We start from the raw sequence: 47,720 nt of genomic DNA, 5'->3' as shown, positions 1-47,720 counted from the left end.
GAGCGGGCTCATCTGCCTCTCCTCGCCGGCCTCGAACTGCCCGGCGTACGGTTGCTCGTCACCGATGATCCGGCGTACCGCGCGCTGCTCGTGCCCTACCTCGGCGCCTTCCCGGACGCCTCGCGGGCCGCCCCCGGCGACCGGATCCTGCTCTACTTCACCTCCGGTTCCACCGGCGCCCCCAAGGCCGCCCTCTGCTCCCAGGGCAGGCTCGCGGCGGCCGGCCGCTCGCTCGCCGGGCAGTTCGGGGTCGGGCCCGACGACGTGCACTACATCTGCATGCCGATGTTCCACGGCAACGCGGTGATCGCCGACTGGGCACCCGCGCTGACGGCGGGCGCCGGGGTGGCGTTACGACGCCGGTTCTCGGCGTCGGGATTCCTTCCGGACGTCCGGCGGTACCGGGCGACCTACTTCACCTATGTCGGCCGCGCGGTGCAGTACATCCTCGCCACCGAGCCGTGCCCCGACGACCGGGACAACCCGCTGCGGCTCGGCTTCGGCACGGAGGCCGGCGCGGTGGACGCGGCCGCCTTCGAGGAGCGGTTCGGGGTGCGGCTGGTCGAGGGGTACGGGTCGTCGGAGGGCGGGGCCGCGATCCAGTGGTCGCCGGGGACGCCCGACGGGGCGGTGGGGCGGGCGGCGCCCGGTCTCGTCGTACTCGACCAGGAGACGGGGGCGGAGTGCCCGGCCGCGGTCTTCGACTCGGGGGGCCGGCTGCTCAACGGGGAGCAGGCGATAGGGGAGCTGGTGAACCGCGCGCCGAACCCCTTCGAGGGGTACTGGCGCAACCCGGAGGCGGAGGCCGAGCGGCGCCGGGGAGGCTGGTACTGGACCGGGGACCTCTTCTACCGGGACGGTGACGGCTATCTGTACTTCGCGGGGCGTACCGACGACCGGATCCGGGTGGACGGGGAGAATCTGGCCGCCGCGATGATCGAGAACATCGTGGCGCGGTACGAGGGCGCGGACGCCGTCGCCGTGTACGGGGTGCCGGACCCGGTGACCGGGGACCAGGTGATGGCGACCGTCGCCGGGCGGTTCGAGCCGTTGGACTTCGCCGAGTTCCTGCTGGCCCAGCCCGACCTGGGGACGAAGATGGCGCCCCGGTTCGTGCGGGTCGTGGAGCGGATGCCGGTGACGGCGACCAACAAGATCCAGCGGGCCGCGCTGCGCAGGGAAGGGGTGCGATGCGCCGACCCGGTGTGGTGGCGGCCGCCGGGCGAGCAGACGTACCGCAGACTGACCGCCGAGGACGCCGAAGGGCCCCTGGTCTCCACGAGGGGTTCTGCGACGGAGGGTGCGGGTGGCGGAGCCCCCACCGGGCGCGGCGCAGCCGCGCAATAACAGAGAGGGCGAGCAACGCCCGCGGTTTCGCGGACAAGGCTCGCCCTCGTCATGGTGCGCCGCCAGGGACTCGAACCCCGGACCCGCTGATTAAGAGTCAGCTGCTCTAACCAACTGAGCTAGCGGCGCATGACTCTCGCCGAACCGTCCGATTTGTGTCTCGCGGCTGGCGACGAAGAAAATACTACCTGGTCCGTGGGGGTGCTTCCGACCAGCCCCGGAGGGAGGCCGCCGGCTCAGATGGCGAGGGACAGCAGCACCGGGGCCGCGCTGCGGTTCAGCGCGTCGGCGGCCTGCCGGAGCCGGTGCGCGTGCTCGACCGGCAGGGACAGGGCCAGGCAGCCCACCGACGAGCCGGCGGTGATCGGCACCGCCGCGCACACCGTGCCGATCGCGTACTCCTGGAGGTCCAGGACCGGCACCGTCGGCGGCTGTGCCGCCAGCCGGGAGAGCAGCAGCTTGTCGCTGGTGATGGTGCGCGAGGTGAGGCGGGCCATCTTGTGCCGGGAGAGATGGTCGCGGCGGCCGTTGTGGTCGAGCTGGGTGAGCAGGCTCTTGCCGATCGCGGTGGCGTGCGCGGAGGACCGGAAGTCCACCCACTCGTTGACCGCGGGGGTGCCCGGGCCGGCTGCGCAGTGGCCGATCCGCACCTCGCCGTCAACGTACCGGCTGAGGTAGACCGCCGCGCCGACCGAGTCGCGCAGCCGGTCGAGGGTCAGCTGGAGCTGCTCCCCGAGGGCGCGCTCCCGGTCGTGCGTGGAGCCGAGGCGGCGCAGGGTCTCGCCGGTGACGTAGGCGCCGTCGGTGACCTGCTCGACGTAGCCCTCGCGGCGCAGCATGCGCAGCAGTGCGGTCAGCCGCTCGGGGTCGAGGCCGGTCAGGCGGGCCAGTTCGGTGTCGGTGACGCCGTCGGCGTGCCCCGCCACCGTCTCCAGGACGCGCAGCGCGTCCTGGGCGGAGTGGTACGGGACGGTCGGCTCGTGCTTCAGCGCCACGGTGAATCCCCCTGCGCTCGCTTGGCGATGCTGCTTGGACAGCACTGCTTGGGCCGTGATCCGGGCAACGGATCCTCTCCACGATAACGGGCAGAAGCCGGAAACGGAGGGGGTGTTGGCGAGATTCCGGCCCTCCCAGCTGCGACGAAGACCCTTTGGCATATGTCAGCGGAATGAGCTGACCGCCGGACCTCGGGTGATCGAGCGTTCACTTCATGTAATCATGACATCGCGCGGGGAATCTTTTACGACGGTTTGCTCGGAGACGCTTACAGCACCGCGCTGAGGAACTCCCGGGTCCGCTCGTGCTCGGGCTCGCTGAAGATCCGCTCCGGCGGGCCCGCCTCGATGATCCGGCCCGAGTCGAACATCAGGACCTGGTCGGAGATGTCCCGGGCGAAGTTCATCTCGTGGGTCACACAGAGCATCGTGATGTCGGTGGTGCGGGCGATGTCCCTGAGCAGGTCGAGGGCGCCCGCGACCAGCTCGGGGTCGAGCGCCGAGGTCACCTCGTCGAGGAGCAGCACCTTCGGCTGCATGGCCAGGGCCCGGGCGATCGCCACCCGCTGCTGCTGGCCGCCGGAGAGCTGGGTCGGCCGGGCGTCGGCCTTGTCGGCGAGGCCCACCAGGTCGAGCAGCTCCCGGGCCCGCGCCTCCGCCTCGTCCTTCGGCAGGCCGAGCACGGTCACCGGGGCCTCGGTCAGGTTGCGCAGCACGGTCATGTTCGGGAACAGGTTGAACTGCTGGAACACCATCCCGATCTGCTTGCGGACCTCCCGCAGCTCCTTCTCCGACGCCGGGAAGAGCCGCTGCCCGTCGACGGTGATGGTGCCCGAGTCCGGCTTCGTCAGGGTCATCAGCAGCCGCAGGATCGTGGTCTTGCCGGAGCCGGAGGGACCGATCAGGGTGACGTGCCGGCCCGCCTGCACGGTGAGGTCGAGGCCGTCGAGGACGGTGTTCTCCCCGAACCGCTTGGTCACCCCCTCGATGCGGATCAGCTCGGTGGACGTCGTATCGGCGGTACTCGGCTGCTTGCTGGTCTCAACGGACAAGGCGACGCTCCAGGGTGCGCAGAAGAAGGGAGGCGAGGTAGGAGATGACGATGAAGGCGACCCCGATCACCGTCACCGGCTCGGTGAACTGGAAGTGCTGCTGGGAGAAGAGCCGGGCCTGGCCGAGCATCTCCAGCACCGTGATCGACATCAGGATCGGCGTGTCCTTGAGCATCGAGATCACGTAGTTGCCGAGCGGCGGCACGACCCGGCGCAGCGCCTGCGGCAGGATCACCACCGTCCAGGTCCGCCGCGCCGGCAGGTTCAGCGCCGTCGCCGCCTCCCACTGGCCGACCGGCACGGCCTCGATGCCGGCCCGGTAGACCTGCATGGTGTACGTCGAGTAGTGCAGGCCGATCGCGAGGACACCGGTGGTCAGGGCGGAGAACGTCAGCCCCCACTCGGGCAGCACGTAGAACAGGAAGAACAGCTGCACCAGCAGCGGGGTGTTCCGGACGAACTCGGTCACCACGCCCACCGGCCAGCGCACCCACCTGGTCTGCGTCCGCATCAGCAGCGTCCACAGCAGCCCCAGCGAGAACGAGATCAGCGAGCCGAGGACCAGCGCCTCCAGGGTGACCAGCAGGCCGTCCCAGAAGTGCGGCATGAACTCGCCGACGGCACTCCAGTCCCACTTCACGCGACACCACCGACCCCGGTCGTCTGCGCACGCTTCGCCTCACGTGCCGTCTGTTCGCTGCCCGGGTCCTTGCCGATCCCGGCCTTCAGCCGCTTCTCCAGACCGCGCATCAGCCGGGTGATCACGAACGCGATCGCGAAGTAGATCAGCAGCAGGTACGTGTAGATGTGCGCGCTCTCCTGCAACGCCAGGCGCACCAGGTTCCCGCTGAACGCCAGGTCCCCCATGCCGGTGATCGACACCAGCGCGGTGCCCTTGAGCAGCTCGACCAGCAGGTTGCAGAAGGAGGGGATCATCTCCGGCACCGCCTGCGGCAGCAGAATCAGCCGCAGCCGCTGCCAGGGCGTGAAGCTGAGCGCGATCCCGCCCTCCTTCTGCGCCGGGTCGACCGCGTTCAGTGCCCCGCGCACGATCTCCGTGCCGTACGCGCCGTAGGTCAGCCCGAGTGCGAGGGTGCCCGCCCACAGCGGCACCAGCTGCCAGCCGAAGGCGACCGGCAGCACGAAGAACACCCAGAAGATCATCACCAGTGCGGAGGTGCCACGGAACACCTCGGTGTAGAAACCGGCGAGGAACCGGACGAACCAGAGCCTGCTGGTCCGCGCCACGCCCACCACGAAGGCCACCGTCGTCATCAACAACCCGCTGAGAACGAGCAGTTGGACGGTGGTCCAGACGCCCTTGAGTACGAGGTCCCACAGTCCCGAGGTCATCCGCTCTTGCCTCCCCCGCACAGCTCCTTGGCCGTCAGGTCGGTCATCTCGGCCTGGGTGAAGCCGAACGGCCGCAGGATCCTGAGCAGTTCGCCGCTCTTCTTGAGCTTGCGCAGCTCCACGTTGAAGGCGTCCCGCAGCTTCGTCTCGGCCGACCGGAAGGCGAACGCGCCCCCGTCCACGTGCGGTTTGCCGTCGACGAGCGGCGCGAACGGCTTGGTCGCCTCGGCCTTGGCGGACTTCTTGACCACCTCGCGGACGGTGACCGCGGTCCCGGCGAAGACGTCGACGCGCCCGGCCTCCACGGCGTTCAGCCCGGCGACCTGGTCCGGCACGATCAGGATGTCGCTCTCCTTGTACCCCGCCTCGACCGCGTACTGGATCTCCGCGTACCCGGTCCCGGTGGCGAACTTGGCCTTCTTGGCGACGACGTCCTTGTAGTCGTGCAGCCCCTTGGGGTTCCCCTTGCGCACGACGAACGAGTCGAGCATCTGGTAGTCGGGATCGGCGAAGATCACCTGCTGGCAGCGCTCGGGATTGACGTACATCCCGGCGGCCACGACGTCGAACTGCTGCGAGTTCAGCCCCGGGATCAGCGAACCGAACTCGGTCGGCACCGGCTGCACCTTGCCGACCCCGAGCCGCTTGAAGATCGCCTTCGCCAGCTCCGGTGCCTCACCGGTGAGATGCCCGTCCTTGTCGATGTACCCGAAGGGGATCTCACCGGCGATCCCGAGCCGTACGACACCCTGGGCGCGCAGCCGTTGCAGCAGGTCACCGCCGTCGGTGCCGGCCGCGGTGGCCACGCGGGTGCAGCCGGCGGCGGCGAGTGCGCCGATGGCGGCGGCACCCGCGAGCACCGCGCGGCGAGTTTGTCTGAATTCATACCCAGATGTGGCTGTCTCGTTCCCAAGTGGTGGAGCCATGGCGGCGCGGCTACCCGGGCCCAATCGACATATGCATCATGGAAGGCATGGCCGATCGATTCATCGAAGTCTCGCTGGTCACCCGCGGGGTTACTGCCGCGGCCCGGCTGCCGGACGACCGGGCCCCGGTGACCTGTGCCGCCGTCTGGGACGCCCTGCCGCTCGCCGGCGACGTCTACCACGCGAAGTACGCCCGCAACGAGATCTACGCTCTTTTTCCGCCATTCGCGGCGACGGAACCGCCCGTGGAGAACCCGACCGTCACGCCCATCCCCGGCGACCTCTGCTACTTCTCCTTCGCCGGCGCCGAGTTGGGTACGAAGGCCTACGGCTACGACCGCGAGGTACGCCCCGGCACCACGGTCGTCGACCTGGCCCTCTTCTACGAACGCAACAACCTGCTGCTCAACGGCGATGTGGGCTGGGTGCCGGGGATCGTGTGGGGTGAGGTGGTGCGGGGCCTGCCGGAGCTGGCCGAGGCCTGCAACGACCTGTGGCGGACGGGGGCGGCGGGGGAGACCCTGGCTTTCCGCTGGGTCTAGCCGCCGCTCCCGCCCGACTGCCGTGCTTCAGTCCGCGACCACGGACGTGTCGAGGCCCTTCGCGTAGTGGTTGTGTGCGATCCGGATGTCCGAGCTGCCGTGGAAGACGAACAGCGGTGAGGTGTACGGCGGCTGGTCCGCGCCGTCCAGCCGCCGGACCGTGTTGCCGGTGAAGGTGAACCCGCCGACGCTCTTGGCGTTGACCACGGTCACGTCACCGATGTCGAACGCGTTGTGCTCGACCGAGATGTCGTGATGCACCGGGTTCGCCGGGTCGACGACCTGGTTGGTCGGCTCCACGAAGATGACCGGGCCACTGGGCCGCGTGAACGAGTTGTCGCGGATCGTGAGGTGGGAGACCGGCCCGGACTCGTACCACTGGTAGGCGTCCGCGGAGACGTAGATGCTGGCCATGGACATCGCGTCGAACCGGTTGCCGGCGATCAGGACGGGCTTGCGCGTGGTGACCAGGATGCCGCGGGTCGGCACGTTGCGGAACACGTTGCCGGAGACGACGACCGACGGGGTGGCCGTGATGTTCTCCACGACCGTGCCCCCGATCTCGGTCCCGGCGGGGACCGGCCGGTCGAAGCTGACGGTCATCGTGGTCAGCGGCTTGTCGTGGTCCATCCCGCTCGGCCCGTCGACCGCGGTGACCTTCGCGTGCGCCGGGGAGAGCCGGGTCATCGTCCGCTTGGTGGTGAACTCGACCTCGTCACCCGGGGCGAACTGCGGGAACCCGGCGGTCTGCGGGTGCTCGTAGGCGAGGGTGAGGGTGTTCGGCCCGGGTTTCCCCACGACTTCCAGGTAGGTGCCGTGGATGTTGATCGGGTCGTCGTGCGGTCCGTCGAAGACGCTCCGGGTGATCGAGACCCTGCCCTTGACGCCGGACATCTGCACGAAGTCGGCGAACGAGGCCGTGGAGCGGCCGGACTTCGGATCGGGGGCGAAGTTCACCTTGTCGATGGAGATGTTCTCGCTGAACTGCCCCACCACACCGAAGGACTGCAGGTAGTAGGCGTTCATCGAGCGCATCGTGACGTTCTTCGACTCCCAGATGAAGGCGCCCGGTTCCGTCCGCTCGATGAGGCGCATCTGGTAGACGAGTCCGGCGTCCGCCGGCTGTGACGAGCCGTTGTAGTCGATCCGGATCCGGCGACCGCCGAGGTCGGTGACCGAGGCGACGTCGTTGAACAGCGGGTTGTCCGCGCGCCAGGTCTTCTGCGCCTCGGGGTCGTGGATCTGGGTGTACTGGAGTCCGTCGACCCCCGACCAGTACGGCTGCCCGGTGGCCGGGCTCTGCTCGCCGAGCCAGGTGATGTGCGTGCCGTTCACCTCGTACGGGCTGCCGGCCGGGATCTTCAGGACGCGGTAGGCGTGCCCGTCGGTGACACCGGTGGCGGCGACGGTCGCGTCGATGACCTCGGGGGCCGCGTAGTCGAAGGAGAAGTTCGTGAAGGTCACGTTCGTCGAGCGGATCGACGCGAACGCCGTCTGGAGGCCGTGGTATTCGAGCTTGGCCCCGCCGCCGTCGACGGTGACGTCGTGCATGTCCTCGACGAGCAGCCCGATCTTCTTGTCCCGGTAACGCTGGTCCGCGCCGACGGTGTTGGACACATACAGCTCACGGGTCTCGGCCCGCTCGGGATAGAGCTGGTAGGTCCCCTTCGAGAAGACGATCCTGACCGGCCGGTCGAGGCTCCTGGCGTGCCGCAGCGCCGCGGCGACGGCGGGCGCCGAGTCCGTCCGGCCGGTGGGATCGGCGCCGTAGTCGTCCACGTCGACCACCACCGGCGCCGCCTTCGGCACCGCGGCGACAGGAGCGGCCGCCCCGCCGCCGAGCAACGCGAGCGCCACCCCGAGAAACGCGAACCGAGACATGGGCATAGTCCCTCCGGAGCATGCGTGAGCGATGAAATACCCGATGAATAGCGGGAGTTGCCGCCGTTGCTCCGGTCGGGTCTCCGTGCAGAGTCTGCATAGATCCGATGTCTAGGTCAATGGTCCGGACGAACAGGTGCCACCGCCGCCGTGCTGGCGCGGATCACCAGCTCGGGGTCGAAGAGGAGTTCGCCGACGGGGACCTCACGGTTGCCCACCAGGGCGAGGACGCAGCGGGCCACCTCCCCGGCCAGGCGGTCGGCCGGCTGGCGGACCGTGGTGAGCGGGGGGTCGACGAAGTCCATGATCATGGCGCCGTCGTAGCCGACGACCGACACGTCGCCCGGGACGTCGTACCCCTGGCGGCGCGCGCCGCGGATCGCGCCCAGGGCCATGTAGTCGCTGGCGGCGACGATGGCCGTGGCGCCCCGGCCGAGCAGCGAGATCGCGGCGGACTGGCCGCCCTCGACGGTGTAGGACTGCCGGACCACCCACTGCTCCGGATCCTCGACCCCGCGCCGGGAGAGCGAGGAGACGAAGCCGCTGACCCGGCGGTCCGCCGGGCGGTTGCCGACCGGGCCCGACGCCATCCCGATCCGGCGGTGGCCGAGGCGGTACAGGTGGTCGACGGCGAGTTCGGCGGCCAGCAGGTCGTCGGTGGAGAAGACCGGCACATCGCCCACGCCCTCGAACTCGCCGTTGACCCCGACGAACGGGATCCTGCGGGAGCGCAGCAGTTCGTACGCCGCCGGGTCCGCGCCCTCGATCGTGTTGCTGGCCGACAGGAAGACCACGGCGGCGACGCCCCGGTCGGCGAGGGAGGTCACGAAGTCCAGCTCCTGCACCCCGCCGGGGAAGCACGGGCACAGGACCGTCTTCAGGCCGTGCGGGGCGAGAGTGGACTCGATCCGTTCGCAGACGTCGGCGAAGAACGGGTTGGAGACGAACTCGGTGATGACCGCGATGAGCTGCCCCCGGGTCTGCCGCTCGTACCCGAGGTCGGCCATCGCCTGCTCGACCGCCTCGCGGGTCTTGCGCGCCACCCCCTGACGCCGGTTGATGACCCGGCTGACGGTGGCCTCGCTCACCTGCGCCCGCTCCGCGACCTCGGTGATGCCGACCTTCATAACGGTTTCCGTCCTGGCTCGCTTGCACGATAACGATGAAAACTTTCAGTGCATCATGCCACGGAAAGGTGCAGCGAGTCTGCGTGTCTTGCAGGTTTCTTCTGCATGACCATTGAAGCGCCTCTCCGGGCCCTGTTAGCTTGCGGCCACCGCTCGGCCGCCCCACCCGCCCGACCGCAGTGATCGAGACCGGAGACCCGATGAAGCCCTCAAGGCTCATGCTGCTCACCGCCGTTGCCCTGCTCGCACCGATGGCCCCCGCTGTGTCGGCCGACGCGGCACCGGGATCCCGCCCCCAACTCGCCATCCCCGACCCCGGCTTCGAGAACGGCGGCACGGGCTGGACCTTCACCTCGGGCGCCGGCGTCGGCACCGGCAACAGGCACGGCGGCGAGCGCTTCCTCTACCTCGACGCCGGAGCGGGCAAGAGCGCGGAACTCACCATCGTCGCGCCCCGCAACGGCAGTTACGACTTCTCCGCGTGGATCGGCAGCGCCGGCACCGGCGGCACGTACACGGTCCGGCGCAACGGCGAGACCGTCGAAACGATCACCCTGCCGCAGCACCCGGGCTACGCCCGGTACACCATCGGCGACGTCACGTTGCGGACCGGCGACCGGCTGGGGATCGCCTTCGGCTCCGGCACCGCCTGGGTCAACGCCGACGACCTGATGATCTCGCCCGCCGCACCCGCCGACCCCAAGGTCACCTCGTCCGACCCCGAGGTCGCCGAGATGTTCGCCTGGGCCCAGAAGAAGGCCAACAGCTGGGTCCAACTCCCCGGCACGACAGGCCCGGTCAACGTCGACGAGAACCAGACCGGCGGCACCGGCACCGCGTCGTACGAGCCCACCTACTGGGCCGGATACGCCAACCGCAGCGCCTACTACTCCCGCGACATGACCCACCAGCTCGCCGGCGCCCACCTCATCGGCCTCGACGCCGAGAACGAGACCATGCTCCGCTCCTACGCGGCGTCGGCCACCGCCGAGCACAAGTACTTCCCGGTGTGGTCCCTCAACTTCGACGCCAAGACCTACCTGAGCATCGACTACAAGAGCCCGGACGACTTCGTGCGCGAGGTGCCGGCCACCTTCGAACTCGTCGAGAAGGCGGCCCAGGCCTACCTCTGGACCGGCGACCGCGGATACGTCGACGACCCGGTGCTGTGGGACTTCTACCGGCACGCCACCGAGCAGTTCATCGACCTGCACAACTCCGCCAAGGACAACGGCAAGGTCAAGGTCGCCGAAGGCACCGGCCAGGGCATCTTCGCCGGCGCCGCCAGCTACAACGAGCAGGACGGCGACGGCCTCGCCGAGGCCGGAGACGGCATCGCCTCCGAGTACCAGGCGTATCTGGCGATGGCGATCCTCGCCCGCGGCAAGGGCGACGCCGCGCTGGCCAGGACCTACGACAAGCGTGCCGCCGACCTGAAGACGTACTTCAACGACGACTGGAGCGGCACCGGAACCGGCGCCGACATGGTCCGCGCCTACACCCTGTCCGGCACCCCGGTCACCGGCTGGGGCAAGGAGAACAGCGTCTTCATGCCGATGAAGCAGATCATCGACCCGGGCCCGCGCAACGACGCCTACCTCGACTACATCGAGAAGCAGGAGCTGGGGCCGGAGGGGTCGACCAACATCGAGTCGACGACCTACCTGCCCGACATGTTCTTCAAGAACAACCGCAACGACACCGCCTGGCAGTGGATGCGGAAGATCTACGGCGAGCGGGAGACCCAGCACGTCAACTCCAGCCAGGGCCCCAACGGCGACTACCCCGAGGTGTCGTTCACCCTGGTCAGCCAGACCATCCAGGGGCTGATGGGCATCACACCGGACGCCCCGGACCACAAGGTGACCACCCAGTCGCGGCTGCCCTCCGGCATGAAGTGGCTCCGGGCGGCGGACGTCCCCATCGGCACGGGCACCGTCACCGTGCGGCACGACGGCACGACCCGGACCACGCTGACGAACAACTCCCGCAAGGACTCCTACAGGTGGGAGGCCCGCTTCCCCGGCGTGCACAAGAGGATCGAGGTCGACGGCGTCCCCCAGCGGGTCCGCACCAAGAAGGTCGACGGCGTGACGTACACGTACGCGACCCCGACGGTCCGGGCGGGACGGACGGCGGTGGTCCAGGTGACCGGCTGACGCGCCCGACGCTCCCCGGCGCGCGCTCCGTCAGACCACGACGGCGCTGACCGGCGGTACCGAAGCCGCCCCCGCCTCGTACAGCGCGTGGGCCGCCCGCGGCACCAGATCGTCCCGGTGGCGGGCGGCCACGAGCTGCAACCCCACCGGCAGCCCGTCCCCGTCCACGCCCACCGGCACGGTCGCGGCCGGCTGTCGGGCGGTGAGGCCGGTGAGTTCGGCGAGCTGCATGAGGGGCACCCTCCCGGGAGTCAGTGACCGGGCACGTAACCGCGCTTCTTGTCGACCACGTTCAGCAGAGATCTGCCCGCCGCCCACCGCTCGTACAACTCCACGAACTGCGTGCTCAGTTCGTCCCGCCAGCCGATCGTGTCCCCGCTCATGTGCGGCGAGACGATGAGGCCCGGCACGTCCCACAACGGGCTGTCGGCGGGCAACGGCTCGGCGGTGAAGACGTCCAGGGCCGCGGCGGCGATCCAGCGCCGGGTCAGCGCCCGCACGAGCGCGTCCTCGTCGACCAGCTGGCCCCTGCCGACGTTGATGAAGCAGGCCGACGGCTGCATCACGCCGAAGCGGTGCGCGTCGAACATGCCCCGCGTCTGCTCGGTCAGCGGCGCGGCCGCGATCACCCAGTCCGCGCGGGACATCAGCCGGTCGAGGTCGTCGGGGCCGTGGATGCCGGTGCGCGGGACGCGGCCGACCAGCGCGGTGGTGATGTCGAGCGCCTTGAGGGTGCGGACGATGGCCCGGCCGATCGGGCCGGAGCCCACCACGCACGCGCGCGTGCCGCCGACCCGGCGCGCCTCGCGATGCCGCCAGGTCCGCTCCCGCTGGAGGCCGAGGGTCCCCGGCAGGTCCTTGGCGATCGCCAGGACCAGCGCCGCCACGTACTCGGCGATGGGCCGGTCGAAGACCCCGCGCGCGTTGGTGACGACCGTGTCGGATGCGGCCAGTTCGGGGCACATCAGATGGTCGACACCCGCGCTCGCGGTGTGCACCCAGCGCGGCCGCGGTCCCGTGCCCGGCCATGCCTCGCGGACGGCGTGCGAGCTGAAGTCCCAGACCAGGAGGGCATCGGCGGTGGGCAGCCGGGCCGCCAGGCCCGCCGCGTCCGTGTGCACGATCCGGGCGTGACCGGTGAGCCGGCCGAGCCGCGGGGGCGGGTCGGCGTCGAGGACCAGCAGGGTGGGGACGGGCGGCGTCATTCGGGGCGGTCTCCCGGCGTCCGGCAGCGTCTGACATGGGCGGATCGAGCGTCTGAGATGCGCGGATCGAGCGTCTGAGATGCGCGGATTGACCACGCTCGCACCCGAACCTGCCTTCGTCAACACGGGCGTGACCCTCGACCGTTGCCCCTCGACTTCCAGCGTGAGGCCGGTGACTTCCCATGGACGTCTCCTTTCTGGGCGGACCTCGTCCCCAGCGCGGTGTCCGAGTCGTGGCGCCCTTCGACTTCGCCCTGGACCGCGAACTGTGGCGCTGGGTGCCGGACGACGTGTCCCTGCACCTGACCAGGACGCCGTTCGTGCCGGTCGAGGTCAGCCTCGACCTGGCCCGGCTGGTCAGCGAGCACGAGACACTCGGCGAGGCGGTGCGCGCGCTGACCGACATCGCGCCCGAGGTGGTCGCCTACGCCTGCACCTCCGGCAGCTTCGCCGGCGGCATCGCCGGGGAGCGCGCGATGTGCGAGGCGATGACCGGGTCCGGCGCGGTGCCCGCGCTCACCACCTCAGGTGCGCTGCTCGACGCGCTGACCGAGCTGGGCGTACGGCGGCTCGCGCTGGTCACGCCGTACACGGTCTCGGTGACGCGGGTCCTGGAGGAGTACGTCGCGGAGGCGGGCGTCCAGGTCGCCGGAGTCGCGTTCGTGGGGCTGACCCGGCACATCTGGCAGGTGCCGTACCGGGACGTGGTCGCCATGGCCCGGCAGGCGGTACGGCCCGGGACCGCCGACGCCCTGTTCATCTCCTGCACCAACCTGCCCACCTACGACGTCATCCCCCAGCTGGAGGCCGAACTGCGTGTCCCCGTCCTGTCGGCCAACCAGGTCACGATGTGGGCGGCGCTGCGCAAGCTGGGTACCCGAGCCGTTGGGCCCTATCAGACGCTGATCGGTCATCCGGACGGATCCGCGCCGCGGGAGTGGCCCGTACTGCCGGAAGAACAGCAGGAAGGGTGGACATGACAGCGCTCGGAATCCTCTATCCGGGGCACTCCGCGGAGGACGACTACCCGCGCATCGAACAGCTCCTCGGCAGCGACATCCGGGTGGACGTCGTCCACACCGACATCGGCGAGGACGCGCACCGGGTGGACGCGCTGCGGGAGATGGGATCGGCCCGGCGGCTGGCGGCCGGGGTGGACGAACTGCGGCTCGCGGGCGCGGACGCGGTGGTGTGGGCGTGCACCAGCGGCAGCTTCGTGTACGGCTGGCAGGGCGCCCACCAACAGATCCGTGACCTCGCCCAGGCGGCCGGGCTGCCGGCGTCGTCCACGTCCTTCGCGTTCGTGCACGCGGCGCGGGAGCTCGGGGTACGGCGGGTGGCGATCGGCGCGACCTACCCGGACGACGTGGCGCAGCTCTTCGCGGACTTCCTGCGGGCCGGGGGCCTGGAGGTCATCGGCGTCCGCCCGTCGGGGATCATCACGGCGGCGGAGGTGGGGACGTGGGGGGAGGAGGAGGTGCTCACCCTGGCGCGGACCGCGGACCGCGGACGCGGGGGAGGCCGAGGCGGTGCTCCTTCCGGACACGGCACTGCACACGGTGGCGCATCTTCCACTTCTGGAGAAGGCGCTGTCCAAGCCGGTGCTCACGGCGAACCAGGTGACCGTGTGGGAGGGCCTGCGGCTGGCCGACCGCCGGGTGAACGAGCCGGCGCTGGGCACCCTGTTCACCCGCCAACCGATCGTCCAGGCCTGACACCCCCCGTACCAGGGGGCTCCGCCCCCTGGACCCCCAACCCCCCGCCCACCCACCACCCGACTCGGTCGGTATGAGGGAGCCGTTTGGGGTGGGGGTGCCGGCTCGGTCGGTGTGAAGGAGCGGCCAGGGGCTGGAGTGCCGGCTGGGTCGGTGTGAAGGAGCGGCCGGGGGCCGGAGTGCCGGCTGGGTCGGTGTGAAGGAGCGGCCAGGGGCTGGAGTGCCGGCTGGGTCGGTGTGAAGGAGCGGCCAGGGGCCGGAGTGCCGGCTGGTCGGTATGAAGGGGCCGTCTGGGGCCGGGGTGTCGGCTCGGTCGGCGAGGAGGAGGCCGAGAGCCTGCTGCCGGTGTCAGGAATAACCGGAGCCCTCCTCCTGTTATCGCCCTCCAGTACAGCTCACGGCCGCAAACAGGAGGCTCTCACCGTGTCGGCAGACGAGATCCGGGGCATCACGCACGGGACCGCCCCCGTCCCCCTCTCCGTACTGGACCTGGTGACCGTCGGCACCGGCAGTACCGCCTCCGACGCCCTGCGCACCAGCGTGGAGCTCGCGCGGCTCTCCGAGGCGCGCGGTTTCCAGCGGTACTGGGTCGCCGAGCACCACTCCATGCCCGGGGTGGCCTCCTCCTCACCCGCCGTGATCCTCGCCCACCTCGCCGCCCACACGAAGCGCATCCGACTGGGTTCGGGCGGTGTCATGCTGCCCAACCACGCGCCGCTCGTCATCGCGGAGCAGTTCGGCACGCTGGAGGCCATGGCCCCGGGGCGGATCGACCTGGGCCTCGGCCGGGCGCCGGGCACGGACGGGGCCACCGCGGCCGCCCTCCGCCGCACCCAGACCCTCAACGAGGGCGCCGACGACTTCCCCCAGCAGCTCGCCGAGCTCACCCGGTTCCTGGACGACGACTTCCCGGACGGCCACCCCTACCGCCGGATCCACGCCATCCCCGGCCCCATCCAGAGCACCAGCCCCGGCGGCGTGCAGTCCCCGCACCGGCCGGTCGTCTGGCTGCTCGGCTCCTCCGGCTTCAGCGCCCGGCTGGCCGGCATGCTCGGGCTGCCGTTCGCCTTCGCGCACCACTTCTCCGCGCAGAACACCATCCCGGCCCTGGACCTCTACCGCGAGTCCTTCAGCCCGTCCGCCGTCCTCGACGAGCCCTACGCCCTCATCGGCGTCTCCGCGCTCGCCGTGGACGAGGAGCGCGAGGCCCGGCGCCAGGTGCGGGCCGGCGCGGTGAACATGCTGCGGCTGCGCACCGGACGGCCCGGCCTGTTCCCAGACCCGGACGACGTCGAGAAGCACGAGTTCTCCCCGATGGAGGAGGAGTTCGTGCACTCCTGGACCGCCAACATCGTGCACGGCACCGCCGACGAGGTGCGTGCCGGTCTCGACGACCTCCAGAAGCGCACCGGCGCCGACGAGCTGATGCTCACCACGCACGCCCACCGCGGCGAGCTGCGCCTGCGCTCCTACGAACTGATCGCCGACGCCTACGGTTTGCCGACCGGGGTGTCCGCGTAGGTCCTGGTGTCCAGCAGCTCGGAGATGCGATCCGGCGTCACCGGCCGGGAGTACAGCCACCCCTGGCCGGTGTCGCAGCCGATGTGACGCAGCCGGGAGGCCTGCGCCGAGGTCTCGACGCATTCGGCGGTGACGGTGAGGCCGAGCCGGTGGGCCAGCTGGATCATCGCCTCCACGACGACCTCGTCGGCCGGGTTCGGACGGTCGCCCGGGTCGTCGTACTGGAAGCCCCGGACGAAGGAACCGTCCAGCTTGAGGACCGAGACCGGGAGCCGGCTGAGGTAGGCGAGGTTGGAGTAGCCGGTGCCGAAGTCGTCGATGGCGATGCGGACGCCCATGTCGCTGAGGGCCTGAAGGGCCTGCAGCGGCCGGCCGGCCGAGCCCATCACCGCCGACTCGGTCAGCTCCAGCTGGAGCAGATGCGGCGCGAGGCCGGTGTCGGCGAGGGTCTCCGCCACGTCCGCGACCAGGTCGGAGTCCCAGACCTGGCGCACGGCCACGTTCACGCTCACGAAGATCGGCGGCTCGCCGGGGTGGTCCAGCTGCCACCGGCGGGCCTGCCGGCAGGCGGTGGTCAGGGCCCAGCGACCGAGCGGGACGATCGAGCCGTCCTCCTCCGCCAATCCGATGAACCGATTCGGCGCTAGTGTGCCGAACTGCGGATGATTCCATCGGACCAGGGCTTCGACCCCGCTCAGCCGTCCGTCCTCCATGCCCACCAGCGGCTGGTACTCGAGCACGAACTCGCCGCGCTCGATGGCCGGGCGGAGGGTGGAGGAGAGCGCCTGGCGGGTGACCAGGTGGGCGTTGCGCTCCGGGTCGAAGAGCGTCCAGCGGGACTTGCCGTCGGCCTTCGCCCAGTAGAGGGTCGTATCGGCGGCCTGCATCAGACCGGTGGCCGTCGTACCCGCCGCATGGCGCTCCACCACCCCGATCGAGGCCGACAGGGAGAGCCGTTGGCCGGCCAGGTCGAACGGCGCCTGGAGAGCCGCCAGCGCCGACTCGGCCAGATCGGCCAGCTGCTCCGTGCCCGTCGAGTCCTCGACCAGCAGGGCGAACTCGTCGCCGCCGAGCCGGGCCACCAGCGGCGCCCCGGCCCGCGCGAAGCCGGCCTCGTCGGCGACCCGGGTCAGCCGTTCGGCGACGGCGGCCAGCAGCCGGTCGCCCACCCGGTGGCCGAGGGTGTCGTTGACCGCCTTGAAACCGTCAAGGTCCAGGTAGCACAGGCCGATTCGGCCGGTGCCGCCCTGCTCGTACGCCTCCGCCTCCAGCGCGGCCGAGAGGCGCTCGAAGAACAACGTCCGGTTGGGCAGCCGGGTCACCGGGTCATGCATCTGCAAGTGCCGCAGCCGTGCCTGGAGTTCGCGGCGCGCACTGATGTCGGAGACCGACAGCAGCAGGCCCGGGGCGTCCTTCGCCAGTGGGGAGACGGTGACCTGGACCCACAGCGAATGCCCGTCGGGGTGCTTGAGCCGGCGGGTGCAACGCAACTTGGCCTGCCGGCCGCGGAGTACCTCGCGGTAGGCGTGCCAGGTACGGGCGTCGGAGGCCAGGTCCACCAGATCCGCGGCGATCCGCCCGGTCAGGCCGGCCGGGTCGGCGCCGATCAGGGTGCCGAACGCCGCGTTGGCCGTGCTGACCAGGCCTTCGCGGTCGACGACGGCCATGGGCAGCGCGGCGGCCGTGAAGGCGTGCTCGTACGTCTTCGGATCCGGCGTCTCACCTGTCGGCTGTGAGCGCCGCGTTGTCTGCGTTGTCGGCGTTGTCTGTGTTGTCTCGCCTGTCTTCGGGTCGGTCGTCGCGTTGTACGACTTCCGACAAGTGTTGTCACTCTCTGTGACGGCGGACCGGTCGAGGTCTGCCGCGGGCGTCGGCCCTTCGGACGTTCCGCTCACCGCTCGCTCCCGCAGTGCACTCGATCTCTGTCCGTGCAGGAAAGTGTGCCGATCATAGAGGCTGGCCCGAGGGCCTTCCAGCCACTGTCCAGTGTCCACGATGAAGCACCGGTTCTGACAGATCGTTTCTGCCCGCACCTGGACGGGTTCTTGAGCCGCCTGGCCACTTGTGACGTTCCGTGAGTTTGCCGGGGTGTCGGCCGTTCGGGTTCCTCACCCTTCTGGTGCAGGTAAACAGGTCATATGAGGACAAACTCGCACAGGCTGGGTGGCGGTGTCCCGCGAACCGCCTCGGAGGTCCTTCCGTGCCGCGTCTCCTGCTGCGCAGCTCCGCCGCCGTGTTCACCACGATGTCGGCGCTCGTCGCGACGACGATCCTGACCGGACCGTCGGCCGCCGAGCCGTTCTCCACGGCCCCCTGCGCCCTGCATCGCACCGACGCGCACCACTCCGAGGGCGTCGACACCTGGAACGCCGGCTACACCCGCCCCACCCGCCCGCTCTCGGCCGTGATGGTGTTCCTCTCCTTCCCGGACGCGCCCCCGCGCACCACGCCCGCGGAGCTGGCCGCCGACCACTTCCCGGCCACCAGCCGCTACTTCGAGCAGGCCTCCTACGGGAAGTTCACCATCCGGCCGCACCCGCTGACGCACTGGCTGCGGATGCCCCGGCCCTCGGTCGCCTACGGCATGAGACGCGACTGGAATGTGGTGCTGCGGGCCGCCTACCTGCGGGACGCGTTCGCGGCGGCCGATCCCGAGGTCGACTTCTCGCGCTACGACGTCGTGTACCTGGTGGCCGACCCGGACGCGCCGGGCGTGGACTCCGACGCCACGAAGGTGGTCAACCTGGGCGTCCCGGTGCACGTCGACGGCACGGACATCCGCCGGGTCGTCACCGTCTTCGAGAGGCATCCCCCGGACCGGCTGGTTCTCGCCCATGAGACCGGGCATGTCTTCGACCTCCCCGACCTCTACCACCGCCCGGTGGACGGCAAGGGCGACTGGGACACCTACGTCGGCGACTGGGACCTGATGGGCAGCCAGTTCGGGCTGTCCCCGGACCTCTTCGCCTGGCACAAGTGGAAGCTCGGATGGCTGGATCCGCGCCAGGTGGTGTGCGTACGGGGGACCCGGCCGACCCGGCTGACCCTGGAGCCGCTGTCGGCCGGGCCGGGGGTGCCGGAGGAGGGCGCCGCGGGTGCGCCGGCCTTCGGGCTCGGCGACGGCACCAAGCTGGCGGTCGTGCGCACCGGACCCGACAGCGTGCTGGCCTTCGAGGCCCGGGGCGCGTCCGGGAACGACAGCGCGGCCTGCCGGCAGGGCGTCCTCGTCTACCGGGTCCGCGACGAGACGGCCTCCGGCGGCGGCCCGATCGAGGTGGTCGACGCCCATCCGCGCACCGAGGCCTGCTGGGAGAACTCCGTCTACCCGCCGCTGGCCGACGCCCCGGTCGCCCTCGGCGAGAGTTTCACGGTCCCGGGGGACGGCGTGCGGATCGAGGTGGAGGGGCGGACGGCGTCCGGAGCGTGGAACGTGAAGATCACGCCGGGGGAGCTGGACTGACACGCGCGCGAAGGGTGCGGAAACACGACGGAACACGAAAGGCCGAGCTCGCAAGAGCTCGGCCTTTCGCCTACTTCGCGTGCGCCGCCAGGGACTCGAACCCCGGACCCGCTGATTAAGAGTCAGCTGCTCTAACCAACTGAGCTAGCGGCGCCTGCTGACGTCGTAGACCTTAGCATCCTGATCGGCGGGAGGAAAAATCGATATCCGCACGGCCGAGCGGGCCGCCCGTACCGCCGCCCAGAGCAGGATTTCCGGTCCGGGGAGCCAGGGGTGCCGGGTGTCCGGGCCGACCAGCCAGCGGGCGCCGGCCGGGGAGGCGTCGCCGTTCAGCGCGGGGACGGTCACCGCGTCGCCGGTGCCGTGGCACAGCAGCGGCGGTACGGCCTGGCCGCGGCCGCCCCACTCCTCCCAGCCCAGCAGCGACGGCAGCCGGGCGGCGGTGCCGGGGGCGGCGAACAGGAGCATCCGGCCCCGGAACGCCGCGACCGGCCCGGAGCCCGGCCCCTCGTCCCACAGCCGGTCCAGCATGCGGCGGCCGAACACCGCCGGGGCGTTCACCACGTCGAACACCGAGCCACAGGGCAGGACGATCGGGGCGTCCGGGTGCTCCTCCCACAGGGCGAGCATGCTCCGCGGATACGTTCCTGCCGAGGCGAGCCAGGCGGCTCCGTCGGAGGTGACCCCGGCGGCGTCGGAATGGTCGCCGGGGCTGTGGAGGGGCGTCTCGTGCGGTGTGCGGCTCATAGGGCATTGATACCCATCGTGAGACGACGCTCGCCGTGAGTTGCGGAAAACCGGGACGGGAGGGAACGGAGGGGGGTATCTTGCCCGCCTGGGCATCCGCTTGGCATATGCCGCGTGACGCCCCGCTCCGCGGAGACGGCTACACGGGCTCCGCCGGCTCCGCGTCCTCGCTGCCCTTCAGCAGGTCCCGGCCGAACTCCACCATCTTCTTCGCGTAGTCCTCGGTCCACTCGGCCCGCGCGGCGATGTCGGCCGGGGTCAGACGGTCGAAGCGGCGCGGGTCGGCGAGCTGGGCGGCGGCCATGGCCTGGAACTCCACCGCGCGGTCGGTGGCCACACGGAACGCCTGGGTCAGCTCGGTCGCGCGCGCCAGCAGCGCCCCGGGGTCGTCGATCGACTCCAGGCCGAAGAAGTGCTCCGGGTCGGCGACCGCCGCCACCGGCTCGAAGAGCAGGGGCGCGGGGCGTAGCCGCGGTTCGTTCCGACGCGGCGTGGGCTCCGCCATGTCTGGTCCTCCTCGTACGGTTCGGTGCCTACGGCTCGATGGCCACCGTCCATTCTCTCGCGCCCGCGCAACCCCACCCCAAGGCCGTCGGATGACCCTGCGCTCAGGGCCGCCAGGTCACTCGGTGCTCGGCGAGGTGGGCCAGGACCGCGTGGTTGGCCTCCCAGCCGTCGGGGCTGTCTCCCTTGGCCGTCTCCGGCGGCGTGCCGGACTCCGTCCGGCGGGTGGGGCGGCGCCGTGCTGATCGCCTGATGGGCGGGTGTCGTAAGGAGGGTCAGGGCCGCCAGGTCACTCGGTGCTCGGCTAGGTGGGCCAGGACCGCGTGGTTGGCCTCCCACCCGTCGGGGCTGTTTCCCTTGGCCGCCTCCGGCGGCGTGCCGGACTCCGTCCGGCGGGTGGGGCGGCGCCGTGCTGATCGCCTGATGGGCGGGTGTCGTAAGGAGGTCAGGGCCGCCAGGTCACTCGGTGCTCGGCGAGGTGGGCCAGGACTGCGTGGTTGGCCTCCCAGCCGTCGGGGCTGTTTTCCTTGGCCGTCTCCGGCGGCGTGCCGGACTCCGTCCGGCGGGTGGGGCGGCGCCGTGCTGATCGCCTGATGGGCGGGTGTCGTAAGGAGGGTCAGGGCCGCCAGGTCACTCGGTGCTCGGCGAGGTGGGCCAGGACCGCGTGGTTCGCCTCCCACCCGTCGGGGAACTTCACGAGCGTTCCCAGCTGGACCGGTTCTGTCGACGGGTAGTCGTCCAGGAGGTCGGTCACGCCGGCGCGGCAGATCACGATGCAGGCCTGGCGGTGCCGGGAGGCGAGGACGCACAGGCGGCCTGTCTCCAGGTGGAAGGCGGTGGCGTCGGGGCGGCCGGAAAGCGGGTGGAGGACGACCGTCACGTCATACTCGCGGCCCTGGAGGCGATTCGCGGTGTCGACGGTGATGTCCGTCACGCCCAGCTCCGTCAGGGCCGCGCGGACCGCCGCCGCCTGGTCCCGGTGGGCCGTGCCGACGGCGATCCGGTCGGCGGTGAGCGGGGACGGATCGGGCGAGCGTTCGGAGACGGCCGCTCCGCCCCGGTCGAGGAGTCGTCGTACCACCGTCGCCACCGCCCGGACCGCCTCCGGGTCGGTGCGCGGGGTGTGCCGGGCCGGCAGCTCCAGCAGGCCCCAGCCGGACTCCGCCGCCTCGTCGATCACCCGGTCGGGTCCGGAGCCGTCGGAGGCGACGGCGAAGGCCAGCCGGCGGTCGCCGTGGTCGGTGCCGCTACGGAACGGGGTGTACGGGTAGAACGCGCCCGAGACGAGCGGGGCGGCGGAGGCGGGCAGGCGCCAGGAGACCGGGAGGCGGTGCTGCGGGAGGCCCGGATTGTGGGCGAGGAGGGTGGAGACGGCCGAGGCCGAGGGATCGTACGACAGGCCCGCCCACTGCTCGCTGCCCACCGTCGCGAACGGGTCCAGCTGGCCGGGGTCGCCCACGAACAGCGCCCGTTCGAACAGCCCGGCCACGGCGAGCAGCGAGTCCGAGCGCATCTGGTACGCCTCGTCGACGATCGCGTGCCGCCAGGGCTCGTCCACCGTGACGTGCGCCCACTTCGCGGCGGTGGACAGCACCACCGGCGCCTCCCTCAGGTCGGCCGCCTTCGCCGACTTGCGGACGTTCGGCAGGTCGTCCAGCGCCTTGTCGTACGGGTCGGCGTCACTGCTGTGCAGCCGGCCGACGGGCAGCTCCGGGTTCTTCTCGGCGAGCCTGAGGACGAGGTCGTCGACCTGCGCGTTCGTCTGCGCGACCACCATCAGCGGGCGGCCCGCGGCGGCGAGTTCGAGGGCCGCGCGGACCACCAGCGTGGACTTTCCGGCGCCCGGCGGGGAGTCCACGACCACGCCCCGGTCGGTGCCGTGCAGGGTGTCGTGGAGGATCGCGTCGGTGGCGCGGGTGGCGGCCGCACCCGGGTCGAAATCGACGTCGGCCGTCACAGCACGTCCTCCTCGGTCACCGTGTCGGCCGCCTCCGAGGCGGCCTCGCCCGGCGGGCCGCCGTGGGTCCACGGGGTCGCCTCCGGGTCGGGCAGCTTCGCCCCGCCCCGCTGCTCGTGTTCGAACAGGGTGAAGGTGAGCCGGTCGCCCTTCTCCGGGACCGACCCCGCCTCCGGCTCCTTGCCCCGGCCCATCTTGTCCAGGACCCGCAGCACCAGGACCCCCTCGGCCTCGGACCCGACGAACTCCATGGACTGCGGCTTGCCGCCCAGCGAGCGGTACGCCTTCGCGCGCTCCCCGAGATGCGGCCGGTCCTCCGTGCGCAGGGTCACCAGCGGGCGCGGGCTGGGCCGCTTGCCCTCGCTGTACGCCATGACGACATCGAGGACCTCACCCGCGAACGCCTCCCCGGTCAGCCGCCGCCCCGCCATCACCAGCGGGTCGTCCAGCGCCTCCTGGGCGTCCAGCCGGGCCTGTTCGCGCTCGCGGGTGGCCAGCTTGTTGGCGGCGGTGACCGCGTCGTCCCGGCGCGGCTGCGGCGGCTCACCGGCGAGCACCCGGTCCCGGTGACCGGTGAACGACCAGCGGTCGCGCGTCCACCGCTCCTCGACCCGGGCGCCCTCCGGCAGCCGGTGCAGCAGGTCGAGGCCGCGCCAGACCGCGTCCCAGGTGGGCCGGGTCCGGCTGGCGACGAGGTCGCGGATCTCCTGCTCGGCGGCGGTGAGAATCGCCAGCCGGGCGTCGGCCTGGAGGCCGTCCTCGGCGCCGGCCAGGGCGGTGCGGGCGCGGTCGTACCGCTCGAAGGCGGGGGCCAGCAGTTTGTTGTCGAACGCCGGGTCGGTGGCCGGGCCGGCCGGCGGGCACAGCAACTGTCCCTCGCCGTCCCGGGCCAGCTCGGCCTCGCGCGCCGCCGCCGCGCCCGTGCTGCCGTCCGGAGGGCTGATCCAGGCGAGCAGCGCGCCCAGGTGCTGGTCCTCGACGCCGGACTGCCCGGTCGCCCAGTGCCGGGAGAGCAGGTCCGTCATGGCGAGGAGGAGGGAGGAGCCCGGGACGCGGGCGCGCTCGCCGAAGTGGGTGAGCCAGCGGCCGAGCAACGGCACCCGGGGCGGGGCCGGGTACGGCGCCTCCGGGTCCTGCTCCGCCGTACGCCGGAAACGCGTCGACCGCCCCAGCAGCCGTACGTACTCGATGCCCGCGCGGCCCGGGACGATCAACTGGGGTGCGTCCGCGCACAGTTCCACCTCGACCTTGACCCGCTTGCCGGTCTCCGGGTCGGTCTCGGTGCGCTCGGCGGCCTCGACCGAGCCGGCGTAGGAGTCCAGGTACGGCAGGACGACGTCGGCCAGCTCGGCGAGGAACGCGAACCGCAGATCGCGGTCGCGCGGCTGCGGTACGACCAGCAGGCGCGGGGCGTCCCGGTCGGTGCCGACCAGGGCGCCGAGGGGCGCACCCGCCTCACCCGAGGTGGTGAGCGGCACGAAGACGAGGGGGTGTTCGGACAGATGCCGGTGGCGGACGGTCGCGGCGGGCTGGGCGGTGCCCGTGCTCACGGCTTCGAGACGGGCGAGGGTGGTGATCAGGGACACGCGGCCCCCTGGGCGCTCAGCGCTTCGGCGCGCAGGGCCGCCGCCCGGCGCAGGGCCGCCACCGCCGGGTCGTCCGGGTCGCCGCTCTCGCCGCGCGCCGCCGACAGCACGTCCTCGACGGTGGTCAGCCCGCCCAGCTCGGCCCGGACCGCGCGGCCGAGCGTGGTGACCTCGCCGGCCGCCCGGGAGCGCTGCCGGCAGTGGAAGGCCAGTTCGCAGGCGGACAGGCACTCGGGTGCGTAGGCCGCCGGGACCGCCTCGACGGCCGCCGTCAGCTGCTCGGCGGGCAGGCCGGGGGCGAAGCAGGTGCCCTCCGGGAGGGTGTCGGCGATGTCCTGGATGCGGGTGAGCCGGGCCAGCTGGCGGGCGGTGACCGCGCGCTGCTTGCGGACGTCGACGGCGGCGGCGGTGGGCAGGTTGGAGAAGTCCTTGGGGCAGACCAGCAGCACGTCGTGCCGCACCCGCGGGGCGGGGTTGAGCCGGGCCGCGACCTCCTCGAGGGCCAGCACGTACACCGCCGCCTGCCGGGCCGCCGCCCCGACCTTCGCGGGGTCCGCCGAACCGTCCAGCAGGGGGAAGGACTTGATCTCGACGACCGTCCAGCTGCCGTCGGGGTGCACGACCACCGCGTCCGGTTCCAGGAACGCCGGCGAACCGGCCACCTGGAGGGCCAGCATCGGATGGTCGAGGAGAACCCAGCCGCCCCTCCCGCTGTCCCGCCCGGTGTCTCTCCCGCCGTCCGTGTCGTCTGTCCCGGCGGCCTCGCGCAGTGCCAGTGCCGTACGGGCCGTACGCCCCTCGGGGCCGATCGCGGCCAGGTCGGGCACGGCGGCCCGCTCGGCCGGCTCGGCTCCCGGATCGAGGTGCTTGCGCACCAGCCGCAGCAACTCCGCCCCGCCGTCCGCCTTCACCTTCGCCTCGAAGGCGTTGCCCCGGGTCAGCGCGAACTGGGACTGGCCGAAGGCCGACGGTGCGCCGAGGGCACTCGCCAGCGCGGTCTTGTCCACCCCGGCACCGTCTAGGATCGCCCGCCGCCGGCACCCCGGGTTCGCGGCGAGCGCCGCGAGGGCGCGCGCGTCGAGGGCCTTGGCGGGGACGTCGGGGCCGCGCAGCTCAGCGAGCTGGTGCCGGAGCGCCGTCCCCCGCGTCGGTGGGGGCGGCGTCCGGTTCGGCTCCGGAGGCGAGCCGGGACTCGCGCTGCGATGGAATGCGCTCACCCGCCGAAGTCTGGCATCCGGCACTGACAATCGGGGAAACCGTGCCGCCGGAGCGTGCTGCGACCAGTGAGGTGCCCCGGGTCACCCGGACCCGGACGAAGTCCGCGGCCCGCATCACGTACGGCGCGACCAGGTAGCCGACGCCCATCACGAACACGCCCGCGACGGCGTCCAGGAAGTAGTGGTTGGCGGTGCCCATGACCACGATCGCGGTCAGCAGCGGGTAGGCCACGCCGAGGACCTTGGTCAGGCGGTTGCCGCCGTGGCGCCACAGCATGACCCCGCACCACAGCGCCCAGCCGCAGTGCAGGCTCGGCATCGCCGCGTACTGGTTGGTCATGCCGCCGAGACCGCGCGGGGCGCTGGCGTCACCGCCCCACCAGCCGTACGAGCTGTACTGCGCCATCGTGTCGACGAACCCGTACTTCACGTCCAGCAGCCGCGGCGGGCAGGTGGGCAGCAGGGTGAAGCCGATCAGGCCGATGAACGTGGACGTCATCAGCCAGGTGCGGGCCCGCCGGTAGACCTCGGCGCGCCTGCGGAACAGGAACACCAGGATCAGCGGGGTGACCAGGTAGTGCAGCGAGGCGTACCAGAAGTCGGCGGGTATGCCGAGCCATGCCTCGCGGGTGAACAGACGGTTGAGCGGGTGCTCGGCGTTGAGGTGGAGGGCCTTCTCGATGCGCAGGATCGCCAGGCCGTGGTCGACGGCGGTCGAGGTGTCGCCGCGCGCGAGCAGGCGGCCGGCCGTGTAGCAGCTGTACACCAGCAGGATCAGCGGCACCTCGGTCCACCAGCGCAGTCGGGTCGGCGCAGCCACCTCGGTGCCCGTTTTCTCGGTCTGCGGCATCCGACTGCCTCCCCCTTCTCGTCCCTGTCCGCGCGGCACCCGGCGGGCCGACCGTGACACTTTACGTGGCGCGCATTCCCGCCCATGCAGGGCGCTCAGCCCTCAAAGACGCGGAGACAGCCCGTCGGGTTGCCCGTTCCCGGCGCGTTCCCAGCGTGGGTGATGATGGAGGTGTCCCGCCTCCGAATTTCTCCCGAAAGGTTCCCTCTCCATGGCACCGCGCATCCTGCTGGCCCGGCACGGACAGACGGAGTGGTCACTGTCCGGCAAGCACACCGGCAGGACCGACGTACCGCTCCTGGAGGAGGGCCGGCGGGGCGCCAAGCTGCTGGGCGAGCGTCTGCACCGGACGCCGTACGACGGTCTCGCGGACGCCGAGATACGCACCAGCCCGCTGGCACGCGCGCGTGAGACGTGCGAACTCGCCGGGTTCGGCGAGCGTGCCGAGCGGTGGGACACGCTGATGGAGTGGGACTACGGGGCGTACGAGGGCCTGACCCCGGCGGAGATCCAGGCGGCCCGGCCGGGCTGGCTGATCTGGCGGGACGGGGTGCCCGGGGGTGAGTCCCTGGCGGAGGTGACCGCGCGGGCGGACGAGGCCGTCGCCTGGGCCCGCTCGGCCGATCGGGACGTACTGGTGTTCGCCCACGGGCACATCCTGCGGTCGATCGGGGCGCGGTGGCTGGGCCTGCCGCTGGACTTCGCGGCACGGATCCGGCTGAACCCGACGTCGCTGTCGGTGCTCGGGTGGGCTTACGGCGAGCCCGCGATCGAGAGCTGGAACGACTTGGGACACCTGGCCGGCTGACGGTGCGCGGGGGCGCTTACCGGCGCTTGCGGGGTGCCTCCCCCAGAGGGGGCACCCCCAGCGCCCGCCCTCCCCCACCCTCGGCTCCGCTCGAGCGGGGGGGGGACCCCATCGCCCCAGCGGCACGACTGCCCGCGGCTGGGGCGAGACGGCGGGCGAAGCGCCCCGTCTGGGGCGCTGGGGGTACCCCCAGCCGAAGGCTGGGGGAGGAACTGCGCGACCAGCCCCCACGCACCCGCACTCGAATCCCGGCCCTACACAACCCTCGGTGTCGACGCGTGCCGGTCCAGGAACTCCTGGACCCCGCTCGCCCGCCGATGCGGCAGCAGCACCCGCGCCGTGCCCGCCAGCATCCCCTGGATCCGGGACGACTGGACCTGGCCCAGCAGGTCCAGCACCCGCAGCCCCGCCATCGCCGCCTCGTCGGGACGCCCGCCACGGGCGAGGTCGTCCGCGAGCTCCGCCGTGTACAGCGCGATGTTCCTCGTGAAGTGCGGATCCTGCAGCTCGGCGGCCCTGCGCGCATGCCGCGAGGCGCGCCGCCAGTCGCCCAGCGTGGACCAGCACTGCGCCTCCAGGCCCTCCAGCTCGGCCTCTCCGTAGAAGGTCATCCACTCGGGGTCGGCGTCCGAGTGGCCTCGCTCGAAGAGGGCCTGCGCCCGGACCAGGGCCTGCTCGCAGCCGGTGCGGTCGGCGAGCCCCGCCCAGCCGCCCGCCTCGCGCAGCGCGAGCAGGGACATCAGGCGGGCCGAGCCCAGCGGCCGGCCGACCCGCTGTGCGGCCTGCGCCGCGCGCACCGCTTCCCGCGGCCGCCCCGCGTCCCGCGCGAGGAACGCCGTGTTGCAGAAGGCGTGCGCCTCCAGCCCCGGGTCACCGGTCATCCGCGCCGTCGCCAGCGCCTCCGCGTAGTGCGAGCGGGCGTCGTCGAAGCGGCCGGAGTCGTGGGCCAGCCAGCCCACCGAGATGGCCAGTTCACCGGCGCCCGAGTGCAGGCGGTCGGCGGTCGTCTGCCGGGTCGCGCCCGCGTCCAGCAGCGCGTACGCCGCGCGCAGCGGAGCCGCCGCGCGCCGGTACAGTCCGTCCGCGCCGTGCCGGTCGTCGAGCAGCCGGATCCGGCGTACGGCCTCCTCCAGGGCGGCCGCGTGGGAGGACCCGGCACGGTGTACCGGCCGGTTCGACGCCATGGCGTCGATGGTGGACCCCAGGGGGCCCAGCGTGGCGGCGGCCACCGTGGCGCCTCCGCCGGTCATGAATAGGCGACGCAGCACGTCGCTCTCCTCGTAGTTGTCGTGCGTCTCGTACGTGTTGTGCGGGTGATGCGTGTCCTGCGGTTGAAACCTGTCCTGCGGCTGGATCCCGTCTTTCGGGTCATACGGCTCGATGGCCCCTTGCGTCTCACCTCTCACGAGTGCGAGGGGCGTGTCCTCGGGCGGCCGTGCCCCGCGCCCGCGGACGGACGAGCGGGGCGCGAAGCCGAGGTCGGTGAGCGTGCGACCGGGGAACATGTGCAGGAAAACCCGTTCGTACGCGTAGTTCGGGCAGCGGATCTCACCCGCCTCGACCCGGCCGATGTAGCGCGCGTCACAGCTCACCCGCTCGCCGATCTCGCGGGCGGCACGCCGAACCAGGGCGGCGAACTCGGCCGGCGAGTGCCGGCCGCGTAGTTGCCGGAAAGCGAGGTTCGGCCGTACCGGCCGATCGGGCTGCGACGGGGTCGTGGTTGACGACGCCATGGCCGGGTCCTCTCGTGCGAACCGTCGAACCATGCCGGACTCGTGGTGAGTTGTCCGAGTGGACCCTTGATTCCGGCGGGCAAGAACGTACCTGCTGTGTCGGACTCGTGACGCAGGGTTTGGCTACAAATCGGATATCTCATGCACGATCTGCCATGAACTGCCATCCTTTGCGGCTGACTTCCGCGTAGCCGTTGACGCGGTGGCGCGTTGAACGTCATGGACTGCAAGAGGGCTGCGCGGTGGAGGCCGGGATGGAGACCAGCCAGAGCAACGATCCTTGTACGCCGTCGGCGACTTCGGCGGCAGACGATGCGGGATGCGACCTCGTGACGGTGCCGGCCCGGCAGGGCCTGGAGGCGGTCGACATCCTGCGCCGGGGGGCCGGGGAGGCGGTGGGGCCCGTGCTCCACGACGGGGGCGACACCCTCGGCTTCGTGGTGCCGGCCGGTACTGCGGCGGGCTGGGACGTCCCCGGCAGCACCTGTACCGGCACCGACGGGCGCGGACTGCGGCTCAACCCCGAGCCGCCGGTCGAGGGCTCCGACTGGCTGCTGCCGCCCGGCGAGGCCGATCTCACGACGGACCCGGCGATGCTGCGCCGGGCGCTCGGGGAGGCGGCCAGGCTGATCAAGGCGGCGGACAGCTGCTGCTGAATTTCCGGTACGGCCGCTGCCTGCGAAAATGGCGGAATGGGCAAGTCCAGGAACTCACGGCGCCGGTCGGCTGCCGCCACCGAGGCCGTTGTAGAGGCCGTCGACGGCGGCCTCGCCCAGCTCATACCCGACCCCGAGCGCGGCCGTGCCTGGACCCTGCTCATCGACGGCGCCCCGCAGTCACACGTCGACCTCGACGATCCCGTGTACCTCTCCTTCGAGTACCAGCGCCGCCTCGGCCATGTGATCGACCTGGTCGCACCGCCGGGCAGGCCGGTGCAGGTGCTGCACCTGGGGGGCGGGGCGTTCACGCTGGCGCGGTACGTCGCGGCGACCCGGCCCCGGTCCACGCAGCAGATCGTCGAACGGGACGCGGCCCTCGTCCAACTGGTCCGGCGGGAGCTGCCACTGGATCCGAACGCGCGGATACGGGTGCGGTCCCTGGACGCCCGGGAAGGGCTGGGCAAGGTGCCGGAGGGGTGGGCGGACCTGGTCATAGCGGATGTGTTCAGCGGGGCGCGCACGCCGGCGCACCTGACGTCCACGGAGTTCCTGGACGAGGTCCGCAGAGTCCTGCGGCCGGGGGGTGCCTACGCGGCGAACCTCGCGGACGGGCCGCCGCTCGCGCACCTCAGGGGGCAGATCGCCACGGCGGGGGCACGGTTCCCGGAGATCGCGGTGGTGGCGGACGCGGCGGTGTGGCGGGGGAAGCGGTTCGGCAACGCGGTGCTGGTGGCGGCCGACGTACCGCTGCCTGTCGCGGAACTGACCCGGCGCTGTGCGTCCGACTCCCACCCCGGGCGGGTCGAACACGGGCGGGCGTTGCGGGACTTCACCGGTGGGGCGGTTGCCGTGACGGATGCGGTGGCCGTGGCTTCGCCCCCACCACCGCCTTCGGTGTTCCGTTGAGTCTGCGGGCCGTGGGGGCTGGTCGCGCCCACGCGGCAGCCGCACAGGGATACGGCCCCGCGCCCCTTACGGGGCCTCACCCACCGCTTCTCTTCGGTGTCCCCACCCGCCCTCGGCCGACTCTCAGTACGTCTCGACCTGCACGTGCGGCGGGCCGTCGTGCCAGGTGCAGAACACCGACACCCGGTCCGTGCTCCTGCTGAACTCGATGCGGATCCAGGACTCCGTCTTCCAGACCTGCATCGACCAGCCCGTTCCCGGTGTCGCCGAGACGAGGGTCGCGCTCGTGTCGCCCAGGTCGAAGACCGCCCGGCCGCCGTCGGTGTCATAGGCCTTGACCGCGCCGGTCGCGGCGGTCGCGGCGGCGGTGGACGGGGGCGGGGTGGGCGTCGGGGTGCGGGAGGGCGTCGGGGCCGGAGTCGCCGACGGGCGTCGGGAGGCGGTGGGTGAGGGGCTCGGTGGGCGGGACGTGGCCGGCGCCAGCGGCTTGGAGCCCTGCGTCGTCGGGTCGTCGTCGGCCGCCGTGACGGGCAGGGCGCGCGGCGGGTCGTAGGCCGTGCCCGCCATCACCGTGTGGACACCCCACCACGACAGCGTGACCGCCGCGCCCGTGGCGAGCAGCCAAGCCAGTACGTGTACGAGTCCTCTGCGCATCGCGGCCATCCTGCCTCAGGGGTACCGCCGGGCGCACTCGACCCGAGTTATCCACAGGCTCCGACCGGCGCCTGCCGCATGGCGTACGGTGCGGCGCATGGCAAGTGTGCTCGTGGTCGAGGACGACCAGTTCGTACGCTCGGCGCTGATCCGGCATCTCACCGACGCCTCGCACACCGTTCGCAGCGTCGGTACGGCACTGGAGGCGCTGCGCGAGGTCGCCCATTTCCGCTTCGACGTGGTCGTCCTGGACCTCGGACTGCCGGACCTGGACGGCTCCGAGGCCCTGAAGATGCTGCGCGGGATCACCGACGTACCGGTGATCATCGCCACCGCCCGGGACGACGAGACGGAGATCGTCCGGCTGCTCAACGCCGGTGCGGACGACTACCTGACCAAGCCGTTCTCCGTCGAGCATCTGTCGGCGCGGATGTCCGCCGTGCTGCGCCGGGCGCGGTCGGGCGGGGGCGAGGCGGCGCCGTCGAGCGTGCTGCGGGTCGGCGGACTGGCCGTCGACCCGCTGCGCCGGCAGGCCGAGTTGGACGGGGTGCGGCTGGATCTCACCCGGCGTGAGTTCGATCTGCTGGCGTTTCTGGCCGGGCGGCCCGGAGTCGTCGTACCGCGCAAGGAGCTGCTGGCGGAGGTGTGGCAGCAGTCCTACGGAGACGACCAGACCATCGACGTGCATCTGTCCTGGCTGCGACGGAAGTTGGGGGAGACGGCGGCCCGGCCGCGGTATCTGCACACGCTTCGGGGGGTCGGCGTGAAGCTGGAGCCGCCCGGCGGGGAAGCGAGGCCGGTCGGATGAGATGGGCTCTGGTCAAGGTCTGCCTGGCGGTCACCGCGATGGTCGTGGTCGCCTTCGCCGTTCCGCTCGGCCTGGTCGTCAAGGAGCTGGCCCGCGACCGCGCGTTCTCCAACGCCGAGCGGGAGGCCGCCGCCGTCGCCCCCGCCCTGTCCATCACCACCGACCGGGACAAGCTGGAGCGGGTGGTGGCCGCCGCCGGCGCCGACCGGGGCATGGCCGTGCACATACCCGCGTCCGGAGACGGTGCCGCCGTCGACATCGGGCGGCAGCGCGCCGCCGACCGGGACATCGCGACCGTGCGGAAGCTGGGGCGTGCCTCCACGACCGGGGTGGCGGGCGGCTCGACCCTGCTGCAGCCCGTGGCGCTCGGCTCCGGTGCCATCGCGGTCGTCGAGGTGTACGTCCCCGAGTCCGAGGTGACCAACGGCGTCTCCACGGCCTGGGCGGTGCTCGCCGCCGTCGGCCTGGCGCTGGTCGTCGGCTCGGTCGCCGTCGCCGACCGGCTGGGTGTACGGATGGTGCGGCCCGCCCAGCGGCTGGTCGAGGGCGCGCACGAACTGGGGGAGGGCAAGCTCGGTTCGCGGGTGCCCGAGGAGGGGCCGGCCGAACTGCGGCTGGCGGCCGCCGCGTTCAACTCGATGGCCGACCAGGTCGTCCAACTGCTGGCGAACGAGAGGGAGCTGGCCGCCGATCTGTCGCACCGGCTGCGCACCCCGCTCACCGTGCTGCGGCTCAACGCGGCCTCGCTCGGCGACGGGCCGGCTGCCGAGCAGACCCGGGCCGCCGTCGCCCAGCTGGAGCGGGAGGTCGACACCATCATCCGGACCGCCCGGGAGGCCAAACCGCAGACGGCGGCCGCCGGGCCGGGCGCCGGATGCGACGCGGCCGAGGTGGTGCGGGAGCGGATGGGGTTCTGGTCGGCGCTCGCGGAGGACGAGGGCCGCAAGTGGCGGGTGGCCGGCGTCGACCGGCCGGTACGCATACCCGTGGCCCGCGCCGATCTGGCCGCCGCGCTGGACGCGCTGCTCGGCAACGTCTTCCGGCACACCGCCGAGGGCACCGCCTTCGCGGTCGACGTGCACAACGCGGAGGACGCGGTGATCGTGCTGGTCTCGGACGCCGGGCAGGGCATCCGGGACCCGGAGGCGGCGATGGCCCGGGGGCGGGGTTCCGGGGCGGCCGGGTCGACCGGGCTCGGCCTGGACATCGTGCGCCGGCTCGCCGAGACGACCGGCGGGGACGTGCGGATCGGCTCGTCGGTGCTCGGCGGCACCGAGGTGCGGATCTGGATCCAGCTGGACGGCGGGAAACCGGAGCGGAAGGGGCATCGGGGGTCGGTGCGCAGACGCCGTTCGCGCAGGCAGTCGGGGGAGTCGGGCAGGAGGGGAACCGGGGAGACCAAGAAAATTGGTCTCGACCTTTAATCAGTCCCGATGCCTTCCTTAAGCGCACCCTAAGATCCCCAACGCCCGTCCCTATCAGGCCGTTTGTCCGAATCCCGGTCGCTAGCGTGCTGCCGCACCCCCCCATCGGCAGGCGAAGGCAGGCACGCGCATGAGCACGCACCGGCGCAGCATCAGTGGCAGGAACAAGGCGATAGGCGGTCTGGTCGCGGCGGCCGTGGTCGGGGGCGGGGCGTTCCTGTTCACCGGTATCGCGCAGGCGGCCGGGGTCGGCGCCGCGTACACCAAGACCAGCGACTGGTCGACCGGGTACACCGCGCAGTACGTCGTGACCAACAACAGCGGTGCCACGGAGAAGGACTGGACCCTGGAGTTCGACCTGCCGGCCGGTGCGAAGCTCAGCTCGCTGTGGAACGCCGAGTCCACGGTCAGCGGGCAGCACGTCACCGTGAAGCCGCCGAAGTGGGACACGGACGGCCTCGCGGCCGACGAGTCGGTCACCGTCGGCTTCGTGGTCAACGGCAGCGGGGACCCGACCGGTTGCCGTATCGACAACGCGAGCTGTTCGGCGGACGGCACGGCGACCCCGGAGCCCAGCGGCCGCCCGACGCAGTCCGCGACCCCGACCGCGACCCCGACCCGGACCGCGACCCCCACGGCCACGGCCTCCACCCCCGCCACCCCCACCACGACGGCCACCCCCACCGCCTCCCCGACCCAGACCACCGGATCCGGCACCACCGCCTCCGCCGGGTTCGCCCCGTACGTCGACACCTCCCTCTACCCGGCGTTCGACCTCCTCGCGGCCGCGAACGCGACCGGCGTGAAGAACTACAACCTCGCCTTCGTCACCGACAGCGGCGGCTGCACACCCAAGTGGGGCGGGGTGACGGACCTGGCGAGCGACGGCGTGGCCTCCCAGATCGGCGCCCTGCGCGCCAAGGGCGGTGACGTCCGGGTCTCCTTCGGCGGCGCGTCCGGCTCCGAACTCGCCACCACCTGCTCCTCGGCGGACGCGCTGGCGACGGCGTACGGCAAGGCCGTGGACGCCTACAACCTGACCAAGGTCGACTTCGACGTGGAGGGCGGCGCGCTGCCCAACACCACGGCGAACACCAACCGCGCGAAGGCCATCGCCAAGCTCCAGGCCGCCCACCCGAACCTGGACGTCTCCTTCACCCTCCCGGTCATGCCGGAGGGCCTCACCCAGGACGGCGTGAACCTGCTCTCCGACGCCAAGGCCAACGGCGTGAAGATCAGCACCGTCAACATCATGGCGATGGACTACGGCCCCTCGTACAACGGCGACATGGGCACCTACGCCACCCAGGCCGCCACCGCCACCCAGGCCCAGGTCAAGAGCGTGCTCGGGCTCTCCGACGCGGCGGCCTGGAAGGCGGTGGCCGTCACCCCGATGATCGGCGTCAACGACGTCTCCGCCGAGGTCTTCAAGGTGGACGACGCCACCCAGCTCGTCGACTTCGCCAAGTCCAAGGGCCTCGGCGGCCTGTCGATGTGGTCCGCCACCCGCGACCAGCAGTGCGCGGGCGGCACCAAGCCCACCGCCGACGCCACGTGCAGCTCGATCACCCAGGACAAGTACGCCTTCTCGAAGGCGTTCGCGGCGATCGGCTGACCTGTCGCTCGACCGGGCGTCTGCTCCGCCTGCGCCAGGGGGCATAGGCCGGAGGCATGTTCACCCACACGGCTGAACCCACCGCCTCCGGCCTTCCCGGACGCCGCCATCCGGCTACGTTCCGGCACATGGTCAGTTCACCGCATGAGGCGATGCATCAGATCTTCCGCGAGGACCCGGGTCTGTTCGCCCGGGCCCTGCCACGGGCGGGAATCCCCTTCCCCGAGCCCGTGGCGATCGAGCATCTGGACACCGATCTCACCGAGATCAGACCATTGGACCGCCGCGTGGACACCCTGCTGCGCGTCGATACCGCGGAGGAGGGCAGTTTCCTCCTCGCTGTCGAAGCCCAGGGCAAGCCGGACCAGGACAAGTGGAGCAGTTGGACGTACTACCTCGCGCACCTCCACGCCAAGTACGCGCTGCCACCGATCCTGTTGGTTGTCTGCAAGGACAAGGCCACCGAGTCCTGGGCGGCGGAGCCGATCCGGGTCGGAGTGTCCATCCACACCAGCATGGTGGTCTTCCCGCTCGTCCTGGGCCCGGGCAACGTTCCCGCCGTCACCGACCCGGACGAGGCCGCCGAAGACCTGCCGCTTGCCGTCTTCACCGCGCTCGCCCACGCCAAGGATCCAGTACTCCCTGCGATACTGGACGCACTGGCGGCGGCAGTGGTCAACGCCGGCGACGAGGCCGGGAAACGCTGGGCGGAGTTTACTGAGATCGGTCTGGGAGACACCCGGGCCCGTGCACTGTGGAGGCACCTGATGGCCACGTACACTCCCCGGTTCCCGGGCAGCGGCACGCTCATCGAGGAGACCCTCATCGAAGGCGAGACCAAGGGGCGTGCCAAGGGGCGTGCCGAGGGGCGTGCCGAGGACATCCTGCGCATCCTCGATCTCCGGGGCATCGAGGTGGCCGATGTGGACCGTGAGCGCATCACGGCCTGTGCGGACCTCGAAACCTTGGGTACCTGGTTCGACCGGGCCGTCACCGCCGCGAGCGGACAAGAGTTGTTCGCGGACGAGTGAAGGTCCTCTGAAGCCCGGCTCAGAAGCCGCCGGGCCGCTGATCACTGACTCAGCGGCCACTGCGAAAGAGAAGGGGGGCGCGGTACCCCCTGGACCGCGCCCCCGGTCTCAGGCCGCCGGCCGGGCCGGCGGCAGCGTCCCCGTACGGGCCGCCTCCCCGTACCAGCGGGCGCTCGACTTCGGCGTCCGGGCGAGCGTCGCGTAGTCGACGTACACCGCCCCGAACCGCTTCCCGTACCCGTACGCCCACTCGAAGTTGTCCATCAGGGACCACAGGTAGTAGCCCCGCACGTCCGCGCCGTCGGCGATCGCGCGCCGCACCGCCGAGAGGTGGCCGTGCAGGTACGCGATGCGCTCCGGGTCGTGGACCCTGCCGTCCGGGTCGGGCTTGTCGTCGTAGGCCGCGCCGTTCTCGGTGATGTAGAGGGGCAGGCCCGGGGCCTCGGCGGTGTACCGCATGATCAGGTCGTGCAGACCGGTCGGGTCGATCGTCCAGCCCATCTCGGTGCGCTCGCCGGGGGTCTGGTGGAAGGCGATGTCGTCGGCGCCCGGCCAGGGAGAGTGGGCGCTCGCGCCGTGGCCGTCCGACCGCGGGCCGGTCACCGCGCCGGACCCCGCCGACACCAGGGTGGGCGTGTAGTAGTTCAGCCCGAGGGCGTCCAGCGGCTGCTGGATGGCGGCGGGGTCGCCGTCCAGGACATGCGACCAGTCGGTCACCGACGCCGTCGCCGCGAACAGCGACGAGGGGTACGCGCCGTGCAGGATCGGGCCGTGGAAGACGCCGTTGGCCAGGTCGTCGATGGTCCGGACCGCCGCCAGGTCGGCCGGGTCCTGCGAAAGCGGCCGTACGACGGAGGAGTTGAGGCTGATCGCGATCTGGTTGCGGGCCGGCATCACCGAACGCAGCGCCGAAGTACCCAGGCCGTGCGCGAGGTTGAGGTGGTGCGCGGCGCGCAGGGTGGCCGCCGGTTCGGTACGGCCGGGGGCGTGCACCCCGGAGCCGTAGCCGAGGAAGGCGCTGCACCAGGGCTCGTTGAGGGTGGTCCACTGCTCCACCCGGTCGCCGAGCGCCTCGCCGACGATCCGCGCGTACTCGGCGAACCGGTGCGCCGTGTCCCGTTCGGGCCAGCCGCCCGCACCCTCCAGCTCCTGCGGCAGGTCCCAGTGGTAGAGGGTGATCGCGGGCCTGATGCCCTTCGCCAGCAGTTCGTCGACCAGCCGACGGTAGAAGTCCAGGCCCACCTGGACGGCCGGGCCGCGGCCGGTGGGCTGGACGCGCGACCAGGAGACCGAGAACCGGTAGGCGTTCAGGCCGAGGTCCGCCATCAGCGCCACGTCGTCGCGGTAGCGATGGTAGTGGTCGACAGCGATGTCACCGGTCTCGCCGCCGGCCGTCTTGCCCGGCGTATGGCTGAAGGTGTCCCAGATCGAGGGGGTGCGGCCGTCCTCTCGTACCGCCCCCTCGATCTGGTACGCGGAGGTCGCGGCGCCCCAGAGGAAGCCGGGAGGAAAGCTCTCGTTCGACGAATCGGGCATGGAAGCGCTCCCATGGTTCGGCTTGCCGCCATTATGCATGGGAGCGCTCCCATGGCAAAGAGGTGCCGTCTCCCGCGGTACCGCCGGCGACTCGGGGCGCCCGGCCCCTGGGAGGCGCTCCGGAAAGCTCATCGTTCACCTCTCGGCGTCCGGTTTGGGGCGTGCCACGTCCCGGTTCGGGAAACCCCGAGCGCGTGGTGGTGCGCGGCGCAACTCCTGGGCTGCCGACCGCCGTCGCGTCTGTGACCTGCGTGATTCCTGGATGAGGCGGGCTGATGTCGGGCCGGTGAAACCCCTCGGTGCGACACGTTCCCGTGACGTCCGGAACACGCTTAGGCAACAACGCCGTTTTCAAGTCTTGACAGTCGGCCCGGCAGGAACCAGTCTTCCGGCATGCCGCGTGGGAGCGGTCCCACGGGTAGCCGGGGAATCTCTCCCGTGTGGAGCGAACCACCCCATGGCCTTTCCCTCTGTCGTCACCGCACCTCATTGACCAGCACCTTTTCACCGCACATCGAGTGCGGTGGGCCGGCCGCTGCTCGCACCGAGAGGGCAGGTCCGGATCGCCGGTCCCCGGCGGTCTGTTTCCTGAGATCCCGTTCCCCACTGGAACAAGGAGTAGTGGAATGCGCATCCCCCGTACCGGTCGTCGCGGCCGCAGAGCGGCGGCCCTGACCACAACGGTCCTGACCGCCTCGGCGCTGCTGCTGACCGGTTGCAGCAGCGACAGCGACTCGGACGCCTCGGACTCCAACGGGAACATCACTCTCACGGTGGCGGACTTCGGGCAGTTCGGCTACAAGGAGGCCGACCTGTTCGCGAAGTACCACAAGCTGCACCCGAAGATCACGGTGAAGGAAGAGACCACCGCCAACGAGCAGGACTACTACCCCAAGCTCCTTCAGCAGCTGAACACGGGCAGTGGCCTGGCGGACGTCACCGGCATCGAGGTGGGCCGCATCAAGGAGGTCGTCGACACCCAGGCGGCCAAGTTCACCGACCTGAGCAAGACGATCAACGTGAGCGACTGGGTCTCCTGGAAGGAGAAGCAGGCCACCGCCTCGGACGGCACGGTCATCGGCGCCGGCACCGACATCGGCCCGATGTCCCTGTGCTACCGCAAGGACCTCTTCGAGAAGGCGGGTCTGCCCTCCGACCGCGACGCGGTCGCCAAGGCCGTCGCGGGCGGCTGGGAGGACTACCTCAAGCTCGGCGAGCAGTACAAGAAGAAGGCCCCGTCCGGCACCTACTTCATGGACTCCGCGAGCGCCATGTACAACGCGGTCGTCAGCTCCTCGGCGCAGCAGTACTACGACGCCTCCGGCAAGCCGATCTACAAGGACAGCCCCTCCGTGCAGCAGGGCTGGAACCTGGCCGCCGAGGCCGCCTCGAAGAAGCTGACCCACGGTCTGGCGCAGTTCACCGACGCCTGGACGGCGGCGCTGCGCAAGGGCAGCGTGGCGACCGTGGCCTGCCCCGCCTGGATGGCCGGGCAGATCTCCACCAACTCCGGTGACGCCTTCAAGGGCAAGTGGGACATAGCCAAGGCCCCCGGCTCGACCGCGGCCAACTGGGGCGGCTCCTTCCTGGCCGTGCCCAAGAGCGGCAAGCACGCCAAGGAGGCCGCCGAGCTCGTCAAGTGGCTGACCGCCCCGGAGCAGCAGGCCGAGGTCTTCAAGGCGATCGGCGTCTTCCCGTCGAACAAGGGCGCCTACGACCTGCCCGGCGTGAAGAACGCGACGCTCCCGTACTTCAACAACGCGCCGATCGGTCAGATCTACGCCGACGAGGCCAAGACCATCCCCGAGGCGGTGCTCGGCCCGAAGGACGCGACGATCAAGGACACCATCTCCACGCAGATCAACAACATGGAGCAGCGGGGCACCAAGCCCGCCGACGCGTGGAAGGCCGCGACCGAGGCGATCGACAAGGTGATCGGCTGACGACCCGCGGTGCGGGCGGCCCCGCCGGCCGCCCGCACCGCGCGCTGTGCCGTACGAGGTTCCGGTGCCCGGCGCGTGGGTAGGGCGCGCCGGACACCGGCGCACCGCGTCCCCCGGCCGGGTCCGGCGCACCGCGTCCCCCGGCCGGGTCCGGTGCGGTGTCAGACCCCGACGTCGCCGTCCGGCCCCGCCCTGTCCCGCCCCCGTTCTCCCGGCCGAATCCCCCAGGAAGGAAATCCCCCGTGGCAACGACGACACCCACACGGGGTGCCCCCACCCCGCCCGCCGGCGGCTCCGGTGCCGTGCCGAACGGACGCGGCGCCTGGCGCAGCCGGCTGTGGCGCTTCGACGACCTCGCGTCCCCGTACGCGTACATCGCTCCGTTCTTCCTCGTCTTCGGTGCCTTCGGGCTCTACCCGCTCCTCTACACGGGCTGGATCGCCCTGCACCGGGTGGAGATGACGAGCCTCAGCACCTCGGAGTGGGTCGGCTTCGACAACTTCACCAGGATCCTCCAGGACTCGGAGTTCTGGACGGCCGTCACGAACACCTTCCTGATCGGCGTCATCTCGACCGTTCCGCAGCTGCTCGTGGCCCTCGGCCTCGCCCACCTGCTCAACTACAAGCTGCGCGCCAGCACGTTCTGGCGGACGGTCGTGCTCACCCCGTACGCCACCTCGGTGGCGACCGCGGCCCTGGTCTTCGCCCTGGTGTTCCGGGCCGACGGCGGCATCCTCAACTGGGTGCTGCACTTCGTCGGCATCGGCAACACCGACTGGGGCAACGGCGAGTGGACGTCCAAGATCGCCATCTCGGTCATCGTGATCTGGCGCTGGACCGGCTACAACGCGCTGATCTACCTGGCGGCCATGCAGGCCGTGCCGACCGACCTGTACGAAGCCGCCTCCATCGACGGCGCGACGCGCTGGCAGCAGTTCCGCAAGGTGACCATTCCCTCGCTGCGGCCGACGATCCTGTTCACCATCGTCATCTCGACGATCGGCTCCATGCAGCTGTTCGGCGAGCCCCTGCTGCTCCAGGGCGGCACGCTCGGCTCCACCGGCGGCAACGAGCACCAGTACGAAACCCTCAGCATCTACCTCTACAACTACGGCTGGAAGCTGGGGCATCTCGGTCCGGCCGCGGCGGTGGCCTGGGCCATGCTCGCCCTGCTGCTGCTCATCGCCCTGATCAACTTGATCGTCGGCCGGTTCCTGCGCAAGAGCGCGGCCTGACGGGAGCGACATCGATGACCACGACCAGCCCCACCAACACCGCACCGAGCCTCGACCCGGGGCCGCCGGTCGCCTCCCCGGGCAGGAACCGCGTACGACTCAAGCTCGGCGCCGGGCAGCAACTCAAGGGCGGCCCCCTCACCTACCTCGCCCTGGTCGTCGTCGGCCTGGGCTCGGTCTTCCCGCTGTACTGGACGCTGGTGGCCGCCTCGCACGACCAGCAGCGGGTCCTCGACAGCCCACCGCCGCTGCTGCCGGGCGGCAGGCTGTGGAGCAACCTCCAGGCCGCCTGGGAACAGGCCCATCTGGGCAAGGCCATCGTCAACAGCGTGATCGTGTCGGGCTGCATCACCGCGGCCACTCTGTTCTTCTGCACGCTGGCCGGCTACGCCTTCGCCAAGATGCGGTTCCGCGGCCGCGGCGCCCTGATGACCGCGGTCATCGCCACCCTGACGATCCCGCCGCAGCTCAGCGTGGTCCCGCTGTTCATGATGATGGCGGACATCGGCTGGGGCGGAAAACTGGAGTCGGTGATCTTCCCGACCCTGGTCGGCGCCTTCGGTGTCTTCTTCATGCGCCAGTACCTGCTGGAGGCCCTGCCCTACGAACTCATCGAGGCGGCCAAGGTGGACGGGGCGACCAACATCCGCATCGTGTGGAACGTGGTCCTGCCCGCGGCCCGCCCCGCGATGATGGTGCTCGGCATGCTCACCTTCGTCCAGGCGTGGAACGACTTCTTCTGGCCCTTCCTCGCCCTGAGCCAGGACAACCCCACCCTCCAGGTCGCGCTCGGCCAGCTCAGCGCCTCCTACACCCCCGACCAGAGCATCGTCATGGCCGGCGCGCTGATCAGCACCCTCCCGCTGCTGCTCGTCTTCGTGATCTTCGGCAAGCAGATCGTCGGAGGCATCATGGCGGGCGCTGTCAAGGGCTGACGCCGGGCGGGCCCCCCGACCCGTTTCCGGCGGTCCGCCCCATCGCGTTCCGGCGGTCCGCCCCGGGTCTCGCGGCGTCCCGCACCGTCCGCCGTCCCGTACGGGTCCGCCCCAGGTGTGGCCCGTACTCGGCCGGTGCCCGCGTGCGCCCCGGCCGCCTCCCCGCAGCAGGACCGTGTCCGACCCCCTTCTCCGCTTCTCCCCTTCCGCCCTTCCCCCCTTCTCCACGCCACTTCGGGAGCGTTCTCACATGACCGCCGTACGAACCGAGACCACTGCCCAGTCGGCCTCCCCCACCTCCTTCCCGCCCGGCTTCGTCTGGGGGGCAGCCACCGCCGCGTACCAGGTGGAGGGCGCCGCCGCCGAGGATGGCCGTACGCCGTCGATCTGGGACACCTTCAGCCACACCCCCGGGAGGGTCCGCAACGGCGACACCGGTGACATCGCCGCCGACCACTACCACCGGTACAAGGACGACGTGGCGCTGATGAAGGACCTCGGCCTCAAGGCCTACCGGTTCTCCGTCTCCTGGTCCCGGGTGCAGCCCACCGGACGGGGGCCCGCGGTCGAGCGCGGCCTCGACTTCTACCGGCGGCTCACCAACGAACTCCTCGAAGCGGGCATCACCCCGGTCGCCACCCTCTACCACTGGGACCTGCCGCAGGAACTGGAGGACGCGGGCGGCTGGCCGCAGCGGGACACCGCGCACCGCTTCGCCGACTACGCCGAGATCATGGCCCGCGCCCTGGGCGACCGCGTCGGGGTGTGGACCACCCTCAACGAGCCCTGGTGCAGTGCCTTCCTGGGCTACGGCTCCGGCGTGCACGCCCCCGGGCGCACCGACCCGGCGGCCACCCTGCGCGCCGCGCACCACCTCAACCTGGCCCACGGGCTGGCAGTCGGGGCGCTGCGGGAGAACCTGCCGTCGACCGCGCAGACCTCCATCACCCTCAACCTGCACCAGGTGCGCCCGCTGACCGACAGCGCCGCGGACGCCGAGGCGGCCCGCCGTATCGACGCGGTCGGCAACCGGATCTTCACCGGCCCGATCCTGGACGGGGCCTACCCCGAGGACCTGCTCGCCGGCACCGCGCACCTCGTGGACTGGGCGGAGCTGGTGCACGACGGCGACCTGGCCGAGGTCTCCCGCCCGATCGATCTGCTCGGCGTCAACTACTACTCGCCGACCGTGGTCTCCGCGGCCGTCGAGGGCGGCGCGGGCACCCGCAACGACGGCCACGGCGCGAGCGACCACTCCCCGTGGACGGGCGCCGACGACGTCACCTTCCATCTGGCCAACGACCAGCTCACCGCGATGAACTGGGCCATCGACGCGAGTGGACTGCACACCCTGCTGACCGGCCTGGCGGCTTCGCACCCGGGGCTCCCGCTGATGGTCACCGAGAACGGCGCCGCCTTCGACGACTACGTCTCGCCCGAGGGCCGGGTGAACGACCCGCAGCGGATCGCCTACCTCCACTCCCACCTGGACGCCGTCCGGCAGGCCGTCGCCGACGGAGCGGACGTGCGCGGCTACTTCCTGTGGTCGCTGCTGGACAACTTCGAGTGGTCCTACGGCTACTCCAAGCGCTTCGGCGCCGTCTACGTCGACTACGGCACCCAGCGCCGCATCCCCAAGGCGAGCGCACACTGGTACGCGGAGGTGATCCGCCGGAACGCGCTGCCGAGCGCCGGTGAGCAAGGCTGACCCGGTACGGCCCCGGGGGCGTGACGGGGCCCGGAGCGGCCGGATCCCGGCTGTTACATTTCCTGGCCTGAGGGCTGCGAACGGAAGGCGGCGACGATGACGGTCAAGGGCGAGCGGGGCCGGGGCACTCGGCGGCCGACCCTGGAGGAGGTCGCCGCCCGGGCCGGCGTGGGCCGCGGCACGGTGTCGCGGGTGATCAACGGCTCGCCCCGGGTCAGCGACGCGACCCGCGCGGCGGTGGAGGCGGCCGTCAACGAGCTCGGCTACGTCCCCAACACCGCCGCCCGCGCGCTGGCCGCCAACCGCACGGACGCGATCGCGCTGGTCGTTCCCGAGCCGGAGACCCGGTTCTTCGCGGAGCCGTACTTCTCCGACATGCTCAGCGGCGTCGGCGCCGAACTCTCGGAAACCGAGATGCAGTTGCTGCTGATCTTCGCGGGCGGCGACCGCGAGCGGCGCCGGCTCGCGCAGTACCTGGCCGCCCACCGGGTGGACGGGGTGCTGCTGGTGTCCGTGCACGCCGACGACCCGCTGCCCGACCTTCTCGCCCAGCTGGAGATCCCGGCCGTGATCAGCGGCCCCCGCTCGGCGGAGGAGACGCTGACCTCGGTGGACTCCGACAACTACGGCGGCGCTCGGTCGGCCGTGGAGCACCTGCTGGCCCGCGGCCGCCGCACGATCGCCCACATCACCGGCCGCCTCGACGTGTACGGAGCCCAGCGCCGCGTCGACGGCTACCGCGACGCCCTGCGCGACGCGGGCCGTGCGGCGGACGAACTCCTCATCGAGCCGGGCGACTTCACCGAGGAGGGCGGCCGGCGGGCGATGGCCCGGCTGCTGGAGCGCGAGCCCGGCCTCGACGCCGTGTTCGCCGGCTCCGACGTGATGGCGGCGGGGGCCCGCCAGGTGCTGCGGGTGGCGGGCCGCCGTATCCCCGACGACGTGGCGCTGGTCGGGTACGACGACTCGGCCATCGCCCGCCACATGGACCCGCCGCTCACCAGCGTCCGCCAGCCCATCGAGGAGATGGGCCGCGCGATGATCGACCTCCTCCTCGCGGAGATCGCCGACCGCCGCCCGGCCGTGTCCCGGGGCCTGGAGCGCCGGCACGCGGTCCTGTCGACGGAACTGGTGACCCGCGCCTCCTCGTAGGATCCGTCCGGACGATCACGCCCTTGTCCACGGGCCGCTGTCGGTTCGGGGCGAGACGGCCTGATCGTTCGGAGTCCAGCAGGAGTGGTCGTGGCCGATCGCGACTGGTACGACGACAGCGACCCCCGGGATGCGGTCCGGCGGTCGCGACGGGCGACGCGGTTCGGCTGATCGGCGATCGCCGGAACCGTGGGAGCGCCGGGCTGTGCGCTGGTCGCCCTGGCCGTTGTCGGTGCGGCCGCGGTTCTCGGGGGGCTTTACGTGGTGATGGCGCCGAACCACTAGGTCTTGTCAGAGCTGGGGCGGACGGGCAGCCTTTGCTGTGCGCGTGGGCAAATCCCGGCATGCGGGTGAGAGCGTTCACGCCGCATGAGGCTGCGCGGCATTCGCTTTCGGGCGTCGGTCGACGAGCCGGTCTCCGGCCGCCCGGTCCGGTGCGTCGCCGTCGACGGGTTGCGCCCCCTGAGGGATCCGGCCCAGATCCAGGGCGCAGGGTCGTTTAGCGGATGCGGGGATAATCCGCACGATCGTCTCGTTGGAATCGCACCATCGGGTGATCCTATTAGTGGCTGGTCGGTGAAGTCCCAAGCGGGGTTCCGGCGCTTTTACCGACGCTTCGATTACGTGCCCAATACGCGATCTGAGCTGCGTATATTCTTGATCGTTCACGTGCGCGGCGAGGCATAATCGAACGCTCCGTGATTCCGCCGGACGGGGTCAGATGCGTCTTCGATGTATCAGGCGATAAGCCTCGACGGCAGGCCAGGAGGTGATATACCTCTGGGCGATGGGGGCGCGGGGATCGGGGGATTCACGTATACGCGGTTGTATTCACCGCCGGCGCAGTCGTGCCCGCAAGTAGGCAAGCCTGCGCAATTTCTATCACTGTCTGATCTGTATCTGATCCACTGTTATGCCGCGCCGCGCTGACCCGCGGCGCTGGGGGGAGTTCATCATGCGTCGCATGCTGTTGAAATCCGGTGTGTGCGGCAGCGCTGCCGCGCTCGCGCTCGTCACGTCGCCCATAGCGGCGAAAGCGGCCACGCCGGAGCCGAGGATCGACCTGAAGGTGCTCGTCGTCGACGACGGGGGTCCGGCCACCGGGGCCATCACCGCCGAACTCGAGTCGGCAGGTACCCCGTACACCAGGGTCAACCTGGCCGACAGCGGTCGCCCGCAGATCAACGCCGCCTTCCTCAGCGACACCGTCAGCGGCCGTCCCAGGGCCAAGTACCAGGCCGTCGTGCTGCCGAACGACAACCCGTTCGGAGCCGGCTCCGCCGAGATGGCGGCCCTGGCGACCTTCGAGCAGACCTTCGGCATCCGGCAGGCCGACGCCTACACCTACGCCAGGCCCGAGGTCGGGCTGAACTACGCGCAGGCGCCCGGGTACATCGGCTCGCTCGACGGCACCACCGCCCAGGTGACGTCCGCCGGGAAGGCCGGACCCTTCGGCTACCTCGGCGGGAACGTCCCCTTCGAGGACAACGCGCCCGACGTGTCCGAGAGCTACGGCTATCTGGCCGTGCCGCTCGCCCAACAGCAGGCCGGGGCCACGTTCACCAGCTATGTGGACGCCCCGATCCCGGGCAGCTCCGCGCGCGGCTCGCTCGTCGGCGAGTACGCCCACGACGGGCGCCGGGAACTGGTCGTCAACTTCGTCTACAACCAGTACCAGGAGCAGTACCGGCTGCTCACCCGAGGCATCGTCGAATGGCTGACCCAGGGCATCCACCTGGGCGCCGACCGCAACTACTTCGCGGTCCACGTCGACGATGTCTTCCTCGGCGACGACCGGTGGAACACCTCGCTCAACTGCACCCCCGGTGACGTGGACTGCACCCCGGGCGGGGGCGCCACCCCCGACCCGATCCGGATGACGGCGGCGGACGCCCAGTACGCCAAACAGTGGTCCGCCGACCACGGACTCACGCTGGACATGGTGTTCAACGGCGGCGGCAGCGAGGACTACAAGGCGGAACACGGCGGCGCCGACCCCACGGCGGACCGGCTCATCGCCGACAAGAGCGCCTTCCGCTGGGTCAACCACACCTACCAGCACCCGTTCCTGGGCTGCGTCCAGGACGTCAGCGTGGTGCCGTGGAAGTGCTCCACCGACGCGAGCGGAAAGATCCAGTGGGTCAGCCAGGCCGACATCACCTCACAGATCACCCAGAACCGCACCTGGGCGGGCGGCAAGGGCCTCGCCCTCGACAACACGGAACTGGTCACCGGTGAGCACTCCGGGATGAAGGTGCTGCCGCAGCAGCCCGACGACAACCCCAACCTGGCCCCGTCCCTCAACGCCACCGGGGTGAAGTGGCTGGCCAGCGACAACTCCCGGGACCCGCAGCAGCGCCAGATCGGCTCCGCCCTCACCGTGCCCCGCTTCCCGATGAACGTCTACTACAACGCGGGCCACGCGACCGAGGAAGTGGACGAGTACAACTACATCTACACCAGCAAGGCCGACGGCGGCAGCGGCATCTGCGAGGGCTCCTCGACCACCACCTGCCTGAGCGCCCCGCTGGACCCCCGGACCGGCTACACGTCGTACATCGTCCCGCTGGAGAGCCGCATCGCCCTCGGGCACGCGCTGTCCAACGACCCCCGGCCGGTGTACATGCACCAGTCGAACCTCGCCGAGGACCGCATCGCCTACCCGGTGCTGGACAAGATCCTGGGCGACTACACCAGCCTCTACGCCGCCAACACCCCGCTCGTCAACCTGCGGCTGAAGGACATCGGGACCGAGCTGAAGAACCGCGCCGCCTGGGCCGCCGCGGTGAAGAACAACCAGGTCACCGCCTACCGGATCGGCAACACGGTCACCATCAGCTCGCCCAACGGCACCCAGACCAGCGCGACCATGCCCGCCGGCACCACCCAGAAGCAGCTGCTCGGCAGCACCGCCTTCGGCACCGCCTACGCCGGGCAGCTGTCCGGCTGGACCACCCCCGGCTTGCTGCAGGACTCGATCACCCTGCAACTGACCACGCAGGCCACGCCCGCAGCCCCCACCGCCACCGGTACCGCGGAGACAGCCGCACCGGCGCCCGCGCTGCGCGTGCCCAGTGGTGTGGCCAGCCCTGTCCCGGCAGGCCCCGGCGACACCGTCCGCCGCAAGCGCTGACCGTGATCAACGAGCACGACCTGCACGACGGGCACAACCGTCCCGGCGGGCACAACCGTCCCGGCGGGCCCAACGGGCATGACGGGACACGGGGATACGGGGATACGGGGACCTTGGCAGGGACCGATCGCACCATGCCGACATTCGGGAACATGCCGCCATCCGGCACGGCCAGGGCCATCGCGGCCCTCAACACCGGCGCGACCCGCGTCACGATGCTCACCGAGGGCACCTACCCGCACAGCCACGGCGGAGTGAGTGTCTGGTGTGATCAGCTGGTCCACGGCATACCCGAC

Annotated in this window: 38 protein-coding genes, 2 tRNA genes and 2 pseudogenes (1 of these 42 only partly in view); 21 read left to right on the top strand and 21 right to left on the bottom strand. The window is 71.3% G+C overall.

Annotation, left to right across the window (positions count from 1 at the left end; translation table 11 throughout):
* A partial coding sequence (locus AB0N16_RS27645) for an AMP-binding protein (protein ID WP_365801173.1) occupies nt 1-1,347 on the top strand: 1,347 nt, incomplete at its 5' end.
* A gap of 52 nt (nt 1,348-1,399) precedes the next feature.
* Here AB0N16_RS27645 and AB0N16_RS27640 read toward each other — a convergent pair.
* The 6 genes from AB0N16_RS27640 to ehuB all read right to left on the bottom strand — a co-directional run bounded on the left by AB0N16_RS27640 (nt 1,400) and on the right by ehuB (nt 5,673).
* A tRNA-Lys gene (locus AB0N16_RS27640) sits at nt 1,400-1,476 on the bottom strand.
* Between the two features lie 107 nt (nt 1,477-1,583).
* The gene (locus AB0N16_RS27635) at nt 1,584-2,342 is read right to left on the bottom strand and encodes an IclR family transcriptional regulator C-terminal domain-containing protein (RefSeq protein WP_365801171.1); all 759 of its coding nucleotides are present in this window, start codon (nt 2,340-2,342) and stop codon (nt 1,584-1,586) included.
* Nucleotides 2,343-2,611: 269 nt separating this feature from the next.
* Complete coding sequence (gene ehuA / locus AB0N16_RS27630) at nt 2,612-3,394, bottom strand: ectoine/hydroxyectoine ABC transporter ATP-binding protein EhuA (protein ID WP_365801169.1); 783 nt, start codon at nt 3,392-3,394, stop codon at nt 2,612-2,614.
* Entirely contained in the window at nt 3,384-4,034 is a 651-nt protein-coding gene (gene ehuD, locus AB0N16_RS27625; RefSeq protein ID WP_365801167.1) for an ectoine/hydroxyectoine ABC transporter permease subunit EhuD, read from the bottom strand. Before ehuD ends, ehuA begins: the two co-directional genes overlap by 11 nt.
* Complete coding sequence (gene ehuC / locus AB0N16_RS27620; protein ID WP_365801165.1) at nt 4,031-4,747, bottom strand: ectoine/hydroxyectoine ABC transporter permease subunit EhuC; 717 nt, start codon at nt 4,745-4,747, stop codon at nt 4,031-4,033. The genes ehuD and ehuC overlap by 4 nt, the downstream gene beginning before the upstream one ends.
* The gene (gene ehuB, locus AB0N16_RS27615) at nt 4,744-5,673 is read right to left on the bottom strand and encodes an ectoine/hydroxyectoine ABC transporter substrate-binding protein EhuB (RefSeq protein ID WP_365801163.1); all 930 of its coding nucleotides are present in this window, start codon (nt 5,671-5,673) and stop codon (nt 4,744-4,746) included. The genes ehuC and ehuB overlap by 4 nt, the downstream gene beginning before the upstream one ends.
* A 47-nt stretch (nt 5,674-5,720) precedes the next feature.
* Here ehuB and AB0N16_RS27610 point away from each other — a divergent pair, with 47 nt between their 5' ends.
* Nucleotides 5,721-6,215, top strand: coding sequence for a DUF3830 family protein (locus tag AB0N16_RS27610; protein ID WP_365801161.1), 495 nt, complete (start codon nt 5,721-5,723; stop codon nt 6,213-6,215).
* A gap of 27 nt (nt 6,216-6,242) precedes the next feature.
* On the opposite strand, the gene AB0N16_RS27605 is transcribed toward AB0N16_RS27610, so the two are convergent.
* Entirely contained in the window at nt 6,243-8,096 is a 1,854-nt protein-coding gene (locus AB0N16_RS27605) for a glycosyl hydrolase family 28-related protein (protein WP_365801159.1), read from the bottom strand.
* A 116-nt stretch (nt 8,097-8,212) separates the two neighbouring features.
* Nucleotides 8,213-9,223 carry a LacI family DNA-binding transcriptional regulator gene (locus AB0N16_RS27600; protein ID WP_365801157.1) on the bottom strand — a complete coding sequence of 337 codons (1,011 nt, stop codon included), beginning with the start codon at nt 9,221-9,223 and terminating at the stop codon, nt 8,213-8,215.
* Between the two features lie 200 nt (nt 9,224-9,423).
* On the opposite strand from AB0N16_RS27600, the gene AB0N16_RS27595 reads away from it, so the two are divergent.
* A complete protein-coding gene (locus tag AB0N16_RS27595; RefSeq protein ID WP_365801154.1) occupies nt 9,424-11,382 on the top strand; it encodes a hypothetical protein in 1,959 nt (652 codons plus the stop codon).
* 30 nt (nt 11,383-11,412) lie between these two features.
* On the opposite strand, the pseudogene AB0N16_RS27590 reads toward AB0N16_RS27595, so the two are convergent.
* Both AB0N16_RS27590 and AB0N16_RS27585 read right to left on the bottom strand, forming a co-directional pair.
* Nucleotides 11,413-11,580: pseudogene (locus tag AB0N16_RS27590) on the bottom strand (amidase); the annotation flags it as partial.
* Between the two features lie 53 nt (nt 11,581-11,633).
* Nucleotides 11,634-12,587: a D-2-hydroxyacid dehydrogenase gene (locus tag AB0N16_RS27585; protein WP_365801152.1), complete on the bottom strand. Its 954-nt coding sequence runs from the start codon at nt 12,585-12,587 to the stop codon at nt 11,634-11,636.
* A gap of 182 nt (nt 12,588-12,769) precedes the next feature.
* On the opposite strand from AB0N16_RS27585, the gene AB0N16_RS27580 reads away from it, so the two are divergent.
* The 3 genes and pseudogenes from AB0N16_RS27580 to AB0N16_RS27570 all read left to right on the top strand — a co-directional run bounded on the left by AB0N16_RS27580 (nt 12,770) and on the right by AB0N16_RS27570 (nt 15,823).
* Complete coding sequence (locus AB0N16_RS27580) at nt 12,770-13,567, top strand: aspartate/glutamate racemase family protein (protein WP_365801150.1); 798 nt, start codon at nt 12,770-12,772, stop codon at nt 13,565-13,567.
* A pseudogene (locus tag AB0N16_RS27575) lies at nt 13,564-14,302 on the top strand (aspartate/glutamate racemase family protein). Before AB0N16_RS27580 ends, AB0N16_RS27575 begins: the two are co-directional and overlap by 4 nt.
* 423 nt (nt 14,303-14,725) lie before the next feature.
* Nucleotides 14,726-15,823, top strand: a complete 1,098-nt coding sequence (locus AB0N16_RS27570; protein ID WP_365801148.1) for an LLM class flavin-dependent oxidoreductase — start codon at nt 14,726-14,728, stop codon at nt 15,821-15,823.
* Here the strand turns inward: AB0N16_RS27570 and AB0N16_RS27565 are convergent.
* Nucleotides 15,793-17,718, bottom strand: a complete 1,926-nt coding sequence (locus AB0N16_RS27565) for an EAL domain-containing protein (protein ID WP_365801146.1) — start codon at nt 17,716-17,718, stop codon at nt 15,793-15,795. The two genes, AB0N16_RS27570 and AB0N16_RS27565, sit on opposite strands and share 31 nt — an antisense overlap.
* Before the next feature lie 350 nt (nt 17,719-18,068).
* Between AB0N16_RS27565 and AB0N16_RS27560 the strand changes: the two genes are divergently transcribed.
* Complete coding sequence (locus AB0N16_RS27560; RefSeq protein WP_365801199.1) at nt 18,069-19,283, top strand: M6 family metalloprotease domain-containing protein; 1,215 nt, start codon at nt 18,069-18,071, stop codon at nt 19,281-19,283.
* Nucleotides 19,284-19,363: 80 nt separating this feature from the next.
* On the opposite strand, the gene AB0N16_RS27555 is transcribed toward AB0N16_RS27560, so the two are convergent.
* From AB0N16_RS27555 to AB0N16_RS27525, 7 genes are all read right to left on the bottom strand, one after another.
* Nucleotides 19,364-19,437 (bottom strand) — tRNA-Lys (locus AB0N16_RS27555).
* Nucleotides 19,428-20,030 (bottom strand): bifunctional DNA primase/polymerase, encoded by a 603-nt coding sequence (locus AB0N16_RS27550; protein ID WP_365801144.1) that lies wholly within the window; start codon nt 20,028-20,030, stop codon nt 19,428-19,430. Before AB0N16_RS27550 ends, AB0N16_RS27555 begins: the two co-directional genes overlap by 10 nt.
* 139 nt (nt 20,031-20,169) lie before the next feature.
* Complete coding sequence (locus AB0N16_RS27545; RefSeq protein WP_365801142.1) at nt 20,170-20,535, bottom strand: hypothetical protein; 366 nt, start codon at nt 20,533-20,535, stop codon at nt 20,170-20,172.
* Nucleotides 20,536-21,150: 615 nt separating this feature from the next.
* A complete protein-coding gene (locus AB0N16_RS27540; protein WP_365801140.1) occupies nt 21,151-22,491 on the bottom strand; it encodes an AAA family ATPase in 1,341 nt (446 codons plus the stop codon).
* Nucleotides 22,488-24,077 carry a hypothetical protein gene (locus AB0N16_RS27535; RefSeq protein WP_365801138.1) on the bottom strand — a complete coding sequence of 530 codons (1,590 nt, stop codon included), beginning with the start codon at nt 24,075-24,077 and terminating at the stop codon, nt 22,488-22,490. The genes AB0N16_RS27540 and AB0N16_RS27535 overlap by 4 nt, the downstream gene beginning before the upstream one ends.
* Nucleotides 24,068-25,189: a hypothetical protein gene (locus tag AB0N16_RS27530; protein ID WP_365801197.1), complete on the bottom strand. Its 1,122-nt coding sequence runs from the start codon at nt 25,187-25,189 to the stop codon at nt 24,068-24,070. Before AB0N16_RS27530 ends, AB0N16_RS27535 begins: the two co-directional genes overlap by 10 nt.
* A 1-nt stretch (nt 25,190) precedes the next feature.
* Nucleotides 25,191-26,144: a phosphatase PAP2 family protein gene (locus tag AB0N16_RS27525; protein WP_365801136.1), complete on the bottom strand. Its 954-nt coding sequence runs from the start codon at nt 26,142-26,144 to the stop codon at nt 25,191-25,193.
* 211 nt (nt 26,145-26,355) lie between these two features.
* On the opposite strand from AB0N16_RS27525, the gene AB0N16_RS27520 reads away from it, so the two are divergent.
* On the top strand, nt 26,356-26,952 hold the full coding sequence (locus tag AB0N16_RS27520) for a histidine phosphatase family protein (protein WP_365801134.1): 597 nt from the start codon (nt 26,356-26,358) through the stop codon (nt 26,950-26,952).
* A gap of 254 nt (nt 26,953-27,206) precedes the next feature.
* Here the strand turns inward: AB0N16_RS27520 and AB0N16_RS27515 are convergent, their stop codons facing one another.
* Nucleotides 27,207-28,685, bottom strand: coding sequence for a hypothetical protein (locus AB0N16_RS27515; protein WP_365801132.1), 1,479 nt, complete (start codon nt 28,683-28,685; stop codon nt 27,207-27,209).
* Between the two features lie 254 nt (nt 28,686-28,939).
* Between AB0N16_RS27515 and AB0N16_RS27510 the strand changes: the two genes are divergently transcribed.
* Together AB0N16_RS27510 and AB0N16_RS27505 are read left to right on the top strand one after the other, a co-directional pair.
* The gene (locus AB0N16_RS27510) at nt 28,940-29,341 is read left to right on the top strand and encodes a hypothetical protein (RefSeq protein ID WP_365801130.1); all 402 of its coding nucleotides are present in this window, start codon (nt 28,940-28,942) and stop codon (nt 29,339-29,341) included.
* A 36-nt stretch (nt 29,342-29,377) separates the two neighbouring features.
* Nucleotides 29,378-30,250: a fused MFS/spermidine synthase gene (locus AB0N16_RS27505; protein WP_365801128.1), complete on the top strand. Its 873-nt coding sequence runs from the start codon at nt 29,378-29,380 to the stop codon at nt 30,248-30,250.
* Between the two features lie 123 nt (nt 30,251-30,373).
* Here the strand turns inward: AB0N16_RS27505 and AB0N16_RS27500 are convergent, their stop codons facing one another.
* Nucleotides 30,374-30,904 (bottom strand): hypothetical protein, encoded by a 531-nt coding sequence (locus AB0N16_RS27500; protein ID WP_365801126.1) that lies wholly within the window; start codon nt 30,902-30,904, stop codon nt 30,374-30,376.
* Between the two features lie 97 nt (nt 30,905-31,001).
* Here AB0N16_RS27500 and AB0N16_RS27495 point away from each other — a divergent pair, with 97 nt between their 5' ends.
* From AB0N16_RS27495 to AB0N16_RS27480, 4 genes are all read left to right on the top strand, one after another.
* On the top strand, nt 31,002-31,712 hold the full coding sequence (locus AB0N16_RS27495) for a response regulator transcription factor (protein ID WP_351700865.1): 711 nt from the start codon (nt 31,002-31,004) through the stop codon (nt 31,710-31,712).
* Nucleotides 31,709-33,136, top strand: a complete 1,428-nt coding sequence (locus AB0N16_RS27490; RefSeq protein WP_365801124.1) for a HAMP domain-containing sensor histidine kinase — start codon at nt 31,709-31,711, stop codon at nt 33,134-33,136. The genes AB0N16_RS27495 and AB0N16_RS27490 overlap by 4 nt, the downstream gene beginning before the upstream one ends.
* A gap of 130 nt (nt 33,137-33,266) precedes the next feature.
* Nucleotides 33,267-34,751 (top strand): cellulose binding domain-containing protein, encoded by a 1,485-nt coding sequence (locus AB0N16_RS27485; protein ID WP_365801122.1) that lies wholly within the window; start codon nt 33,267-33,269, stop codon nt 34,749-34,751.
* 128 nt (nt 34,752-34,879) lie between these two features.
* Entirely contained in the window at nt 34,880-35,782 is a 903-nt protein-coding gene (locus AB0N16_RS27480; protein WP_365801120.1) for a hypothetical protein, read from the top strand.
* A gap of 108 nt (nt 35,783-35,890) precedes the next feature.
* Here AB0N16_RS27480 and AB0N16_RS27475 read toward each other — a convergent pair whose 3' ends face one another.
* Nucleotides 35,891-37,318 (bottom strand): GH1 family beta-glucosidase, encoded by a 1,428-nt coding sequence (locus tag AB0N16_RS27475; protein ID WP_365801118.1) that lies wholly within the window; start codon nt 37,316-37,318, stop codon nt 35,891-35,893.
* 626 nt (nt 37,319-37,944) lie between these two features.
* Here AB0N16_RS27475 and AB0N16_RS27470 point away from each other — a divergent pair.
* The 7 genes from AB0N16_RS27470 to pelF all read left to right on the top strand — a co-directional run.
* Nucleotides 37,945-39,261, top strand: a complete 1,317-nt coding sequence (locus AB0N16_RS27470; RefSeq protein ID WP_365801116.1) for an extracellular solute-binding protein — start codon at nt 37,945-37,947, stop codon at nt 39,259-39,261.
* A 242-nt stretch (nt 39,262-39,503) separates the two neighbouring features.
* Nucleotides 39,504-40,496 (top strand): sugar ABC transporter permease, encoded by a 993-nt coding sequence (locus AB0N16_RS27465; RefSeq protein ID WP_365801114.1) that lies wholly within the window; start codon nt 39,504-39,506, stop codon nt 40,494-40,496.
* A gap of 14 nt (nt 40,497-40,510) precedes the next feature.
* Complete coding sequence (locus tag AB0N16_RS27460) at nt 40,511-41,431, top strand: carbohydrate ABC transporter permease (RefSeq protein WP_351745112.1); 921 nt, start codon at nt 40,511-40,513, stop codon at nt 41,429-41,431.
* A 250-nt stretch (nt 41,432-41,681) separates the two neighbouring features.
* Entirely contained in the window at nt 41,682-43,139 is a 1,458-nt protein-coding gene (locus tag AB0N16_RS27455) for a GH1 family beta-glucosidase (RefSeq protein WP_365801112.1), read from the top strand.
* A 96-nt stretch (nt 43,140-43,235) separates the two neighbouring features.
* Nucleotides 43,236-44,291: a LacI family DNA-binding transcriptional regulator gene (locus tag AB0N16_RS27450; protein ID WP_351745106.1), complete on the top strand. Its 1,056-nt coding sequence runs from the start codon at nt 43,236-43,238 to the stop codon at nt 44,289-44,291.
* A 955-nt stretch (nt 44,292-45,246) separates the two neighbouring features.
* Nucleotides 45,247-47,424, top strand: coding sequence for a hypothetical protein (locus AB0N16_RS27445; protein WP_365801110.1), 2,178 nt, complete (start codon nt 45,247-45,249; stop codon nt 47,422-47,424).
* 152 nt (nt 47,425-47,576) lie between these two features.
* Nucleotides 47,577-47,720, top strand: the beginning of a protein-coding gene (gene pelF, locus AB0N16_RS27440) for a GT4 family glycosyltransferase PelF (protein WP_365801108.1). 1,461 nt of this gene lie beyond the right edge of the window; the window shows 144 of its 1,605 coding nt (coding positions 1-144); the start codon lies at nt 47,577-47,579; its stop codon lies beyond the right edge, outside the window.

Source organism: Streptomyces sp. NPDC051105 (genome assembly GCF_040682795.1).
In the GTDB taxonomy this organism is placed as follows: domain Bacteria; phylum Actinomycetota; class Actinomycetes; order Streptomycetales; family Streptomycetaceae; genus Streptomyces.
The sequence above is the reverse complement of the archived record's forward strand: the minus strand, read 5'-3'. Positions and strand labels throughout refer to the sequence as shown.

What these genes read in the sequence shown, in the direction of transcription:
- AB0N16_RS27595 (WP_365801154.1), top strand. Translation starts at nt 9,424, where the DNA reads ATGAAGCCCTCAAGGCTCATGCTGCTCACCGCCGTTGCCCTGCTCGCA.
- AB0N16_RS27525 (WP_365801136.1), bottom strand. Translation starts at nt 26,144, where the DNA reads ATGCCGCAGACCGAGAAAACGGGCACCGAGGTGGCTGCGCCGACCCGA.
- AB0N16_RS27510 (WP_365801130.1), top strand. Translation starts at nt 28,940, where the DNA reads ATGGAGACCAGCCAGAGCAACGATCCTTGTACGCCGTCGGCGACTTCG.
- AB0N16_RS27500 (WP_365801126.1), bottom strand. Translation starts at nt 30,904, where the DNA reads ATGCGCAGAGGACTCGTACACGTACTGGCTTGGCTGCTCGCCACGGGC.
- AB0N16_RS27480 (WP_365801120.1), top strand. Translation starts at nt 34,880, where the DNA reads ATGGTCAGTTCACCGCATGAGGCGATGCATCAGATCTTCCGCGAGGAC.
- AB0N16_RS27580 (WP_365801150.1), top strand. Translation starts at nt 12,770, where the DNA reads ATGGACGTCTCCTTTCTGGGCGGACCTCGTCCCCAGCGCGGTGTCCGA.
- AB0N16_RS27610 (WP_365801161.1), top strand. Translation starts at nt 5,721, where the DNA reads ATGGCCGATCGATTCATCGAAGTCTCGCTGGTCACCCGCGGGGTTACT.
- AB0N16_RS27505 (WP_365801128.1), top strand. Translation starts at nt 29,378, where the DNA reads ATGGGCAAGTCCAGGAACTCACGGCGCCGGTCGGCTGCCGCCACCGAG.
- AB0N16_RS27445 (WP_365801110.1), top strand. Translation starts at nt 45,247, where the DNA reads ATGCGTCGCATGCTGTTGAAATCCGGTGTGTGCGGCAGCGCTGCCGCG.
- AB0N16_RS27470 (WP_365801116.1), top strand. Translation starts at nt 37,945, where the DNA reads ATGCGCATCCCCCGTACCGGTCGTCGCGGCCGCAGAGCGGCGGCCCTG.
- AB0N16_RS27485 (WP_365801122.1), top strand. Translation starts at nt 33,267, where the DNA reads ATGAGCACGCACCGGCGCAGCATCAGTGGCAGGAACAAGGCGATAGGC.
- ehuC (WP_365801165.1), bottom strand. Translation starts at nt 4,747, where the DNA reads ATGACCTCGGGACTGTGGGACCTCGTACTCAAGGGCGTCTGGACCACC.
- AB0N16_RS27585 (WP_365801152.1), bottom strand. Translation starts at nt 12,587, where the DNA reads ATGACGCCGCCCGTCCCCACCCTGCTGGTCCTCGACGCCGACCCGCCC.
- AB0N16_RS27605 (WP_365801159.1), bottom strand. Translation starts at nt 8,096, where the DNA reads ATGTCTCGGTTCGCGTTTCTCGGGGTGGCGCTCGCGTTGCTCGGCGGC.
- AB0N16_RS27520 (WP_365801134.1), top strand. Translation starts at nt 26,356, where the DNA reads ATGGCACCGCGCATCCTGCTGGCCCGGCACGGACAGACGGAGTGGTCA.
- AB0N16_RS27515 (WP_365801132.1), bottom strand. Translation starts at nt 28,685, where the DNA reads ATGGCGTCGTCAACCACGACCCCGTCGCAGCCCGATCGGCCGGTACGG.
- AB0N16_RS27460 (WP_351745112.1), top strand. Translation starts at nt 40,511, where the DNA reads ATGACCACGACCAGCCCCACCAACACCGCACCGAGCCTCGACCCGGGG.
- AB0N16_RS27600 (WP_365801157.1), bottom strand. Translation starts at nt 9,223, where the DNA reads ATGAAGGTCGGCATCACCGAGGTCGCGGAGCGGGCGCAGGTGAGCGAG.
- AB0N16_RS27560 (WP_365801199.1), top strand. Translation starts at nt 18,069, where the DNA reads ATGTCGGCGCTCGTCGCGACGACGATCCTGACCGGACCGTCGGCCGCC.
- AB0N16_RS27490 (WP_365801124.1), top strand. Translation starts at nt 31,709, where the DNA reads ATGAGATGGGCTCTGGTCAAGGTCTGCCTGGCGGTCACCGCGATGGTC.
- AB0N16_RS27550 (WP_365801144.1), bottom strand. Translation starts at nt 20,030, where the DNA reads ATGAGCCGCACACCGCACGAGACGCCCCTCCACAGCCCCGGCGACCAT.
- AB0N16_RS27495 (WP_351700865.1), top strand. Translation starts at nt 31,002, where the DNA reads ATGGCAAGTGTGCTCGTGGTCGAGGACGACCAGTTCGTACGCTCGGCG.
- AB0N16_RS27450 (WP_351745106.1), top strand. Translation starts at nt 43,236, where the DNA reads ATGACGGTCAAGGGCGAGCGGGGCCGGGGCACTCGGCGGCCGACCCTG.
- AB0N16_RS27545 (WP_365801142.1), bottom strand. Translation starts at nt 20,535, where the DNA reads ATGGCGGAGCCCACGCCGCGTCGGAACGAACCGCGGCTACGCCCCGCG.
- ehuB (WP_365801163.1), bottom strand. Translation starts at nt 5,673, where the DNA reads ATGGCTCCACCACTTGGGAACGAGACAGCCACATCTGGGTATGAATTC.
- AB0N16_RS27455 (WP_365801112.1), top strand. Translation starts at nt 41,682, where the DNA reads ATGACCGCCGTACGAACCGAGACCACTGCCCAGTCGGCCTCCCCCACC.
- AB0N16_RS27475 (WP_365801118.1), bottom strand. Translation starts at nt 37,318, where the DNA reads ATGCCCGATTCGTCGAACGAGAGCTTTCCTCCCGGCTTCCTCTGGGGC.